General features: G+C 49.7%; 56 protein-coding genes (1 of these 56 only partly in view). 44 read left to right on the top strand and 12 right to left on the bottom strand.

Annotation, left to right across the window (positions count from 1 at the left end; genetic code table 11):
* Window positions 1–185: 185 nt before the first annotated feature.
* Complete coding sequence (locus tag ACI1P2_RS22895) at window positions 186–503, bottom strand: hypothetical protein (protein ID WP_355323012.1); 318 nt, start codon at window positions 501–503, stop codon at window positions 186–188.
* Between the two features lie 349 nt (window positions 504–852).
* Window positions 853–1,047: a YjzC family protein gene (locus ACI1P2_RS22890; protein WP_355323010.1), complete on the bottom strand. Its 195-nt coding sequence runs from the start codon at window positions 1,045–1,047 to the stop codon at window positions 853–855.
* A 195-nt stretch (window positions 1,048–1,242) separates the two neighbouring features.
* Here ACI1P2_RS22890 and rpsF point away from each other — a divergent pair, with 195 nt between their 5' ends.
* The 29 genes from rpsF (at window position 1,243) to ACI1P2_RS22745 (ending at window position 31,277) form a co-directional block, all read left to right on the top strand.
* Window positions 1,243–1,527, top strand: coding sequence for a 30S ribosomal protein S6 (rpsF, locus tag ACI1P2_RS22885; RefSeq protein ID WP_355323008.1), 285 nt, complete (start codon window positions 1,243–1,245; stop codon window positions 1,525–1,527).
* A 48-nt stretch (window positions 1,528–1,575) separates the two neighbouring features.
* The gene (ssb, locus tag ACI1P2_RS22880) at window positions 1,576–2,055 is read left to right on the top strand and encodes a single-stranded DNA-binding protein (protein WP_355323006.1); all 480 of its coding nucleotides are present in this window, start codon (window positions 1,576–1,578) and stop codon (window positions 2,053–2,055) included.
* Between the two features lie 20 nt (window positions 2,056–2,075).
* The gene (gene rpsR / locus ACI1P2_RS22875; protein WP_355323004.1) at window positions 2,076–2,345 is read left to right on the top strand and encodes a 30S ribosomal protein S18; all 270 of its coding nucleotides are present in this window, start codon (window positions 2,076–2,078) and stop codon (window positions 2,343–2,345) included.
* Between the two features lie 673 nt (window positions 2,346–3,018).
* Window positions 3,019–4,767 carry an ABC transporter substrate-binding protein gene (locus ACI1P2_RS22870; RefSeq protein ID WP_355323002.1) on the top strand — a complete coding sequence of 583 codons (1,749 nt, stop codon included), beginning with the start codon at window positions 3,019–3,021 and terminating at the stop codon, window positions 4,765–4,767.
* A gap of 255 nt (window positions 4,768–5,022) precedes the next feature.
* Window positions 5,023–5,988, top strand: a complete 966-nt coding sequence (locus ACI1P2_RS22865) for an ABC transporter permease (RefSeq protein ID WP_355322999.1) — start codon at window positions 5,023–5,025, stop codon at window positions 5,986–5,988.
* 56 nt (window positions 5,989–6,044) lie between these two features.
* Window positions 6,045–6,965, top strand: coding sequence for an oligopeptide ABC transporter permease (gene opp4C, locus ACI1P2_RS22860; RefSeq protein ID WP_355322997.1), 921 nt, complete (start codon window positions 6,045–6,047; stop codon window positions 6,963–6,965).
* 42 nt (window positions 6,966–7,007) lie between these two features.
* Window positions 7,008–7,991, top strand: coding sequence for an ABC transporter ATP-binding protein (locus ACI1P2_RS22855; RefSeq protein ID WP_355322995.1), 984 nt, complete (start codon window positions 7,008–7,010; stop codon window positions 7,989–7,991).
* On the top strand, window positions 7,988–8,953 hold the full coding sequence (locus ACI1P2_RS22850) for an ABC transporter ATP-binding protein (protein ID WP_355322993.1): 966 nt from the start codon (window positions 7,988–7,990) through the stop codon (window positions 8,951–8,953). The genes ACI1P2_RS22855 and ACI1P2_RS22850 overlap by 4 nt, the downstream gene beginning before the upstream one ends.
* A 60-nt stretch (window positions 8,954–9,013) precedes the next feature.
* On the top strand, window positions 9,014–10,030 hold the full coding sequence (locus tag ACI1P2_RS22845; RefSeq protein WP_355322991.1) for an ABC transporter ATP-binding protein: 1,017 nt from the start codon (window positions 9,014–9,016) through the stop codon (window positions 10,028–10,030).
* On the top strand, window positions 10,027–11,019 hold the full coding sequence (locus ACI1P2_RS22840) for an ABC transporter ATP-binding protein (protein ID WP_355322989.1): 993 nt from the start codon (window positions 10,027–10,029) through the stop codon (window positions 11,017–11,019). The genes ACI1P2_RS22845 and ACI1P2_RS22840 overlap by 4 nt, the downstream gene beginning before the upstream one ends.
* Window positions 11,020–11,097: 78 nt before the next feature.
* On the top strand, window positions 11,098–12,048 hold the full coding sequence (locus ACI1P2_RS22835) for a D-alanyl-D-alanine carboxypeptidase family protein (RefSeq protein WP_355322987.1): 951 nt from the start codon (window positions 11,098–11,100) through the stop codon (window positions 12,046–12,048).
* A 543-nt stretch (window positions 12,049–12,591) separates the two neighbouring features.
* A complete protein-coding gene (locus tag ACI1P2_RS22830; protein WP_355322985.1) occupies window positions 12,592–13,647 on the top strand; it encodes an LCP family protein in 1,056 nt (351 codons plus the stop codon).
* A gap of 119 nt (window positions 13,648–13,766) precedes the next feature.
* The gene (locus tag ACI1P2_RS22825) at window positions 13,767–14,195 is read left to right on the top strand and encodes a CBS domain-containing protein (protein WP_355322983.1); all 429 of its coding nucleotides are present in this window, start codon (window positions 13,767–13,769) and stop codon (window positions 14,193–14,195) included.
* A gap of 105 nt (window positions 14,196–14,300) precedes the next feature.
* Window positions 14,301–14,603, top strand: coding sequence for a MazG-like family protein (locus ACI1P2_RS22820; protein ID WP_355322981.1), 303 nt, complete (start codon window positions 14,301–14,303; stop codon window positions 14,601–14,603).
* 6 nt (window positions 14,604–14,609) lie between these two features.
* Window positions 14,610–15,524: a DUF2232 domain-containing protein gene (locus tag ACI1P2_RS22815; protein ID WP_355322979.1), complete on the top strand. Its 915-nt coding sequence runs from the start codon at window positions 14,610–14,612 to the stop codon at window positions 15,522–15,524.
* Window positions 15,525–15,535: 11 nt separating this feature from the next.
* Window positions 15,536–17,530 carry a DHH family phosphoesterase gene (locus ACI1P2_RS22810; protein WP_355322977.1) on the top strand — a complete coding sequence of 665 codons (1,995 nt, stop codon included), beginning with the start codon at window positions 15,536–15,538 and terminating at the stop codon, window positions 17,528–17,530.
* Entirely contained in the window at window positions 17,527–17,970 is a 444-nt protein-coding gene (rplI, locus tag ACI1P2_RS22805) for a 50S ribosomal protein L9 (RefSeq protein WP_355322975.1), read from the top strand. The genes ACI1P2_RS22810 and rplI overlap by 4 nt, the downstream gene beginning before the upstream one ends.
* Before the next feature lies 1 nt (window position 17,971).
* On the top strand, window positions 17,972–19,330 hold the full coding sequence (dnaB, locus tag ACI1P2_RS22800) for a replicative DNA helicase (RefSeq protein ID WP_355322973.1): 1,359 nt from the start codon (window positions 17,972–17,974) through the stop codon (window positions 19,328–19,330).
* A gap of 271 nt (window positions 19,331–19,601) precedes the next feature.
* Complete coding sequence (locus ACI1P2_RS22795; RefSeq protein ID WP_355323024.1) at window positions 19,602–20,663, top strand: YeeE/YedE family protein; 1,062 nt, start codon at window positions 19,602–19,604, stop codon at window positions 20,661–20,663.
* Between the two features lie 57 nt (window positions 20,664–20,720).
* Window positions 20,721–20,945 carry a sulfurtransferase TusA family protein gene (locus tag ACI1P2_RS22790; protein ID WP_355322971.1) on the top strand — a complete coding sequence of 75 codons (225 nt, stop codon included), beginning with the start codon at window positions 20,721–20,723 and terminating at the stop codon, window positions 20,943–20,945.
* Between the two features lie 116 nt (window positions 20,946–21,061).
* Complete coding sequence (locus ACI1P2_RS22785) at window positions 21,062–21,268, top strand: hypothetical protein (RefSeq protein ID WP_408976308.1); 207 nt, start codon at window positions 21,062–21,064, stop codon at window positions 21,266–21,268.
* A gap of 4 nt (window positions 21,269–21,272) precedes the next feature.
* Window positions 21,273–22,559: an adenylosuccinate synthase gene (locus ACI1P2_RS22780; RefSeq protein WP_355322967.1), complete on the top strand. Its 1,287-nt coding sequence runs from the start codon at window positions 21,273–21,275 to the stop codon at window positions 22,557–22,559.
* Window positions 22,560–22,744: 185 nt separating this feature from the next.
* Window positions 22,745–23,410, top strand: a complete 666-nt coding sequence (locus tag ACI1P2_RS22775) for an ICP22 family protein (RefSeq protein ID WP_355322965.1) — start codon at window positions 22,745–22,747, stop codon at window positions 23,408–23,410.
* Between the two features lie 580 nt (window positions 23,411–23,990).
* Window positions 23,991–25,511, top strand: coding sequence for a M23 family metallopeptidase (locus ACI1P2_RS22770; RefSeq protein WP_355322963.1), 1,521 nt, complete (start codon window positions 23,991–23,993; stop codon window positions 25,509–25,511).
* A gap of 296 nt (window positions 25,512–25,807) precedes the next feature.
* Window positions 25,808–26,536 carry a response regulator YycF gene (gene yycF / locus ACI1P2_RS22765; RefSeq protein WP_355322961.1) on the top strand — a complete coding sequence of 243 codons (729 nt, stop codon included), beginning with the start codon at window positions 25,808–25,810 and terminating at the stop codon, window positions 26,534–26,536.
* Entirely contained in the window at window positions 26,533–28,359 is a 1,827-nt protein-coding gene (gene walK, locus ACI1P2_RS22760; protein WP_355322959.1) for a cell wall metabolism sensor histidine kinase WalK, read from the top strand. Before yycF ends, walK begins: the two co-directional genes overlap by 4 nt.
* Complete coding sequence (locus tag ACI1P2_RS22755) at window positions 28,356–29,669, top strand: YycH family regulatory protein (protein ID WP_355322957.1); 1,314 nt, start codon at window positions 28,356–28,358, stop codon at window positions 29,667–29,669. Before walK ends, ACI1P2_RS22755 begins: the two co-directional genes overlap by 4 nt.
* Before the next feature lie 45 nt (window positions 29,670–29,714).
* Window positions 29,715–30,467: a two-component system regulatory protein YycI gene (gene yycI, locus ACI1P2_RS22750; RefSeq protein WP_355322955.1), complete on the top strand. Its 753-nt coding sequence runs from the start codon at window positions 29,715–29,717 to the stop codon at window positions 30,465–30,467.
* A 3-nt stretch (window positions 30,468–30,470) separates the two neighbouring features.
* On the top strand, window positions 30,471–31,277 hold the full coding sequence (locus tag ACI1P2_RS22745; RefSeq protein WP_355322953.1) for an MBL fold metallo-hydrolase: 807 nt from the start codon (window positions 30,471–30,473) through the stop codon (window positions 31,275–31,277).
* Here ACI1P2_RS22745 and ACI1P2_RS22740 read toward each other — a convergent pair.
* Complete coding sequence (locus tag ACI1P2_RS22740; protein WP_355322951.1) at window positions 31,246–31,452, bottom strand: hypothetical protein; 207 nt, start codon at window positions 31,450–31,452, stop codon at window positions 31,246–31,248. The two genes, ACI1P2_RS22745 and ACI1P2_RS22740, sit on opposite strands and share 32 nt — an antisense overlap.
* A 367-nt stretch (window positions 31,453–31,819) precedes the next feature.
* On the opposite strand from ACI1P2_RS22740, the gene ACI1P2_RS22735 reads away from it, so the two are divergent.
* Window positions 31,820–33,061, top strand: a complete 1,242-nt coding sequence (locus ACI1P2_RS22735) for a S1C family serine protease (protein WP_355322949.1) — start codon at window positions 31,820–31,822, stop codon at window positions 33,059–33,061.
* Window positions 33,062–33,197: 136 nt separating this feature from the next.
* On the opposite strand, the gene ACI1P2_RS22730 is transcribed toward ACI1P2_RS22735, so the two are convergent.
* Window positions 33,198–33,920, bottom strand: coding sequence for a glycosyltransferase family protein (locus ACI1P2_RS22730; RefSeq protein ID WP_355322947.1), 723 nt, complete (start codon window positions 33,918–33,920; stop codon window positions 33,198–33,200).
* 203 nt (window positions 33,921–34,123) lie between these two features.
* Between ACI1P2_RS22730 and ACI1P2_RS22725 the strand changes: the two genes are divergently transcribed.
* Window positions 34,124–35,005, top strand: a complete 882-nt coding sequence (locus ACI1P2_RS22725; RefSeq protein WP_355322945.1) for a DNA-binding protein — start codon at window positions 34,124–34,126, stop codon at window positions 35,003–35,005.
* Window positions 35,006–35,086: 81 nt separating this feature from the next.
* Here ACI1P2_RS22725 and ACI1P2_RS22720 read toward each other — a convergent pair whose 3' ends face one another.
* Entirely contained in the window at window positions 35,087–35,413 is a 327-nt protein-coding gene (locus tag ACI1P2_RS22720; protein ID WP_355323022.1) for a YxeA family protein, read from the bottom strand.
* Between the two features lie 270 nt (window positions 35,414–35,683).
* Here ACI1P2_RS22720 and ACI1P2_RS22715 point away from each other — a divergent pair, with 270 nt between their 5' ends.
* Both ACI1P2_RS22715 and rlmH read left to right on the top strand, forming a co-directional pair.
* A complete protein-coding gene (locus ACI1P2_RS22715) occupies window positions 35,684–35,851 on the top strand; it encodes a CxxH/CxxC protein (protein ID WP_355322943.1) in 168 nt (55 codons plus the stop codon).
* A gap of 156 nt (window positions 35,852–36,007) precedes the next feature.
* The gene (rlmH, locus tag ACI1P2_RS22710; RefSeq protein WP_355322941.1) at window positions 36,008–36,487 is read left to right on the top strand and encodes a 23S rRNA (pseudouridine(1915)-N(3))-methyltransferase RlmH; all 480 of its coding nucleotides are present in this window, start codon (window positions 36,008–36,010) and stop codon (window positions 36,485–36,487) included.
* A 296-nt stretch (window positions 36,488–36,783) separates the two neighbouring features.
* Here rlmH and ACI1P2_RS22705 read toward each other — a convergent pair whose 3' ends face one another.
* The 3 genes from ACI1P2_RS22705 to ACI1P2_RS22695 form a co-directional block, all read right to left on the bottom strand.
* Window positions 36,784–37,968 carry an MFS transporter gene (locus ACI1P2_RS22705; RefSeq protein ID WP_108532517.1) on the bottom strand — a complete coding sequence of 395 codons (1,185 nt, stop codon included), beginning with the start codon at window positions 37,966–37,968 and terminating at the stop codon, window positions 36,784–36,786.
* A gap of 88 nt (window positions 37,969–38,056) precedes the next feature.
* A complete protein-coding gene (locus tag ACI1P2_RS22700; protein ID WP_408976309.1) occupies window positions 38,057–39,106 on the bottom strand; it encodes an LLM class flavin-dependent oxidoreductase in 1,050 nt (349 codons plus the stop codon).
* Between the two features lie 58 nt (window positions 39,107–39,164).
* Window positions 39,165–39,446, bottom strand: a complete 282-nt coding sequence (locus ACI1P2_RS22695; RefSeq protein WP_108532518.1) for an ArsR/SmtB family transcription factor — start codon at window positions 39,444–39,446, stop codon at window positions 39,165–39,167.
* Window positions 39,447–40,215: 769 nt separating this feature from the next.
* Between ACI1P2_RS22695 and ACI1P2_RS22690 the strand changes: the two genes are divergently transcribed.
* From ACI1P2_RS22690 to ACI1P2_RS22670, 5 genes are all read left to right on the top strand, one after another.
* Window positions 40,216–40,332: a helix-turn-helix domain-containing protein gene (locus ACI1P2_RS22690; RefSeq protein WP_355323020.1), complete on the top strand. Its 117-nt coding sequence runs from the start codon at window positions 40,216–40,218 to the stop codon at window positions 40,330–40,332.
* A gap of 275 nt (window positions 40,333–40,607) precedes the next feature.
* Window positions 40,608–41,729: a phosphotransferase enzyme family protein gene (locus tag ACI1P2_RS22685; protein ID WP_355323018.1), complete on the top strand. Its 1,122-nt coding sequence runs from the start codon at window positions 40,608–40,610 to the stop codon at window positions 41,727–41,729.
* A gap of 239 nt (window positions 41,730–41,968) precedes the next feature.
* Window positions 41,969–42,457, top strand: a complete 489-nt coding sequence (locus tag ACI1P2_RS22680; protein ID WP_355322936.1) for an NUDIX hydrolase — start codon at window positions 41,969–41,971, stop codon at window positions 42,455–42,457.
* A 115-nt stretch (window positions 42,458–42,572) separates the two neighbouring features.
* On the top strand, window positions 42,573–43,205 hold the full coding sequence (locus ACI1P2_RS22675; protein ID WP_355322934.1) for a hypothetical protein: 633 nt from the start codon (window positions 42,573–42,575) through the stop codon (window positions 43,203–43,205).
* A 189-nt stretch (window positions 43,206–43,394) separates the two neighbouring features.
* Window positions 43,395–45,701, top strand: coding sequence for a preprotein translocase subunit SecA (locus tag ACI1P2_RS22670; protein ID WP_355322932.1), 2,307 nt, complete (start codon window positions 43,395–43,397; stop codon window positions 45,699–45,701).
* A gap of 223 nt (window positions 45,702–45,924) precedes the next feature.
* On the opposite strand, the gene ACI1P2_RS22665 is transcribed toward ACI1P2_RS22670, so the two are convergent.
* Window positions 45,925–46,581, bottom strand: a complete 657-nt coding sequence (locus ACI1P2_RS22665; protein ID WP_355322930.1) for a helix-turn-helix transcriptional regulator — start codon at window positions 46,579–46,581, stop codon at window positions 45,925–45,927.
* 258 nt (window positions 46,582–46,839) lie between these two features.
* Here ACI1P2_RS22665 and ACI1P2_RS22660 point away from each other — a divergent pair, with 258 nt between their 5' ends.
* From ACI1P2_RS22660 to ACI1P2_RS22635, 6 genes are all read left to right on the top strand, one after another.
* Window positions 46,840–47,592 carry an SDR family NAD(P)-dependent oxidoreductase gene (locus tag ACI1P2_RS22660; protein WP_355322928.1) on the top strand — a complete coding sequence of 251 codons (753 nt, stop codon included), beginning with the start codon at window positions 46,840–46,842 and terminating at the stop codon, window positions 47,590–47,592.
* Between the two features lie 280 nt (window positions 47,593–47,872).
* The gene (locus ACI1P2_RS22655) at window positions 47,873–48,556 is read left to right on the top strand and encodes a response regulator transcription factor (RefSeq protein ID WP_355322926.1); all 684 of its coding nucleotides are present in this window, start codon (window positions 47,873–47,875) and stop codon (window positions 48,554–48,556) included.
* Window positions 48,557–49,558, top strand: coding sequence for a sensor histidine kinase (locus tag ACI1P2_RS22650; protein ID WP_355322924.1), 1,002 nt, complete (start codon window positions 48,557–48,559; stop codon window positions 49,556–49,558). It abuts the gene before it with no gap.
* Window positions 49,559–49,659: 101 nt separating this feature from the next.
* Window positions 49,660–50,598 (top strand): VanZ family protein, encoded by a 939-nt coding sequence (locus ACI1P2_RS22645; protein ID WP_355322922.1) that lies wholly within the window; start codon window positions 49,660–49,662, stop codon window positions 50,596–50,598.
* Window positions 50,599–50,622: 24 nt separating this feature from the next.
* Window positions 50,623–51,306 carry an ABC transporter ATP-binding protein gene (locus tag ACI1P2_RS22640; RefSeq protein WP_355322920.1) on the top strand — a complete coding sequence of 228 codons (684 nt, stop codon included), beginning with the start codon at window positions 50,623–50,625 and terminating at the stop codon, window positions 51,304–51,306.
* Window positions 51,303–53,444: an ABC transporter permease gene (locus ACI1P2_RS22635; protein ID WP_355322918.1), complete on the top strand. Its 2,142-nt coding sequence runs from the start codon at window positions 51,303–51,305 to the stop codon at window positions 53,442–53,444. The genes ACI1P2_RS22640 and ACI1P2_RS22635 overlap by 4 nt, the downstream gene beginning before the upstream one ends.
* Before the next feature lie 68 nt (window positions 53,445–53,512).
* On the opposite strand, the gene ACI1P2_RS22630 is transcribed toward ACI1P2_RS22635, so the two are convergent.
* The 3 genes in view from ACI1P2_RS22630 to ACI1P2_RS22620 are tightly spaced (at most 18 nt apart) and all read right to left on the bottom strand, a layout consistent with a single transcriptional unit that may run on beyond the window.
* Window positions 53,513–53,911 (bottom strand): carboxymuconolactone decarboxylase family protein, encoded by a 399-nt coding sequence (locus ACI1P2_RS22630; RefSeq protein ID WP_355322916.1) that lies wholly within the window; start codon window positions 53,909–53,911, stop codon window positions 53,513–53,515.
* Between the two features lie 18 nt (window positions 53,912–53,929).
* Window positions 53,930–55,573, bottom strand: a complete 1,644-nt coding sequence (locus ACI1P2_RS22625; protein ID WP_355322914.1) for a thiamine pyrophosphate-binding protein — start codon at window positions 55,571–55,573, stop codon at window positions 53,930–53,932.
* A gap of 4 nt (window positions 55,574–55,577) precedes the next feature.
* Window positions 55,578–57,614: the 3' portion of an EAL domain-containing protein gene (locus ACI1P2_RS22620; RefSeq protein WP_355322912.1), read on the bottom strand. The gene runs 300 nt beyond the window's last position; 2,037 of the gene's 2,337 nt are visible here — the last part of the coding sequence; its start codon lies off the right edge, out of view; the stop codon is at window positions 55,578–55,580.

Raw genomic sequence — 57,614 nt, 5'->3', positions numbered from 1 at the left:
TCCCGATCAATCCCTGCTTTATTTCTTGAAGGATCGTTAATTTTTCAAATGCCGTAAATTTCTTTTTCTCCATAAAAATACTCCCCATACAGTAACAGGCTTTTGTTTTTTCACCTGTCTACTATATGGGGAGCATATCATTGTGCTTATGGGACACTCCTTTGAAATTAGCTGTAAAAATACGATTAGAACTGATTGGGTGGATAATTGTACCGCGGAGACTTCTTGATTGCTGTAATAATACATAAAATGCCTGCAATAAGATGCAGCAGCCAGCCAATCACCGGAATCCAGGCGAGCAGGGAAGTAACGATCCCAAATAAAGATCCATAAGCGGGCTCCTGATTACGGACAGATAATATAACGGTAACCAGATGCAGCACAAACATAAATCCAAGCGCACTGTAACCCGAAAAGATCACAATAGAGCCGCCAATGATGGGGATAGCCAATCCAAGCTCCAGAATGCCGGAAATCCACTTCAAAACACGGGAAATGCTCATTGGATAACCCCCGTCACAAATATGTATAGTTCATAGAATTTAGTCTATCCGAACTAAGTAAAGTTATCTAAATTCTACCATAGGAAGTAATAAACATCAAGAAGGAGGACCTTAAAGGCCCTCCTTCCATCCGGCGGTGCATAAATGGATTATGATCTTTCCCTAACATCCTGAAACCCCAGTGTATTGCCAGACAATACCGTGCTAAAAGCACTTTCTGCTGCTTCTAATGTCTGGAGCCGATCCTCCAACAGTCTTGTCCGGCTACGTCGTCCAACGGAACCACACCTCTCTGCTGCACCGCCTGATGATATTATGAGCAGGGAGGCAGCTCATTATACATTAAGAATTAATGCACCCGCGCTTTCGTTTTCTTTTTCCATTTGCGGTCTTTATTTGTCGTTTCGGGGAATGGGTCCCCCTTGTGCAGCTTTACCTGCTGCGGATTGGTAATTTCCGTATGGAAGCTGGCTTCTCCGACCTCCATATATACTCCATTGTTTGGTGCTTTGTCCCCAGGTTCAAATTCGGTTTTTTCACCCATGTGGCAAACCTCCTTTTATCGCTTGAAATTTGGATTTGAAAGCTCCACACGTATTTTGCCCGTACCGGAGGATAACATGTGCTATGGAGTTGCAATGGTAATGCTCATCTGGTATACTGTTTTGGTGCGAGTTTAGGCTCGTTCCTTGCTCTCAACCAAGATTGAGGGCCTTATGTCCATAAGGAGGTGTATGAAATGCGCAAATACGAAGTGATGTACATTGTTCGCCCTGACATCGATCAGGAAGCCCTGCAGGCTGCAGTCGAGAAGTTCCAAGGCATCATCTCCAACGGCGGTGGTGAGGTTACAAAACATGACGTTACTAAACGCCGTCTTGCGTATGAGATCCAGAAGTTTCGTGATGGTTCCTTCGTTCTCGTTAACTTTACAGCAGAACCTGCTGTAGTTGCCGAGCTGGAGCGTCAAATGAAAATTTCTGACGAAGTGATTCGTTATCTCATTACAAACGACGTTGCTTAATAAGCGTCTGGTGATGTAATTGCACAACGTTCAAAGGAGGGGATTAGATTGTTAAACCGTGTCATTCTGATTGGTCGGTTAACCAAAGATCCGGAACTGCGTTATACACCGTCCGGTGTGGCAGTAACCCAGTTTACTCTGGCTGTAGACCGGCCGTTTACAAGTCAAGGCGGGGAGCGGGAAGCGGATTTTATTCCGGTCGTGACCTGGCGCCAGCTTGCGGAAACCTGCGCCAACTATCTTCGCAAAGGCCGTCTGACGGCTGTTGAAGGACGCATTCAGGTACGGAATTATGAGAACAACGAAGGTAAGCGGGTTTACGTTACCGAAGTGGTTGCTGATAATGTACGTTTCCTGGAGTCGAACCGCGAAGGCGGCGGCAACAGCAGCGGTGGCGGAGCTATGCGTGAGGAGCCTTCCTATGGAGGCGGCGGACGTGGGAACGGGAATCATACGCGTAACAATCAAGATCCTTTTTCCGATGACGGTAAGCCGATTGATATTTCGGATGATGATTTGCCATTTTAAAACGAAAGGACTGACACAGAATGGGCTTCAGACAAAGAGAAGGCGGAGACGACAACAAAAGACCAGCTCGTCGCGGTCGCAACAAGCGTCGTAAAGTATGCTACTTCACTGTGAACAAAATCACTCACATTGACTATAAAGATACGGATCTGCTGAAAAAATTCATCAGCGAGCGTGGTAAAATCCTGCCTCGCCGTGTGACTGGAACAAGCGCGAAATACCAGCGTATGCTGACTATCGCAGTCAAACGTTCCCGTCAAATCGCTCTGCTTCCTTACACTACGGAGTAATAGCATATCGGTTAAGCACTAGGGCGTCCTCTTTGAGAGGGCGCTTTTTTGCTGTATAAACATGCTTGACAGAAGTTACATGGCATTGTAAGTTATTACTAATCCAATCCTAACCGAATTTTTCATTCATACAGCACGAACTTCGCAGAATTCCACTACAACTTCTAGTCAAATTCATCCCATATTTCGACATCTAAGTGTATAAAAGATCGATTCATTTAACAATACATGTAATATATATGTTATTTATATACTTTTACGGACCTGGATTGTGCCTTAACATTCCATTTTTTTTATAAATAAAATTGACTTTACCCTTCAAAAATATATTGACGTAAAGTAAATTGACACTGTAAGATGTATCATAATTAACGGATAAGGTGTGTTGCTCGTTCGAATTGACCAACGGTTTATAGGTCAACAGTTCCTTACAACAAGAGTAGAGGGGGTGGAGCGATACAGTATCCAGCTTGATCCTGCAACAATCAGCAATAATTCATATGAGATTAGCTTTTGTTTGTCATTCCCCGCTGCTGTCGAGGGGGCGTTTTTTCATCTGTTGTGGTCAAGTCCAAAGAATGTGCTTCACCTTCTTTGCCTGCAGCTTCACTTCGCTCGCGGGCCCAAATTACCGTGTAAGTCGTCCATGCTTACAGAAGGGGGAAATTACCGCATGCCAAACATGAGAAAATGGCTTTATATGGTCTTGATGATTGCTCTGATCGGCTCGATGCTGACAGCCTGCGCATTGGGGGGCGGGGGAGAGGCCCAGACTACTGATCCTGCTAAACCTGCGGCAGAGGACACAAAAACAAATGAAACTGCAGAGCCTGTAAGTGAAGGGGTCATTGAAGCAACAGATATATCGCTGAATCCGGATTTGGCGAAACAGCGTACAGATACGGTCGTTGTAGGTATGACGGCACCCAAAGGGGTATTTAACCCTCTTTTTCGTCAAACCGTATATGATGATTATGTAGGAAGGGTAGTTTTCGATTCATTCCTGCAAGTACAGAAAGACGGTACATATACAGAAAATCTTGCGGAAAGTGTGGATGTTTCCGATGATGGACTCAAATACACCTTCCACCTTAAGCCAGGGGTAACTTACAGCGACGGTACACCTGTGACAGTAAAAGATTACGCTTTTGTGTTGAAGGTATTGCACGATCCGGCGTACGACGGAGAGATGGATGCGCCGTCTTTTAACATCGCAGGCGGCCAGGAGTATTTTGAGGGAGACGCCAAGGATATATCGGGTGTAAAAGTGATTGATGACAATACCATTGAGATTACAGTGACGGAAGCAACGGCGTATACGAAGGACTTTCTCGGGGACCTGCCGTTAATGCCTGAAAGCTATTACGGCAAGAATTACACCAAAGGCAAATTGGACGGCATCAAGGCGTTGCACAGCAAACCGATCGGTTCCGGGCAATATGTGCTGAAAAGCTTCTCACCAGGCCAGGAGGTCGTCCTGGAAGCTAACCCGAACTACTTTAAAGGCGCACCAAAGGTGAAAACTGTAATTTTCAAGACTACTACGGAAGGCACCAGCTTAACCATGCTGCAAACGGGTGAAACGGATACGGATAACATTACTGTTACCGAGGATAACGTGGAAGAGCTCACTTCACTCGGATTTTTAAATGTGCATATTCTGCCGACCAACGGTTATGGATATATTGCCTTTAACCACAAAGAGAAGAAATTCCAGGACCCGCTGGTCCGCCAGGCACTGACGATTGGCTTGAACCGCGATGAAATTGTGCAGGGGGTGTATGGACCTTACGCCAACGTGCTGAACATTCCGCAATCCACAGCTTCCTGGTCGTACACGGATGAAGGGATTGAAACTTATCCGTTCGATATGGAGAAGGCCAAACAGCTGTTGGATGAAGCCGGATGGAAGGCTGGCGCGGATGGAATCCGCGAAAAAGACGGCGAGAAGTTCAAGATTAATTTCTCCGCCACTGCCGACAACCCGGTGATCGATGCGCTGCTGCCGATCATGACGAACAATTACAAGGAGCTGGGCATCGATCTGGCCTCTGAAACACTGGATTTTAACGCCATTATGGATAAAAAGGATACGGGCAACTTCGACATGTTCTTTGCGGCCTGGAGTTTGGAGCCAGATCCGGATTCGACTGTCTATATTACGGATGGTGCGCAGAATGATATCGGTTATTCCAACGCCAAGGTGGATGAGCTGACACTGGCAGCCAAGAAGGAACTGGATCAGGAAAAGCGTAAAGATCTGTATAAACAGCTTTATCAGGAGCTGAACAAGGATTTGCCGGTCATCTTCCTTTACCAGCGCCGGGATATGTGGCCGATCAACGGGCGTCTGTCGGGTTTTGATATTTCTCCTTTCAAAGACTTTGAATACAGCTTATATAGTGTGCAAATTGCCCAATAGCCGGAAATACCCATATAGAGGTAGTTCAAAAAGTCAGCTTTTGATCACGAAGGAAGTCAGGAAGCGGACTCGACATCGAATCTCGAATTCAGCCGGGCCTTCCGGTGCTCACGTACTCCAAGTACGCTCCGCTCCTCAGTCCCTTGCTTCATCCAATCTTCTCGGTGCTGAAAACCTGACTTTTTGAACACGTACTTATATGCTCAGCTCTCACCGGGCTGGGCATATCACTTATCAGCCGGGAGGTATCTTGCCATGAAGCAGTATATCATACGGAGATTGCTGCAGATGATCCCTACCCTGATCGGCATCTCCATCGTCGTGTTCGCGATCTCCGCGATGGTGCCGGGAGATTACATTACTGGCAGGGGCAATCCGAATATGACGGCCGAGAAGGAGGCCCAGCTCCGGCATATTTACGGCCTGGATCAACCGGAATACAAGCGGTATTTCATATGGGCGGGCAATATGCTGCAGGGCAATATGGGAGAATCACTGCAGCACAAGCAGCCAGTCACCCAAGTGATCAACAATTATGTATGGAACTCTGTGATCATCGCCTTTTTCAGCCTTATTTTCAGCTGGATTATTGCCGTATTTGCAGGTGTGTTTTCCGCCAAATTTCAATACTCGCTGTTTGATAAGCTTGTGACGCTTTTTATTTTCTTATGCATGTCTTTGCCGTCCTTTTTCATAGGTCTCTTGCTGATCAAAATTTTTGCGCTCGATCTTGGCCTTTTCCCGGTTGGAGGAATGACCACGGCAGGACAAAGCCACGCAGGCAGTTGGGCTTATATGCTGGATGTGGCGGAGCATATGTTTTTGCCCGTTCTCATATTAACGATGCTCAGCACGGGCAGTTTGACCCGCTATTTCCGCACCAGCATGCTTGAGGTGATCCGTCAGGATTATATCCGGACCGCACGGGCCAAAGGCTTGAAGGAACGGACCGTCATTTTCAAGCATGCTTTGCGCAACGCGCTCATTCCGGCCATTACGCTGCTGGGCTTCGAGCTGCCGGCTCTGTTCGGAGGGGCCATTATTCTGGAGAAGGTATTCGTCTGGCCGGGTGTCGGGCAGGTCTATCTGGAATCGATCACGATGCGGGATTATCCGTTTATGCTGGGCTTCACCATTTTTCTGGCCATTCTGACGCTTCTCGGCAACCTGCTGTCGGATGTTCTGTACGGGGTGGCGGATCCGCGCATCCGCTTAAAGTAAAGCTTCGGGCGGAATAGATGGCTTCAAGCTTATCTTTGACGATAGGAGGGATTCGGTTGTCCAGTGAAATGGTGTCCGTTGAAATGAATCGGAAGACTCCCGTGCGTCGTGAAGAGTCTCCATGGAGAATGGCGATGCGGCGCTTCATACGCAACCGGCTGGCTCTCATGGGGCTGGTGATCCTTATCATCATGGTGTTGGTCAGCTTTATCGGCCCCCGGCTTTCGCCATATAACGTGAATGATTACAGCCTGGCCAACAAGAACGAAGCGCCGAGCGCCGCCCATTGGCTTGGCACAGATAAGCTAGGCAGGGACATTCTGCTGCGGACGATGCTGGCAGGCCAGATTTCGTTGACCGTGGGACTGGTCGCAACTACGATAGCTGTAGTGATTGGAGCGACGCTGGGGGCACTCGCCGGCTTTTACCGGAGAAGCGTGGATACATTGATCATGCGTATCGCCGATATATTTATGTCGCTTCCACAGCTGCCGCTGCTTATTATTCTGGGGGCGGTATTGTCAGATCTAAAGGTTAACCCGGCTGACCGGATTTATTTTCTGATGCTGATTATCGGGGGATTGAGCTGGACTACGCTCTCAAGGCTCGTACGCGGGCAGATTCTGACCCTTCGTGAACAGGAATTCATGCAGGCCACTGAAGCGCTGGGTCTTCGGGATCGCCGCAAAATTTTCCGTCATCTCCTGCCCAATACGATTCCGACGATTATCGTCACGGCTACACTTGGCGTCGCGGGGGCAATTATTACCGAATCGGCGCTGAGCTTCCTCGGCATTGGCGTCGTTCCACCTACCCCTTCATGGGGCAATATGATTTCGGCTGCCGACAACCTGATCGATTTCCGTAAACGTCCATGGCTATGGGTTCCGCCAGGCATGTGTATATTGATTACTGTCGTAGCGATCAATCTGATCGGCGACGGGCTGCGTGACGCGCTGGATCCCAAAATGAAATGATAAACTGCGGCTGAGGTTATTCCCAAGAAGGAGACGACGTTTATGGAGAATGCACTGGTTGAGTTTCGTCATTTGAAAACCCATTTTCATACCACGAGCGGAATCGTCAAAGCCGTCAATGATGTCAGCTTTAAAATCAGGGAAGGCGAGACGCTGTGTGTCGTGGGTGAATCCGGTTGCGGCAAGAGTGTTACGGCCATGACGATGATGCGTCTGATCGACTCTCCGCATAGCTCCGCGGGGGAAATCTGGTTCGAGGGACAAAATCTACTGTCACTGAATATGAAGCAGATGCAGAGAATCCGCGGCAATGAGATCTCCATTATTTTTCAGGAGCCCATGTCTTCGCTGAATCCCGTATTGACGATCGGAGAGCAGATTATGGAGCCGCTGTTGATGCATACGCTGATGAGCAACAGGGAAGCGAAGGAACGCGCAATTGAACTGATCAACCTGGTGGGGATTTCCCGGCCGGAAATGATTTTCAAATCCTATCCGCATGAGCTGAGCGGCGGCATGCGGCAGCGCATCATGATTGCGATTGCCCTGAGCTGCAACCCAAAGCTGCTGATCGCGGATGAGCCGACCACGGCGCTGGATGTGACCATTCAAGCGCAGATTCTGGATTTGATGCGTGACCTGAAGGACAAGATGAAGACCTCGATTATGCTGATTACGCATGACCTGGGGGTTGTGGCTGAGATGGCCGATTATGTGGTGGTGATGTATGCCGGAAATGTCATTGAGGAAGCTTCGGTGTTCGATCTGTTCAAGAATCCGAAGCACCCGTATACACAGGGACTGCTGAAAGCCAAACCCGTGATCAATCAAAGACAGGAGAGGCTTTATTCGATACCGGGCCAGGTGCCCAACCCGCTTGATCTTGAAAATAACTGCCATTTTCACGAACGCTGTGAATTTTGCATGCAAATATGCAAGGAGAAAGCTCCGCCGCTTCGTGCCGACGGGCAGGGCCACAAGGTGGCCTGCTGGCTGTACGAGGAGGAAGGGGGGAGACCGTCATGAGCGAAGCGCTGGTCGAGGTAAACCGGCTCAAGAAATACTATCCGATCACCGGCGGCATCCTGCAGCGCAGGGTAGGGGATGTCAAGGCGGTTGACGATGTGTCGTTTCGCATCCATAAAGGAGAATCTTTCGGCTTAGTCGGCGAATCAGGCTGCGGCAAGAGCACCATTGGGCGCACCATTCTGAGGCTGACGGACAAAACCGATGGCGAGGTGCTCTACCAGGGCGAAGACATTCATGCTTTGCCCAAGGAGAAAATCCGCCGGCTGCGTCCGAAGATGCAGATCGTATTCCAGGACCCCTTCAGCTCGCTGAATCCCAGGATCAAGGTAGGCGAAGCCATCGGGGAGGCTCTGCTCGACCATGGGCTGATTAAACGCGGCGAGCTGCATGAGCGGGTGTATGAGACGCTGCGCATCTGCGGGCTGTCAGCCTATCATTATGACCGGTTCCCGCACGAATTTTCGGGCGGGCAGCGGCAGCGGATCGGCATCGCCCGCGCCCTGATCATGAATCCGGACTTCATTGTGGCGGATGAGCCGGTATCGGCGCTGGACGTGTCCATACAAGCGCAAATCATCAATTTGCTTAGCGATCTGCAGCAGGAACGGCAGCTGACTTATCTGTTTATTTCCCATGATCTCAGTGTGGTGGAGCATCTGTGCACACGCATTGGCGTCATGTATCTCGGCTCCATGGTGGAAATGGCCGCAAAGGAGGAGCTTTTCAGCAACCCGCTGCATCCGTATACCAAGGCGCTGCTGTCGGCCGTGCCTATTCCGGACCCGACGGTGCGGCGGCAGCGGATCGTACTGCAGGGAGACATCCCTAGTCCGGCTAATCCGCCTTCAGGCTGCAAATTTCATACCCGCTGCCCGCTCGCGGGGAATCAATGCAGACAAGAGGCGCCGACCTACAGGGATGTGGGAGGAGAACATTTTGTAGCATGCCATTTCGTATAAGAGGTACTCGTACTATAGCTCATTTTATCGGTAAGTCCAATGAAGGGGGATCATCGCAAGGTGACAGAAAAAATACTTGAGATTAATCAACTAACAACTGGATTTAAAGCAGAGAAAGGGTGGATCAAAGCGACGGACAGGGTTACCCTGACCTTGGAGAAGGGGAAGACTCTCTGCCTTGTCGGGGAATCCGGGAGCGGAAAAAGCGTCACCTCCCATTCCATCATGCGGCTGATTGATTATGCTGGCGGCAAGCTGCTGGAGGGGAGCATTCTGTTTCATGGCGAGAATTTGGCCGAGAAAAGCCAGGAGGAAATGAGGCATATTCGCGGCAACCGGATTGCTATGATTTTTCAGGACCCGATGTCTTCGCTGAATCCGGTGTTTACCGTAGGGGAGCAAATCGCGGAAAGCCTTAAGCTGCACCAAAAGAAGAGCGAGAAGCAGGCCTGGAAGGAGGCTGTCGATCTGCTGCGCATGGTTGGCATTCCTGCGCCTGAAGTCCGGGCCAAGCAGTATCCGCATGAGCTGTCCGGCGGCATGTGCCAGCGGGTCGTCATTGCGATTGCCCTGGCCTGCCGTCCGGAGCTGCTGATTGCCGATGAGCCAACAACTGCGCTGGATGTAACGGTACAAGCCCAGATTCTCGATCTGCTCCGCAAGTTGCAGGAGGAAATCGGCATGTCCATTTTGCTGATTACGCATGACATGGGTGTTGCGGCGGAAATGGCGGACCGGATTGCCGTCATGTATGCCGGAGCTATCGTGGAAGAAGGTTCGGTGGAGGAAATTTTTGAAAATCCCGGCCATCCGTATACATTGGGGCTGCTGAAGTCCATTCCCGGTCTGGAAGGGGAACGTGGAAATGAACTGTTCACCATTCAGGGAAGCATCCCTTCGCTTGGCCAGCTCCCGTCCGGCTGCCGGTTCCATCCCCGTTGTCCGCATGCGATGGACATTTGCAGGGAGAAGGAACCACCTTCCTTCCAGATCGGAAAGGATCAGAGGGCAGTATGCTGGTTGTTTGACGGCCAGGAGCAGGACAGTGAACTGGAGAAACGGAGTGAACTTGTATGAGTACCGAATTTTTAATTGAAGTGGATCATTTGAAAAAATACTACCCGATACAAAGCGGGCTGTTCAATCGGGTGACCGGCCATGTGAAAGCAGTGGACGATGTATCCCTGGCCATTCGCAAGGGTGAAACCTTCGGTCTGGTAGGGGAATCGGGCTGCGGCAAATCGACTCTTGGCCGTGTCATCCTGCGTTTGCTGGAAGCTACGGAGGGGGAAGTCCGCTTCCAGGGGACGGATATCCATAAGCTGCCGGAGAGCAAGCTGCGGGCGCTGCGGGAGGAAATGCAGATTGTGTTTCAGGACCCTTTTGCCTCGCTGAATCCCCGTTTTACGGTGCGGGAAATTATCGGCGAACCGCTGCTGGTGCACCGCCGCATGTCGGCCAGGGAGATCGATGAGCGGGTCGTTGAACTGATGGAGCTTGTTGGTCTGGACGCCTCACGGCGCAACAGGTACCCGCATGAGTTTTCCGGAGGCCAGCGCCAGCGGGTCGGCATTGCCCGCGCGATTGCCTTGAACCCGAAATTTATCGTGGCTGACGAAGCGGTATCGGCGCTGGACGTGTCCGTACAATCCCAGGTGCTTAATCTGATGATGAAGCTGCAGCGGGAGCTGGGCCTGACCTTCCTGTTCATTGCCCATGGACTGAATGTCGTCCGTCATATTTCAGACCGTGTTGGCGTCATGTATCTGGGCAAGCTGGTAGAAGTATCGACTACGGAAGAGCTGTTCGCCCAGCCTCTTCACCCTTATACGGCTGCCCTGATGTCGTCCATCCCACGGCCCGATCCGAAGATGAAGCGGGACCGTATCATGCTGACGGGCGATGTGCCGTCTCCGGCTGACCCGCCGTCCGGCTGTCGCTTCCATACCCGCTGCCCGCTGGCGCAGGAGACATGCCGCCTTCACGAACCAGCACTGACAGAAGCACTTCCCGGACGGCAGGTGGCTTGTCATTTTCCGCTCGGGATCGCCGCAGAAATGAATTAAAAAAATTTTTTGAATTTTTTTTAGAAATTGCAGACAAAATGACCCTTTCCATCGTCTAATATATATGGGGGTTGGACGATGATGAAAAAACGGTGGTTCCGCTGGGTGCTTATCCCGGCGTTAATTGTAATTATATTTTTGGCGGCCTATCCGATCGTGTTGATCGGCAAGCCGGATGTACGCGCGGAAGCGGCCGTTCTCCTGGATTTGCGGACAGGCAAAATGCTGATGGATGTGAACGGCGAAAAGCCTCTTCCTTCCGCAAGTATGGCCAAGCTTATGACAGAGCTGCTGGTGCTGGAGGATGTCGCTGCGGGAAAGGTGAATTGGAGCGATGAAATCACCATCAGCCGTTATGCGAGCACGGTAGGCGGCGTGAATCTGTCGCTGCGCCATGGGGAATTGATGACTGTCAGCGAGCTGTTCCAGAGCATGGTGATCTACTCCGCGAATGACGCGGCTGTGGCGCTTGCCGAGCATTTATCCGGCTCGGAAGCTGCTTTTGTGCAGCGCATGAATGAGAAGGCGAAGGAGATTGGGCTCTCCACTGGTACATACTTTGCCAATGCTTCCGGAGCGGGACGGCAGGAGCTTGGCTTGAATCACCCGGCAAATATCCAGGGTGATACCCGGATGACAGCTTCAGACACGGCAAAGCTGGCTTCCTATCTGATTTCCACTCATCCCGAAATACTGAGCACATCCAGGCTCACCCAAATGGAGTTGAAAGGTAAAGGTTTGTATCTCAGCAACACGAACTGGATGCTCTCTTCATTGGACGGGCCCTATTCTTATTCGGGTACAGACGGATTAAAGACAGGATATACGGCTGATGCGGGATACTGCTTTACCGGCACGGCGGAGAAAAAAGGAAAACGGCTGATCGCTGTCGTCATGGGTGCTTCAAGCCGGGAGGAGCGGTTTGATGAGACACGCAAATTATTTGATTACGGTTTTGACTCCGAACCGTCACTGAAGGATCGTCTCTTGAGCTGGACTTATTTGACTCCTGATTCATCCGAGTTATGAAAATTACAATGAGGTTTTGCCCCGGGGCAAAACCTTTTTTGTACGATTTTTTGTATGGGTCAACGTGAATATTGCGTTATTGTGCATATATATTGGAATATATCAAAGAAAAGGTCATTCCTTTTTTTCGTGAACGAGATTACAATAGGGAGGGTTCAATCCCGTCAAAAGACCTACATTTTTGACAGGAGGCTGCATAAAAACTTATGCTGGTAACAGGAGCTCCATGCGCTTCATTTTCCATGAATGGCGTTTAAGAGGTAGTTCAAAAAGTCATCTTTTGATCACGAAGGAAGTCATGAAGCGGAATCGACATCGAATCTTGAATTCAGCCGGGCCTTCCGGTGCTCACGTACACAAAACGTACGCTCCGCTCCTCAGTCCCTAGCTTCATCCAACCTTCTCGGTGCTGAAAACCTGACTTTTTGAACACGCACTTTAACTAGAGAAGAGAAGCAAGCAGCATAGAATAATCGGGTTTGCTAATTGATAGGGTGGATCGTAAGAGCAGTTCTATTTTATTAGTGAAGAAGGAATCATAATATGGAGAAAAGATCTGCGGATAAGAGAAGAAAGAGGAGGAAGAAGAGGGGAAACGGCTGGCTGATCGGTCTCCTTGTTCTTATCCTGCTGGCGGGCGGGGCGTATTTGTTCCGAAAACCGCTGACGGCGCTTGCCTTTGACTTGTTCGTTTCCCCGACACTGGAGAGCAAGCTTCAGCAGTCTTACCAGCCGCGTGGTGGCGGCAGCAATTTGCCCGCTCCGGAGCCGGTTTCGTATCAGGATAAGCCGTTTTCCGTTCTGCTGCTGGGCTCTGACAAGCGTCCGTACGAGAAGACCAGAGGGCGTTCGGACACGATCATGTTTGCGGCGGTCAGGCCGAAGGAATCACGGGTGCTCCTCATTTCGGTTCCCCGTGACACGTACGTACAGGTCGTTGGCAGGGATGCAAACCGTGACGGTGTGGATGACTATGACAAAATTACCCATGCCTATGCGTATGGCGGCGAGGAGATGTCCATCGATACGGTGGAGAAGTTTCTGGACCATAAAGTTGATTATTATGCAACAATCAATTTCCAGGGCATACAGGATGTTGTAAATGCTGTCGGAGGCGTGTCTCTGCCTATTGAAGAGGATATGGAGAACAAAAATCCGAATCATGTGCAGTTCAAGATTGAAGGCGGCAAGCCCGTATATAATGGAGAAGAAGCGATGTATTATGTCCGTTACCGGGAGGACAGCGATTTTAACCGGACGAAACGCCAGCAGATTTTCCTGAACTCATTGGTTAATAAGGTGCTGACGTTCAACGGAGTCACCAAGATACCAGAACTGCTGGATATAATGGGGCAAAATTTCCAGACAGACATGCAGCCGAGCTTTATCGTGGACCTGGGCAAGCAGGTGCTGACCCAGACCAAACCCCAAATCTCCAGTTTCACCATTATGGGAGAAGGGTTAAAGATTGATGGCACTTATTACGACAAAGCAGATGAGAAAGACCTGGAGTACGCCAAATCGCTCATTGAAAACTGGATGGACCCCAATACAACGTCTGCGACGTTAAAGCTGCCGGACCGCCAGGAAATTGAGTGAAACGAAAAAGAGCGTGATAGAAGTCCATTGATCAGCAGCCGGTTCGCCGTCTGCTGATTTTGTTCCTCGTGGAACAATGGGCGTGGGTCCGGAAATCCGAAGGAGGATATTAAGCTCTTATGAATATTGCATTTTTTCTGCTGCCCAAACAGGAGGTAGCCTACGTTACATCTGATTCTACGCTGAGGCAAACCTTGGAGCGGATGGAGTATCACCGCTTTACGGCTGTTCCGATTTTGGATAAAGATGGAAGATATATTGGAACGGTAACGGAAGGGGATCTGCTCTGGCATATGAAGAATTCCAAGGGCCAGATCACTTTTGAGAACGCTTCAAAATTTCTGCTCAAAGACGTGCCGCTGCGCGTGAATATCAAGCCTGTTTCCATTGAAGCGAATATGGAGGATCTGATCAATCTTGCGAAAGTGCAGAACTTCGTTCCTGTCGTGGATGATATGGAGCGGTTTATAGGCATCGTAAGGCGCAGTCAAATCATCGAGTATTGTGAAAAATTCGTCTCAAGGGAATCCTTGAATTCGGGCGGATAATAGTAATGCTGCTGAAGAGAAGACTCCGGGGGTGCCTTCGTAATGAACTTTGGTTATGCTATAATGAAGAATAAAGCTCTTTCAGAAGGATGTGCTCTTCACTATATGTCTAAAGAACTGGATGTAGCCAAACGCGCAAAGGTTATAGAATGGCTGAAGACGGAAGTACTCGATCAGGTGTCGCGCTTGTTCCGAGCCATGTGGGAAGGGAGCACCTCCCGTATTGGGGACAGTCTGGCAAGTCTGATCATGAGCGCTTACATTCTGGGCAGACGGCTGGGTGTTTCTTACAGCGATCTGGATCAGCAGCTGCTCGACAAACTGAGAAAGCACAGACAGGAGGGCCACCAGCTTGAAGACTGGTATCAGGATATTTCCGCACTCGAAGAACATATGCGTAAGAGGTGAACACATTTGAAATCAAGCGTGGCTGCGGTGGTATGGAGCATCATCTATCTGCTGCTGCTGTTATCTTTGCTCACTCCATTGAGGGTCCTTACACCATTTTTCCTGATCGTGCCCGGTGCCGTGCTGTTCGCGTCCCAGCCGTTCAGGAAGTTTGTAATGTGTGTCATACCGGTGGCGCTGATTCTGGCCATAATCAGTCCGCTGTTTCTGATTCCGATGGCATATTTTCTGATACCGGCCATAATCATGGGCAGAGCGTATAAGAAAGGCGTACCCGCTTTTCATACCCTCATGACCGGCACAGGTGTCATTATCGCCGAATTTTTGCTGCTGCTGCTGGTGGGCACTGTATTTTTCCAGTTCGACCTGTCCCAGTATATCCGGCAAATCGTAACGGAAATGGTGGCGCCGCTGCAGGATATGGCCAATAACAACCCGCTTACCCAAATGACGTGGGATGATGCGGCAACGAAGAATATCGCCGATGTTACGGTGCTTATGATCCCGTATGCCCTTATTGTCACCTCGTTCACGATGGCTGTCATCACGCATGCATTGACAAGACCGATCCTGAGCTCCATGGGCATGGCGGTACCAAAAATGAAGCCTGCCCGCGAATGGAGGCTGCCGCGTGCGTTAATATGGTATTATCTGCTGGCGGTCATCATAGAATGGATTGCCTACGGATCGGATGGCGGCTGGGCGACAACGATTGCCGCCAATCTCATTCCGCTGATCAATATTTGCTTTCTGATCCAGACGATCGGATTCTTCTTTTTTCTCGTGCATGCCCGCAAATGGAATCCGGTGCTTTCCTTCGTGTTCGCAGGGATCGTGCTGCTTATTCATCCGCTGCGCATCATCGGCATTATCGACTTAGCCTTTCCACTGCGTGAAGCCATTACAAGATCGAAGAGGTAGGGTGAAGAGTCATGCCTAAATTTCTTCAGCAACGCTGGCACGGCTATCATACCGTATGGGCGTTTCTGCTGCTGTTGCTGCTGGTCATTGCGCTAACGTGGTACAACTGGGAGCTTGGCGTGATCGGCCTGCTGCTGTCTTTTGTCATGGGGGGCGTGCTGCTGCGGTCCGAAATGCGGTTCAGAAACGATCTGTCGGAGTACATTACCGGCCTTTCTTTCCGTGTGAAAAGGGTCGAAGGGGAAGTGATCAGCACGCTGCCGTTCGGGATCATTCTCTACAGCGAGGACCGTTCGGTGGAGTGGACGAACAAGTTTGCCGCTGACCTGTTCGTGGAGCAGTCTCTGATCGGGGAACCGCTGCAGGAGCTTTTTCCACAGCTGGCCGGAGTTCTGCAGGCCAAGAAGGACAAGGACAACAAGGAAGCCGTGAAGGAGCATCAGGTTGAACTGCAGCATGACAGCAGGTTTTACCGCTTCCTCATCATCCCGGATGAGCGGCTTATCTACCTCTATGAAATCACAGAGCTGGTTGTGTTGAGAGATAGATACGAGAACGAGCGTCTCGCCATCGGGATCGTACTCCTTGATAATCTCGATGAGGCATCCCAAAGCATGGATGACCAGCAGCGGACGGCGCTGGTTGCCAAAGTCTCCAGCGAGATTACATCCTGGGCAAAGCAGTATGGCGTTTATTTGCGCCGGCTCTCCTCGGAGCGCTATCTCATGATGCTCAGCTACAAGTCGCTGGCCGAGCTGGAGCAGAGCCGCTTTGTAATTTTGGATACCGTGCGTGAAATGACGGCCGATCTGAAGGTGCCAATGACACTGAGCATCGGCCTTGCCTTCGGAGCGGATACGATCAGCGAGCTGGGCGAGCTGGCGCAATCCAGCCTGGATATGGCGCTTGGACGCGGAGGTGATCAGGCGGCCGTGAAAGCGGGACAGCGGCTGTCCTTCTACGGCGGCAAATCCAACGCCGTCGAGAAGCGGACGAGGGTAAGAGCGCGGGTGATCGCCCATGCTCTGCGTGATCTGATGCAGGAAAGCGACAGGGTGATCATTTTGGGGCATAAAAACCCCGACATGGACGCCATCGGCGCCGCTATTGGCGTGTGGAAGGCGGCATCGCTGTTCAATGTGGAGACCCATATCGTGCTGGATAAGCCGAATCCGTCAATCACCCGCCTGATGGATCAGGTGAACAAAGAGGAGGTGCTGGCCAACTCATTCGTCTCGCCGGAACAGGCGATGCAGATGATGACCGAGCACAGCCTGCTGGTGGTGGTGGATACGCACAAGGCGTCGATGACCATGGAGCCGCGGCTTGTCAAGCAGGCAAGCCGTGTGGTTGTAGTCGACCACCACCGCCGTGGGGAAGAATTTATAAACGACGCGGTATTGATCTATCTGGAGCCTTACGCCTCCTCAGCGTGCGAGCTGGTTACCGAGCTGCTGCAGTATATTCATGACAAGGTGCAGTTCACGCCGCTGGAAGCAACGGCGCTGCTGTCCGGTATTACTGTGGATACGAAGCATTTCTCCCTGCATACGGGATCGCGGACCTTTGAGGCGGCGGGCTTCCTCAGAAGAAGCGGTGCGGATACGGTGATGATTCAGCGTCTGCTTAAGGAAGATCTGGATGAATATATTGCTAAGGCAGAAATCATCAAGCATGCTAAAATGTTGTATGGGCGCATTGCGCTGGCGGTAACCGAGCCCGGTCAAAAAATCCCGCAGCTGCTTATTGCCCAGGTGGCGGATACGCTGCTTAATATGACGGACGTGCTCGCGTCCTTCGTTGTCAGCGAACGTCCGGATGGACTGGTGGGCATCAGTGCCCGTTCACTCGGACGCATGAATGTACAGGTAGTTATGGAAAGGCTGGGAGGCGGAGGCCACCTGACAAACGCGGCTGTTCAGCTGGATTGTACGCTGGAGGAAGCGGAACGCAGGCTGATCGAAGTCCTGGCTGAAATAGAAGGGGAAGAGGGGTTGTTCGAATGAAGGTTATTTTTCTGAAAGACGTAAAGGGTCAAGGCAAAAAAGGACAGGTTAAGGAAGTATCGGATGGTTATGCAACGAATTTCCTGCTGCCGCGCAATCTGGCGCGTCCGGCAACCGATGGCAACATGAAGGTGCTGGAGAACCAAAATGCGGCGGAAGAAAGACGCAAGCAGGAGGAGAAGGCGGAAGCTCAGGAGCTCGGCAAAAAGCTGGAGGCATTGACCGTGCAGCTGAAAGCCAAAGCCGGCGAAGGCGGCCGCTTGTTCGGCGCCATTACCTCCAAGCAAATTGCGGATGCGCTGGCATCTGACGGCGTAAAGCTGGATAAGCGCAAAATCGAACTGGAGGAGCCGATCCGGACGCTCGGCGTGACCCAAATGATGGTCAAGCTTCATCCGGAAGTGAAGGCGACCCTTAAGGTTCAGGTGACTGAAGAGTAATATGGGCGGCGAATTTTATGATCGGATTCCCCCGCAGAATCTGGAGGCCGAGCAAGCGGTAATAGGTTCGATCCTGCTGCAGGCCGAAGCGCTGATTACGGCGATGGAGCGGGTTCAGACCGATGATTTTTACGACAAATCCCACCAGCTGATTTTTGAAGCAATGATTGAACTGGGTGAAGCCGGCCAGCCGATCGACTTGGTCACCTTGACCTCCAAGCTGCAGGACAAGAGTCAACTGGAGGATATCGGGGGCGTAAGCTACCTTTCCAAGCTGGCCCACGGTGTGCCGACAGCCGCTAATGTCGACTATTACGCCCAGATTATCGAGGAGAAAGCCATGCTGCGCCGGCTGATCCGGGCAGCTACTCAGATTGTAAGTGAAGGGTATGCGGGCGGAGAAGACGTGCCGGGCATGCTCAGCGACGCCGAGCGGCGTATCCTGGAAATCTCCAACAGCCGTTCAGGCAGCGGTTTTATAGCCATACGCGATGTCGTTATGGAAGTATTCGATAAGGTGGAAAAGCTGCATCAGAACAAGGGCACCACGACAGGTATACCTTCGGGTTTCGTGGATCTCGACAAAATGACCGCAGGGTTTCAGCGCAGTGACTTGATCATCGTAGCCGCACGCCCTTCCGTCGGCAAGACGGCTTTCGCCTTGAATATCGCGCAGAACGTCGCCGTTCGCGCCAAGGAGACCGTGGCCATCTTCAGTCTGGAGATGTCGGCGGCCCAGCTCGTGCAGCGTATGATTTGCGCGGAGGCGAACCTGGACGCGAACGTCATGCGGACCGGGGAGTTCAAAGGGGATGAGGATTGGGCCAAGCTGACGATGGGCATTGCGGCCTTGGCGGAAGCCGAGATCTATATTGACGATACGCCGGGGGTAACGGTCGCGGATATCCGCGCCAAATGCCGCCGTCTGAAAACAGAGAAGGGCCTGGGCATGATCGTCATCGACTACCTGCAGCTCATTCATGGGCGCGGCAAAGCCGGTGAGAACCGCCAGCAGGAGGTTTCGGAAATTTCCCGTACGCTGAAGCAGATCGCGCGTGAGCTGGAAGTGCCGGTCATTGCCCTGTCCCAGCTCAGCCGGGGTGTGGAGCAGCGGCAGGACAAGCGTCCGATGATGAGTGACCTGCGGGAATCGGGCTCGATCGAGCAGGATGCCGATATCGTGGCCTTCCTGTACCGGGATGATTATTACAACCAGGAGACCGAGAAGAAGAATATTATCGAGATCATTATTGCCAAACAGCGTAATGGTCCGGTTGGTACGGTGGAACTCGTATTTCTTAAAAATTATAATAAATTCGCCAACTACGAGCGTGCGCATGCCGATGCGTTTGCAGGTTAACTTGCCTGCCGTGTCAGATGCACATGTATGCAGAAGGGCATCCTAGAGCCATTTTTATAATGGCTGCAGGGTGCCTTTTTTGTTTTGATAACGCTCACTGGAAAGCCTCATCTGCTGTTACAGGTAATTTTTTTTGTTTTCTGAATGGCTTGACGATCCAGGCCTGGGTTGTTACAATACACGTTGCAAACAATTAATTCCGATGTTTTTAGTTGCATATAGCTTATTCAACTGAATTTATATATTTTGGAGGTTAGCAATGACAATTAACATGCTTATAACCGGTCTTCTATGCGGCGCGCTGCTGGGGTTTGTGATGCAGCGGGGGCGTTTCTGCCTGACAGGCGGCTTCAGAGACATGTATATCGCGAAGGACAACCGGATGTTCTATGCCTTGCTGATTGCCATTGCGGTGCAAAGCATCGGGGTTTATGCGCTTCTGCAGGCAGGGATCCTGCAGTTTGAAGCCGGCTCCTTCCCGATTGTCGCCACGATAGTGGGTTCCTTTGTCTTCGGCATCGGAATTATTCTGGCCGGCGGCTGTGCGACCGGTACCTGGTACCGTGCAGGAGAAGGATTGCTTGGAAGCTGGATCGCGTTATTCGGCTACATGCTGATGGCGGCCATCATGAAGAGCGGTCCGCTGAAGCCGCTGAACGCTGGATTGCGTGATGCAGGAACGGCGTCCAACTCCATGGCGGGTACGCTTGGCATATCCGTCTGGATTCTAATCGCGCTCTTGGCTATTATCACCGTAGGGGTTGTGGTCCGTGAGCTGCGGAAGCCGAAGGTGAAAATTCCCGCTATGCGCCCCAAACGGAAAGGCCTTAGCCATATCCTGTTCGAGAAACGCTGGCATCCGTTTGTAACAGCGGTGCTGGTCGGCTTGATTGCCATTCTGGCGTGGCCGCTCAGTGAAGCAACCGGTCGAATGAGCGGTCTGGGCATTACGACACCATCAGCGAACATTATGCAGTACCTGGTGACAGGCGATGCGTCGATCATCAACTGGGGAGTATTTCTGGTACTCGGTATTTTCCTTGGATCTTTTATTGCTGCCAAAGCGAGCCGCGAATTCCGCTTTCGGGCGCCGGATGCCAGAACGGCTGTAACAAGCCTGTGCGGTGGGCTGCTGATGGGCTTCGGCGCCAGCCTGGCCGGCGGCTGCTCCATCGGCAACGGGCTGGTTATGACGGCCATGATGACATGGCAGGGCTGGATTTCACTGGTCTTTATGATCCTCGGTACGTGGACGGCTTCTTACTTCGTTTTTGTCCGTCCGAACGTCAAGAAAGCTGCACAGAAGGCAGCCACCCAGCCTACAACGGCATAATTCCGGAAATCAGATAGAATCGATAATATACATCAACAGGCGAGAGGAGAATCATATATGAAACAGAAACTGGAAGTTCTTGGCATGGTATGTCCGTTCCCGCTGATTGAAGCAAAAAATGCAATGGAACAGCTGAACAGCGGCGATGAGCTGGTCATCGACTTTGACTGCACGCAGGCGACGGAGAGCATCCCGCGCTGGGCGGCGGAGGCTGGACACGAAGTGACCAACTACGAGCAGCTTGATGAAGCGCAATGGACCATCACGGTTCAGAAGAAATAACCTGCAGCCTCATAAGCCGTTGTCCCGTGTAATGCGGGATGACGGTTTTTTTCTGGTGAAAATAGCCTGATTTACGAACAATTTAATTTTCAAGTTGTATATTGTTCGTTTTTTATTTGACTTTAAAAATGGAGACTGTTACACTTAAATTGCTGCTCGAAAGCAGCAGGATCATGCACGCCCGGGATGTTCCGCGGTTCTGGAACAGCTGCCGGACGTTTTTCCTGTTGTCCAAATCCAGTCCGCTGCACCGGCGCAAGGTGCCGTCCGGGTGGGGAAGCAGTCCAAAATCAGAGTGTCTGGGGCACTCCACGGAGGAATGAAACTATGTCAACTGTAGTCGTTGTGGGAACACAATGGGGAGACGAAGGAAAGGGCAAGATCACGGACTTTCTGGCAGAGAGCGCCGATGTAGTAGCCCGATACCAAGGGGGCAATAATGCCGGACATACCATTCTGATCGAAGGTAAAAAATATAAGCTCAGCCTGATCCCATCCGGTGTATTTTATGCGGATAAAACTTGTGTTATTGGCAACGGTATGGTTATTAACCCTGCAGCATTAATTGAAGAGATTAAATACATTCACGATAATGGATTTTCCACCAAAAATCTGGTCATCAGCGACCGCGCGCATGTCATCATGCCTTATCACATGACACTGGATGCGCTGGAGGAAGACCGCAAGGGACCTAACAAGATCGGAACGACCCGCAAGGGCATCGGTCCTGCCTACATGGATAAAGCGGCACGCAACGGCATCCGGATTTCCGATCTGCTGGATGCGGAGGAGTTCGAGCAGAAGCTGCGCCATTTGATGAAGGAAAAGAATCAGATCATCACGCAGGTATACGGCGCCGAGCCACTGGATGTGGAAGAAATTCTGAAGCAATATCTGGAATATGCCGAATTCATTCGTCCATACGTTACAGATACCTCGGTGGTGCTTAATGATGCGATTGATGCGAACCGGAAGGTGCTGTTTGAGGGTGCGCAAGGGGTTATGCTCGATATCGACCAGGGCACCTATCCGTTCGTAACATCCTCCAATCCGTCGGCAGGCGGTGTATGCATCGGATCGGGCGTCGGCCCGTCCAAGATCAAGGAGGTCATTGGTGTGGCGAAGTCCTACACGACACGTGTAGGCGACGGACCGTTCCCGACTGAGCTGAACAATGAGATCGGTGATTTTATCCGTGAAAAAGGCCATGAGTACGGAACAGTCACCGGGCGTCCGCGCCGTGTCGGCTGGTTCGACAGCGTCGTAGTCCGCCATGCCCGCCGGGTGAGCGGCATTACAGGGTTGTCCCTAAACTCGTTGGACGTACTGACAGGCCTGGAGACGGTCAAAATCTGCACAGGCTACAAATATCGTGGGGAGATCATTACACACTATCCGGCCAGCCTGAAGATGCTGGCAGAGTGCGAAGCTGTGTATGAAGAGCTGCCAGGCTGGAGCGAGGACATCAGCAACGTGAAGACGCTCGATAAACTGCCGGAGAATACGCGCAATTACGTGAAGCGTGTATCCGAGCTTACAGGCATTCCGATTGCTATCTTCTCCGTAGGCCGCAACCGTGAGCAGACGAATCAGGTGCTTCCGATTTACGTATAATAGATTCATATTATTCAGCGTGTCAGCTGCTTATTTACAGAATGCAGCCGGCACGCTTTATTATTTTTTGAGACGTTGTAACTCTCCTGCGCGCCACTCAGGGGTTAATGCTCTTCTTTTTCGTCCATACTGGTACAAAAAGGTAATCGAAGCTGCTGTGTGGTGCCAAGAGGAGGAGATTGCATATGAGATGGCTCGGATGGCTGATGAAGACAGGGTTGACCGTCGTTCTGATCAGCGGGCTGACGATGCTGACCACGGGAATGGTTGTGAGTGTATATGTGAAATCGCTGTTGGAGTCTTTTAATATTCAGCTTGAGAATGAACCGGCTATAGGTTTGAATGTTTTCGGCGGAGGTTTGTTCGGGAGCAAGCAGCCGGATACCGGCTCAACGGAATCTGCCGTCACAGGCAATCCGGATGAAACGGGGAGCACACCGGTGCAGCAGGGAGACACACCTGCGAAGCCCAGCTCTGAAGAAATGCCGGACGGTGCGCTGCCTGTCATGGGGAGCAGCCAGGATGAGGCAGCATCAAGTGAAGCATCAGGGGAAACATCAGAGGAAGGTGCCAGTGGTGCCAGTAATTCCGATGATGCGGGATCCGGCGGTGAGCAGCTGGTCATGACGCCTGGTGAAATTGCGGAGAAGAAGGACAGCTTGCCGGAAGCGGAGAAGCAGCAGATCTTTACCATGCTGATGAACAAGCTGCCGGCTGAGGATATGCAGAAAATTTCCGCTGCCATGGAAGACGGACTGACGGAAGCGGAGCTGCAGGAGATTGAACAGGTGATTGCCAAGCGGATGACCACAGAAGAATACACCAAGCTGATGGAGCTGCTTAAGAAATAAAGACATATAGAGGTAGTTCAAAAAGTCATCTTTTGATCACGAAGGAAGTCAGGGAGCGGACTCGACATCGAATCTTGAATTCAGCCGGGCCTAAGCGGATGCTTCCGAAGCATGTTTCCTCCGGAAACATTTCAGGTGCTCACGTACCCCAAGTACGCTCCGCTCCTCAGTCCCTTGCTTCATTCAACTCAAGCGTTTTGAAAAAACGCACTTCGGAAGCATAAGCTTCGGTGCTGAAAACCTGACTTTTTGAACACTCACATATAGGTCTTTGGACTGGCTCTTTCGCATGTTTTGTAAACGTAAGGTATAAAAACCAAAAGAAGTATAGTGGAGTAAATCGTTTGCAAGCCGCGCCCCGCGCGGTTTTTTGCATTGTTTGGTAAAGTTGAAATCCCGGTAAAAGCTGTGTTAAAGTAAATTGGTATTATGAAAAGGTTAAATTTTTGAAACCTTTTTGCGTATCCATGCAATTTTAACAATCAAACTTAACTACGAACTAATGGAATTGTCCTTATACAAATCAGAGATCGGGAACCTGAATTTTTGAGCTAGAGAAAGATCTGAAAGGGAGAGAACCATGAAGGGTTTCAAGGGAACACGATGGATTGGCAAGAAGCCCGGAAGCGGAGCATCTGATGAACAGAAAGGCAAGAGGAAGCCCGCCTTTGACATCAGACAGTGGCGGCAAGGCTTGAACGGTCCCCGCAAATGGGCGGTAGTAGCGGCCGGAAGTGTCATTGTTGTGGGCGGGATCATATTTGCAGGCAACCAATATGTTGCCGCCAACACCGTCCCCTACTACAAGGTGTACATCAAGGGCACAGAAGTAGGAGCTCTTCAGAGCGAGGAACAGCTGAAGAAGCTGTATGAAAATAAAGCGCAAGAGTATGCCGAGAAATATCCGGATGTGGAGATGGTGCTGAATACAAAAGGCATATCGACCAAGGTGGAGAAAGCCTACAAAGCGGACATCGACAGCAACGCGACGCTGGATAAGCTGGACGGCATGCTGACGGCATACGCCAAAGGCGTTGAGCTGGTCGTGGACGGAGAGGCCGTAGGTATTGTCAAGGATACTGAGACAGCCCAGGTTGTGCTGAAACAGGTTCAGAAGAAGTATATACCGGACAGTGATGGTGCAACGGGTGTACAATCCAGTACCATGAAAGCTTCGACCGGGACGGCAGCGGCAGCGCCGAAAACCTGGCTGACCTCCGTAGGCATTAACGAGGACATCGATCTTGAATCAGTGAAGGCCGATCCGAACAAGGTGCTGACGGAGGAGGAAGCGGTCAAGGCTTTGATGAAGGAACGGGAAGAGCCGGTAACTTATACGGTAAGGGAAGGGGATACGCTCTCCACCATCGCCAGCAATTTTGACATGACGCCCTGGGAGATCAAGCAAAATAACCCTGGCACGAAGGAAAAGTACCTGCAAATCGGCGATGAGCTCAAAATTACGGCACCGAAGCCGCCGGTCACGGTCAAGACGGTGGAGAAGGTGGTCGAACAGATCAAGATTGAGCCGGAGCGGGTCATTCGTCAAAGCGATGAGCTGAAAGCCGGAACCAGCAAGGTTGTCCGTGCCGGACAGGCAGGATTGAAGCAGATGGATTATCAGATCACCAAGGAGAACGGGGCAGTCGTGAAGGAAGAATGGCTCGGCCAGAAGGTGCTGAAAGCTTCCGTGCCGGAGGTTGTGCTGCGGGGGACCAAGGTGGTTGGCCAGGGGTCAGGCGATTTCGCATGGCCGGTATCGGGCGCTTCTCTGACAAGCAGCTTTGGTTCGCGCTGGGGCAGAATGCATGAGGGCATCGACATGGTAGGCAGCCGCGATGTCAGGGCAGCGGATGAAGGCAGGGTTGTTTTTGCGGGACAGCAGAATGGATACGGCAATGTGATCATTATCGACCATGGCAACGGTTATCAGACATTGTACGGCCATCTAAGCAGCATCGGGGTCTCTGTCGGCCAGACTGTAAGCAAGGGAGAGTCCATCGCCGTAATGGGCAACACGGGCCGTTCAACGGGAACGCATCTGCATTTTGAGATCCGTAAGAACAACACAGCGCAAAATCCGCTCACTTATCTGAGATAACAGGACAGGCGTTCTTCAGGCACAAGCGCCTGGTGAATCATGAGTTTATTGTATTTATTTATTTTTAATATGGAAGAACACAGGGCGTGTCCGGCTGTTGCCGGGCATGCTTTTTGCCGCTTCCACGAGCTTTGACGGGCTGAGGGTGTTTTTTCACAGACAATATGAAGGGCAAAGGATGTAACCGCATGCCCGCTATGCTAAAATGAACGTTAGAATGAAAATAAATATATAAAATAAATTTAAAAATGGTTCCATGAGCTTCATATATAGATGCGATCGAGGTGAGATACGGCATGCAGGGAACGATTCTGGTGGTGGATGACGAACAGCCTATCGCCGATATTTTGAAATTCAATCTGGAAAAGGAAGGCTACCAGGTCATTTGCGCCTTTGACGGAATCAGTGCGGTCGATATCGCCGTCAAGCAGCAGCCGGATCTGATTCTGCTGGATTTGATGCTGCCGGGCATGGACGGTATGGATGTGTGCCGCGAAGTGCGGGGACATCATTTGCAGACCCCCATCATTATGCTTACTGCCAAGGACGGGGAGATCGACAAGGTGCTTGGCCTGGAGCTGGGGGCGGACGATTATGTGACAAAGCCGTTCAGCACGCGCGAGCTGCTGGCGCGGGTGAAGGCGCAGATGCGCCGTCAGCGCGGTGTCACGACAGCTGAGCCCAAGCCGGCAGAGGAAAAGCCGCAGGGGCTGCGTGTCGGGGAGCTTTATTTTGATACGGATATGTACACTGCTTATAAAAATGGGGCGGCGCTGGATCTGACGCACCGTGAATACGAGCTGCTGCACTACATGGCGAAAAATGCGGGCAAGGTGATGACGCGTGAGCATTTGCTGCAGGCGGTGTGGGGCTTTGAGTATTACGGCGACGTGCGGACAGTGGATGTCACCATCCGGCGGCTGCGCGAGAAGATCGAAGAGAATCCGAGTAAGCCGGAGACGATCGTGACCCGGCGCGGGCTCGGCTATTTGATCCATAACGGCAAAGGCGGCAGCTTCGGATGAAATGGATGGAGTTCTTCCGTACGATTCAGGCGAAGCTGATCATTATTTATGTGCTGCTCATCCTGGTGGCCATGCAGCTGATCGGCGTGTATTTCGTCAGTTCCATGAAGAACTCGCTGACGAGCAATTTCACGCAGGATCTGCAGGCCCGGGCGGAAATGCTGGCCGTTCTTGCAGAGCAGGACCTGGGTGGAAGCGACGGAAAAAGTGCGGAAGACAGCGTGGAAAGCCTGCGCGTGCGCGTGAACAATCTGTTTGACTTCAGCGGCGCCGAGATTCAGGTGCTGGACGCGAGCGGAAAGGTGCTGATCACCTCGCAGGGCTCGCATGCCGATTATGTCGGCCGCAAAAACACGCAAACCGTGGTCAGCCGCGCGCTGCAGGGCATCCGCGATAATGAAGAATATATGATTGATGAGGATAATGTGCGTAAAAAGGTCGTGGCCAAACCGGTCATCAGCGACGGCAAAATCGTCGGTGCCGTCTACATTGCCGCCTCCATGGCGGAGCTGTATGACACGATGCAGCGGATCAACAACGTGTTCCTGTCCGGGATGCTGATCGCGCTCGGGCTGACGGCCGTGCTGGGGGTCGTGCTCGCCCATACGATCACACACCCGATCAGGCTGATGACGAAGCATGCGACGGCTGTAGCGGAGGGCAATTTCGAGCAGAAGATGCCTGTGTTCGGCAGTGACGAGATTGGCCAGCTGAGCAGCGCCTTCAATTATATGACCAGCAGGCTGCGTGATGCGCTCGCCCAGAACGAGGAGGAGAAGGAGAAGCTGTCCTCCATTCTGTCGAACATGAGCGACGGCGTCATTGCGACGGATGAGAACGGGCGGGTCATCCTCGTCAACCTGCGCGCCAGTTCCATGCTCGGGGTGAACAATAACGAGATTGCCGGCAGGCATATCGCACTGTTGCTTGGCCTCGACCCGGAGGAAGCGGATGCGCTCATTACGGGCATACCCGCATCCACATTGCTGCAGCTGGAACCGCCGGACCAGTCCGAGCCGGTCGTGATCCGGGTCACGTTCACACCGATTCATCGCCGCGAGATCGGCATTACCGGCACCATCGCCGTCCTGCAGGATGTGACCGAGCAGGAGGAGATGGAGCATACGCGGCGCGAGTTCGTGGCGAACGTGTCGCATGAGCTCCGGACGCCGCTGACGACGATTCGGAGCTACGCGGAAGCGCTCGACGAGGGCGCCATGCAGGAGCCGCAGCTCGGCGAGCGCTTTGTCGGCGTTATCCGGAACGAGACCGAGCGCATGATCCGGCTGGTTACGGATCTGCTGCACCTGTCCAGGCTGGATTCCAACGAGGCACCGCTTCGCATTCAGCCGGTGGATGTGGAAGAGCTGCTGGAGGACGTGGCAGACCGCTTTTCGTTCCAATTGCAGGAGAAGCAGATAACGGACCGGGTCGTCATTGAACAGGGCATCGGTGCGGTTATGGTGGACCGGGATCAGGTGGATCAGGTGCTGGATAATCTGGTATCGAATGCGCTCAAATACACGCCGGAAGACGGCAGCATTGTGATCGAGGCCCGCCGCCGCGGTGAGTGGCTGGCGATATCCGTACAGGATACCGGTATCGGCATCCCGAAGAAGGATCTCGACAGGATTTTCGAACGTTTCTACCGTGTCGACAAAGCCCGTTCGCGAAACATGGGGGGAACAGGGCTGGGCTTGTCGATTGCCCGGGAAATTGTCAAAGCGCATGGCGGCACAATCACCCTGGAATCCGAGCTCGGCAAAGGAACATGTGCGACGTTTACACTGCCGCTGCCGGGTGAAGGGAGGGAAGCGCAGTGAAGGAACGCTTGAAGTCGGCGGCGCTGGCCGTCCTGGTGTTGGGCAGTCTGGTGCAGAGCTATTTCCTGATTTACCGTCTGCCGGGAAGCGGCACAGTGCTTACATCGGAGACGAGCTATGTGCAGACCGAGAATATGGGTCAGGAGGAGAGCGTCGAGGATCTGATTTTCCCTGATCGGATGATCATCCATATGGGGGGGAACAAGCATACGGTCTTCTATCCGGGAACGACCTTTTATGATCTGATTCTATCGCGTCTGGAAGGACGGACCTTCGAAAACTATCAAAGACGCAGTATCCAGTCAGCAGACTGGAATGCGGTCCGCGAGCAGAACAAGGGGATTGAGCTCTCCTTCAGTGGAGGCGTTCCCGTTACGCTGCTGGAGAAGCTGATGCGGATCACGCCGGATCCCGTCTTTCGTGCGGAGACGATCAACCGAATCTGGATCTACATTGACAAGCAGGCGTCGAAGACGCACGCGCTGTTCTTCAGCACTCGCGGGGATGTCGTGTATGAAGCGACCCAGGCGGATTTGACGGTCGAGGATGTGGAGCAGCATGCAGCCTTTGGCATCAGCTCGCCGCCATATGAGATGGTGGACGGGAATTATTATATCCCTCAAGAGGATATGGAGGTAGAGCAGCCTGTCGTGCTGTCGGGCTTGTTCACCATTGAGCAAATGCAGCGCAACCTGTTTTTTGATCCAAGCATTACGCGCAATATTCAGGAGAAGGACGGATCGGAAATCTATACGGACAGCAAGCGCAGCCTTCAGGTGAAGCAGGAGCAGCGCTGGATGAGTTATACGGACCCGGCCGCCCCTTCCTCGGAGCAAAGCGACGCCGTCCGTGATCTGCTTGCAGGCGTGGAATTCGTCAACCAGCACGGCGGCTGGGACGGCCGCTATCGGCTGGCGCTGCAGAGCAGCCTGGATTACGGGACCAAGGTTGTATTCCAGCAGTATTACAAGTCTTTCCCGGTGATGGACAAGCCGTCCTTCCGCTTTGGGACCATACAATTGGAGATGCAGCAAGAGACGGCGTCGGTCTACGAGCGCTCATTGCTCTATCTGAAGGGCGGCGAGCATTCCTCCCACAAGGTGATGCTGCCGGGAGGCGAGAAGCTCAAGCAGCAGCTTGCCAAGCAGGCGGAAGGCCAGGCCATTACGGACATCAGCCCGGTTTATATGCCAAAGCTGATCGACCAGGGAATCGAGCTGGTTCCGGTATGGCGGGTGAAGCTGGAAAACGGCGGCGAATTCACAGTAGGGGCGTCGCCTGCCTCCGGAACAGCGGCAACTGGCCGCTAATGCCGGTTCGGAGCGTTGTGATTGAAGTGTGAAGGAGGAACGGGAATGGATTGGAGCCGCGCCAAAAATGTGCTGATTGTCACCTTTTTGCTGCTGAACCTGGTGCTGGGATTCCAGCTGTGGAGCGATATGCGCGAGACGGCTGGCCCGTCACTGGATTTCACATCCCTTGATAAGGATACGCAGCGGCTGATGGAAGAGAAGGGCATTCAGGTGCTGGCTCCCATTCCCGGTGGAACACCGGAGCTGCCAAAGCTGTCCTATACGTACGTGGAAGGCGAGAAAGGGAAGAAGGTCAAGCTGGACAAGCCGGTGGACAGCAAGCTGATTTTCAGCCTGCCGGAGCTGACCGAAGCGCTGCGTTCCGAGATTCCGGATATCGCGAACTACGATTACGATCCTTTGGCAGAATATGATTCGGACGATGCCTTTGGCGCCTTTGTGCTGCATCCGCTCGTCGAGGGCAGATGGCCCCTTTTCAAGGTAAATCTGGAGCTGTATTACAGCAATCAGAAGATTACGGAATACCGTAAAATCCCGGTGGAGCTGACGACGACGGAGGAAAAGGAAATGGCGCTGCCGGCGGCGAAGGCGCTGGGCAGATTGGTAGACAATTATTTGCCGATGGAAGCGGTCGTGAAGGATATCCGGCTGGGCTATTACGGGCGTGATTTTAACTCGGACAACCAGGTGGCCGTTGCGGTGTGGCGGTTCATTCTTGAGGACGGGCAGGAGTATTACGTGCAGATGAACGGTGATGTCATCAGCCCGAAGACAGAGCAAACGGAGGAATTATGAGCAATGGGCATATCATTTACCGTGCTGTCGAGCGGTTCGACAGGGAATGCGACGGTGGTCCGCAATGAGGACACCACCATAATGATCGACGCAGGGCTTAGCGCGAAGCGCATTGAAGAGCTGCTGCAGGAACGGGAGCTGAGCGGTGGCGATCTGGACGGCATCCTCGTGACTCACGAGCATTCCGACCATATTAAAGGCCTGGGGGCGGTCGCGCGCAAATACAGCCTCCCGGTCTATGCCAATGAAAAAACATGGGCGGCAATGGGCAAGTCCATCGGAGCTATAGAAGACGAGAATCGCAGGATACTGGAGACAGGGGCGACCATGGAATTTGGCTCACTGCGCGTGGAATCGTTCGGCATATCTCATGACGCCGCCGAGCCGGTGGGCTACAGCTTTTATGACGGACCGGAGAAGCTGAGCGTCGCCACCGATCTCGGTTATGTCAGTGACAAGGTGAAGCAGGCGATCTCCAAAGCGGATGTGCTGGTTCTGGAGGCGAACCATGACGTAGAGATGCTGCGCATGGGCCGTTATCCGTGGAATATCAAACGCCGGATTCTGAGCGACATTGGCCATTTATCCAACGAAATGGCGGGAGCGATCCTGAGCGAGCTGCTTGACGGATATACAAAGCGGACGTACCTTGCGCATTTGAGCCGGGACCATAACATGATGGAGCTGGCCAAAATAACGGTACGCGGAGCGATGGAAGACCGCGGCTGTTTCTACAAGGATTCTGAATTCAGGCTGTGTGACACGTATTACGACAGGCCTACGCCATGGGATAAGGTGAGTGAGCCATAAAGCTGTCCAGCTCGGCGGCTTTGTGCTCCACTTCCTCACGTGTTAAGAGCCCCTTTTCCACGAGCAGCTCGATCAGCGTGCTGAGCGCAAGCGTGTTGCGGTAATGCTCTTCCTTCAGGTCTGCCAGCTTGGCGACGATCCCCACTTCCTCCATGGTTGTCCGGTAGCGTTCCATTATGCATTTCTCCTTCCAAAAAAATGAACTTGTCCGCTTAAAACATCTCTGTTTTTTAAAGTGGCATATGATACAATACAATTACCAAATACAAAGATTTGGAAGCTGCACAAACAGCCTTATGAATGCCTGGAAAAGCGGCAATGCATGTCTTATAGACTCTTTACCATTGTAGTCAGGTTCGGTGGAGTTCATTCCTCTTTTTGCCTCTATCCGGTTCGTTCGCCAGCGTGTATGCTGGAAATGCCGACTCGTGCTGCGGCAAACGGGCAGAGACGGTGGAAATTTAGCAGTTTCGCTTTGCAAAGGAAATTTGTGGTGATAAATAAGTAAAACCGGTACGTGTCATGAAGGGGAGAGGATCAGCATGGGCTTGTTTGATGACGACTTTTACTCGGCTAAAGTGTCGGGACGCAGCTTGAAGACCCCCGCCTCCGGTTCCCGTCATAGCAAGGCCCGATGGTCTCGGGGAACAGGGCGCCCCAGACGGCCGTCGACGCTGCAGACTGCGGCTGTCAGCGGTGCGATCGGCGCGATGGTGGCCATCCTGCTGTTCGGCTTTATTACAGGTCTGCCGGGCACCACGGCATTCACCGGCACCAGTGGTTACAAGTCGCTGTCCTTCTCAGCAGATCCGTATGAACGTATTATTCAGGCGGCTGCCAAGGTAAGACCTGCGGTCGTAAGTATTGTAAATTACCGGGACGGGCAAGGAGCGGTGCTGGCCGACTCGGCGCTTGGCTCGGGTGTAATCTTCCGTATTGCCGGGGGTAAGGCTTACATCATGACCAATAATCATGTGGTGGAGGGCTCCGAGGACCTTGAAGTGGTGACGGTAGACGGGGAGAACAAGAAAGCGGAACTGATCGGCAGGGACCGCGTAACGGATATCGCGGTGCTGGCCGTTGATGATAAGAACATAGGTACGGTTGCCGAGATCGGCGATTCCAGCCGTCTGCGTCTCGGCGAGACGGTGATCGCCATCGGCAATCCGCTCGGATTGGGCGATACGCTTACTTCCGGAATCGTCAGCTATACGAACCGGATCATTCCGGTGTCCATCAATCAGGATGGCGTATATGACTGGGAGCAAAGCGTCATTCAGACGGATGCCGCCATTAACGAGGGCAACAGCGGAGGCGCACTGGTCGATCTGAACGGGCGGGTCATCGGCATGAATACGATGAAGATTGCGGACACCGGCGTGGAGGGACTGGGTTTTGCCATTCCGGCCAATGAGGTGATGACCACGGTCTATGATCTGATGGACGATGGCGAGGTGAACCGTCCATACCTGGGCGTGTACACGGTTGACCTGGAAAATCCGTACGCTCCCATCGATGATGAGCAGCGCAAGGAGCTGAAGCTTCCGGACGAGGTCAAGTCAGGGGTGATTGTGCTGGAATCGCACGGCCCTGCAGTGCAAGCCGGCCTAAAGCTGAACGATGTGATTACGGCTCTGGACGGGAAACCGATTAAGTCCACACTGGAGCTGCGGCGTTATCTGTATGATCACAAGGAAATCGGCGATAAGATGGATGTCACATACTACCGTCAGGGTAAGGCTGAGAAGGTGGCGGTGACCCTGACGGATAAGCCGAAAGAGTAAGGAGTAAGGGCGAATACATCAGACCTGTCGGAGCCGGCTGGCAGCCGGAGAAGACAGGAACAGGAAGCACAGGAGAACGGGCAAGAGCATAACTCGCGCCGGTCTTCTGTGCTTCCTGTATTTTTTGTCCGGAAAATCAAGGCGCCATGGTCGCCTCGAATATGTTTGGATCATTTTCGTATTCGAGCAGGAATTTGTCCCGATACCAACAATAGACGGCCAGGTATCGAAGCCGACCCAGGGTGTCATCGGGATACGTGTCTCCGCAGGCATGAAACGCCCACGGTTCATCTTGGGGCAGGATGCCTACCGAATATCCTCTCCTCTTGAATTCGCAGCATTGGGATACATCATAAAAATGCCAGCCGTCAAAGATATCTTCACGCCATGCAATGTCATATTGAGTTGCCATCAACAAGCCGTCCAATGCAGCTGCGCTTTGAAAAGGGCCCTCTGCCTCAGCAAATTTCAAATAATGATATGTGTCGCGGTACTCGAACACTTTACCGAAGCGTTCATCTGATTCCCACCAAACCCCATTAGCCGGAATGCTTCCTGAACCGATAAGCCCGACAAGACCGAGCTGCGGATACTTTTTGAACGAATCAAGCAGTTCGTGGAGAAAGTTGCGGTTCATGAGATACGTATCCTGATGCAGATACACCTTGTATTTCGCGTTTGAATCGCGAATAGCCTGATTATAACCGGATGTGATGCTGGCCGCTCCCCGGATGGCTATGGTTTCGATATGAACTTCCGGCGGGACAATCAGACTCTGAATATGCTTCAGGCATAATTTGTACATATCTTCATCATTCACGCAAGTTACAAAACAAACGGAGTTTTCTTCTTCTGCCATCGTCTTCCCTCTCATTCCTTATGGTCTCCAAAACTATATGAAACGGCGCTTTGCAGTATAACCTTGAGCTGCTCCGAAAGATTTTCAAGGTTGGGCAGTCACCAAATTATGGGGAATTTCGATAAAATGCGGCTATTGACGAGTAAATCAGACTGGTATACCTTTGGATGGGATGGAAAATAAGAAGGAGGGTGATTGCCAAGATGACGGAAATTGACTTAAGGGACTACCGCGATCTGGACGGACTTGTCAAGCTGCTGCGAATGGCTTATTCGCTCGGAAATTGGCCTGAGCTGATCGATATTGCAGATCATCTGCATGTGACGGTATGTGGAAAGTATGAGGAGCAGTGTTTAAATTTAAAGGAGCAGGGGCAAGGTATTTTGCCCATACATAAGGAACGCCCGCTGGTGTATTATTATGGATTCAGCCTGCTCATGAAAGGAATCGCGTTCAGGAAGGAGAGAAAATATGAGGAGGAAAGGTGCTGTATCAGGCAGTATTCGGATCTTGGATGGTTTCAGAATTTGGGTGAAGACGGGACTCAAGAGGTTCAACGTTTCAATTTTCTTGCCAGGGCCAACAGCTTCGGTCTGGATTTATTAGAGGGCAAGTTGGAAGCGTTACCAAAATATGTTCAATTCTTAATAGACAATCCGCAAGAAATCGCACCCGGTCTGGTCAATATTTTGGAGGCAGCGCTGCTTCATAATTTTGATCTGAATGATGAAATCGACGCACTTATCGAAGACTTTAACCCCAACACCACGGAACTTGACCCTCTCATTTTCTCTCGATATACCAGAATCATGTACCTTCTCATCATTTATCGCTTTAGAAATAAGGATTACCGACGAGGATTGGCCTATACGCTTCACGCATTGGACAAGTTTATCCATCTGAATGATATGAGCGGTTTTAAAAGATGTGTAGCGATGTTCGAGATGTTCCGCAGCTATGCTTCGACCGGCCAGATCAAGGAGTATCAAAACATGCTGTCATGCATTGTACAAGCTGAGCTGGTAGAAGAGGGCATGGTCTTCGACGGCAAGCAGATTGTGCCCTCTTGGGAAGGAGCAGTGTAAGAAATAAACAGATACGCGGAGAATGTTTTTTGCTCAGGCACAGATTGTTTTCAGATATAGGACAGGTTTCGGCATATCCCCTCAGGATTCTTCCAAATGAATGCGGATCTCCTCAGGAATATCCTCCGGCTGTACCTCTTCATAGGAGATCAGATACCCCTTTTTCTCAGTCAGCTTCAGGTAGGCTCCTTCACGCAGCTTGGTGCCAAGAAAGGTCGTTTCCTTCATGCTTCTGTCCTCCTTCCACACGGGCAGCGTATATTGTGCAGGAGTATGCAGGCCGACCGCCATGTCCGTGCTCAAGCTTTCAACCCGCACATAGGAGGTTTTCTCTTCAACGAACGGATTCAGCTTCGCCAGCTCCTGATCGCTGATCATCATCAATGCTCCAAACAGGGAGATGGACAACAAGACGATACAAATGGCTAGGAAGTTTCAGATAGCAAAATGACCGATACATAGATGAAATAGACAGTCGCTCCCTAATCTTAGAAACAATATTAAAGTGTGTTGGCAGTTAATTTGTGGTTATAGGCATGCAAATGGGCCGCAGGTCTTTTCTTTCCTTGTGAGGTGTGGTAGAACAGAGAAGTGGCTAGAATGATAGATATCAGGAACAAGAGCTCTACGAATCCAGCCGCTCGCTTCAGAGGTATAACGGAAAGGGATGCTATTTGAATGTACGTCGTATGCAAAGAACATGTGGAACTGGCGATCGAGCTGTTTGTCGATGAATTTGAGGACGCACCGGATGTGGTGGATCTGAAGGAGACGGAATTCTCCGATTGGGACCCTCCGGTCAAGTGCTCCCAGTGCGATCGGCATGCCGAGTTTCTGGTTGTATAACCGGGTACGGATTGAGTGTACATGAAACGAATGAAATGAACCGAGCAGGAGAGCGTGGCCGGCGGGAGAGCGTCTGGTGCGCTCTTTTTGGCATCCGTCATTGTCAACATGGCCTGTACGAGGCTAAGCTGAAGAAAAGAAATAAGGGAGGCTGCTATGTTCATACAAATTATCGGGGTCGGCAAATTGAAGGAAAAATATCTGGTGCAGGGCATTGCAGAGTATGCCAAGCGGCTCGGCCCTTATGTGAAATTCGAGGTCCTGGAGGTGCCGGACGAGAAAGCGCCGGAGAACATGAGCGAGGCGGAGGTCCGGCAGGTGAAGGAGCGCGAGGGCGAGCGGTTGCTCGCGCTGATCAAGAGCGAGGCGCATGTGATTGCGCTCGCCATCGACGGCAAGCTGTGGAGCTCGGAGGAGCTGGCCGCCGAGCTGGACAAGCTCGCCACCTACGGCACGAGCCACGTCGTGTTCGTGATCGGCGGCAGCAACGGCCTCTCCGACGCCGTCCAACGCCGCGCCCAGCAGAAGCTGAGCTTTGGGCGCATGACACTGCCGCATCAGTTGATGCGGCTCGTGCTGGTGGAGCAGATTTATCGGGCGGTGAAGATTAATCGGGGGGAACCGTATCATAAGTAGGGCGAAGTTCAGGTGCATTTTGAGATCGGAGCAGAACATAAGGCTAGAGTCGATGTTATTCGTACTCTTGTATAACCGGTCTGCCTGGTTGCGGTTATAAGTGACATTCGGCTCTCAATTCAATACGCTCAAGCGAACCGCTATAAAGCTATGCAATTTGGTTTTCGCAACAGACGGGAAGTCGTTTGCTCTACAAAGCGTCCATTGGATGGAGGAAGTGGGAATGGAAATAGAAATAGAAAACAAGAACAAGCAGCGACATACCGCTGCTTGTTCTTGTAATTTTACGCATGGTTTCATTCTTTGCTTGTGACGGATTGTATGCCATTCGCAGACTGACTTCGCATCGAGAACGATAATATAGCCGGAAGGAGTGCGATTGCAACACCAATTGCGCCAGCCACGCCGATTGACTGTAAGGAGAAGCTTTCCACCACAATACCGCCAATGGCAGCTCCGACAGCAATTCCCAACTGGATGAAGGATGTATTCAAGCTCAGAAGGATTCCCGCTGCGCTTGGTGCCAAGCTAATCATATAAACTTGTTGAATGGGACCCGTAGACCAAGCAAAAAACGACCATAACAGCAGCAACGGAAAGACAGCTATTGATGTATGGGCAAAGAGGGACATAAGGATCAAAATAGCAGCGTGGATCATTAAGCTTCCATTCAGCGTACGCGGAATACCTAATTTATCCGCACCATAACCTCCAGCCTGGGCGCCCAGCAAACTTGCTATACCGAATGAAAATAGCGCGATGCTCACCATCCCATTGCTCATACCCGTAATGTTCATCAGAAATGGTGTAATAAACGTGTAAATGATCGTATAACCGACCATCCAAAAGAAGCTAATCGACAAGGTTAATAATAGCTGCGGCCTTTTCAACAGGGCAAGTTGTTCTTTAAGAGGCACATTTGCCTCTCCCTGCGACTTTGGCAACGCCATTAAAATGACCAGCATCGCGATAAAACTAAGAAGGCCGATTCCATAAAAAATCATTTTCCAGTCGTAGGTGCTGGCAATGACTCTTCCCACAGGAACACCTAAAATAAGCGATAGATTAAATCCCATCATGATAGTTGCTATGGCGGTGCCTTGTTTTCCAGGTCCAGCAATTTGAGCAGAAACAGTTAAGGCAACCACGGTAAAGACACCTGTACTAAGAGCTAAGATCACTCTCGCACCAACAAGCATCGGATAGCCCGTCGAGACCACCGTAATTAAATTCCCTATAAAAAAGAGCGCCAAAGCAGCCAGCATAAGTGTTCTCCGGCTTAGTTTAGAGGTAGCCGCAATAAGAATCGGAGTACCCACCGCGTAAGATATGGAATAAACCGAAATGAGTTGGCCGGCAGCAGCAATGGTTACGCCTACATCTTTGGAAACCAGATCCAATATCCCGGCAATTACAAATTCCGAAGTTCCCACTAAAAAACTTATAATCGCTAAAATATAAACTTTCCACGATTTAATCATTTGATTATTCTCCTTTATAATTCTATATATCTAAAAATACAGAAATGATAACAATGAAGGATTGCAATTTCTTAACATCTTACTTTCTTTAATGCCTAGCTAGCTCCTTGCGGACAAGGGGGGCGACATCCGTTCCAAATCGTTCGATCGTTCTTAACAAATCACGATGCGGAAGCGTACTAAAGTCAACGTACAAAAGAAAACGAGTCAAGCCCAGTTGTTTGGTTACACGCACGATCTTTTCTGCTACATATTCTGAATCTCCAACATAAAGAGCGCCGCGAGGGCTCAGTGCTTCCTCATATACACTTCGTGTATAAGTCGCCCAACCGCGTTCCCTTCCAATTTGATTCATTTGTTCGGCCATAATGGGATAATACTTTTCTCTGGCTGCTGCAAACGAGTTGGCAATAAAACCATGCGAATGACAGGCGATTTGCAATTGATTAGGATCGTGCCCTGCTTGTTGGGCTGCTTTAAGATATAACTGCACTAAGGGAGCGAAACGCTCCGGCATGCCGCCTATAATGGAGAAAATGACAGGAAGACCAAGCTGACCGGCACGAATGGCCGACCCCGGACTGCCGCCAGTAGCAATCCATACAGGAAGCGGGAATTGTTGCGCTCGCGGGTATACGCCCATATTGTGCAGCGGTGCACGGTGCTTGCCATTCCATGTTACGTTCTCTGAAGATCGTATTTTGAGTAAAAGCTCCAATTTCTCATCGAATAATTCCTCATAATTTTGCAGGTTATATCCGAAGAGCGGAAAAGATTCGACAAAAGAACCGCGTCCGGCCATGATCTCGGCCCGCCCATTTGTTAAGTTATCCAGAGTGGCGAAATCCTGATAAACACGGACTGGATCCGACGAAGACAATACCGTAACGGCACTGGACAACCGAATATGGTTTGTAGTAGCTGCAGCCGAAGCTAAAATAATTGCTGGCGATGAGCTTGTGTAGTCCATGCGATGATGTTCACCGATCGCATAGACATCAAGACCGGCCTGATCAGCCAGCTGAATTTCTTCCATCGCTTGTCGCAGTCGTTCGCCTGGCAGAACGCCCCCTCCTTTGGGGTTGATGTGAAGAAATGTAGAGATTCCAAGTTCCAATGGCACGCGATTTTCCAAAATGGTTTCCCTCCTTATCTTTTCTATAATTCTAAAGATATAGAAATGATGCTTAAAAAATTTACGCCAGTAAATATGGCGCAAACTTCATTGCCACTTCTTGATCAACACTGTAGTGAATAAACGAACCGTTCTTTTGCGACTGGATTAAACCCGATTCCGTCAGCTGCTTGAGATGATGGGATAACGTTGAACCGGCTACGTGTCCAAGCTGTTCACCGATCGCGGTAACGCATTGATTCTTTTGCTTTATTAGCATTAAGGCAATTTTTAGTCGTGTAGGCTCACCTAGAGCCTTGTATACTTTGACAGCTTGCACTAGATCGTGATCGACATCAGCCATTAAATTCTCCTTTCCGCCATCATTTCTATATTTATGGAATTATAGAAATGATATTACCACCTAATGACTGCGGTGTAAAGTAAAAACTTGGCTGTTTGTCAATCGTCTGTGAAACCTTAACTCGTCCGAGAAAATGCCACTTTCAAGTTTGGCCGAAGCGCTCACCAAAGCGCTTCGGCATAGCTATACGATTGCCGAAGCGACGAGGTCAGAGGGATTTTACAGCTAAATATGGACCTGACCGTGGCCAACCAGATTATGGCTTAACCATCAAGCAATAAGCTTAAGAAGACTTAAAGTACACTTTAAGGCAAGCGTAATTTTAATACAATCGCTTGTTGCGTAACGTCGACACATTGCTGGCCAAGCACCGGTATTAATTGAATGAGTCTGCCAAAGTGAGTAGGCATAGCGAAGTCTGGCTTTCACAGGGCCGCCATTGTTTTCGCCGATAGACCCGTTAAGGTGAACCGTATCACAAGTGACGGCGAAAAATTAGGGTGTTGGGGGGAGAAGGAGTTCATGCAATGTCTCTACAGCAATCCCTTCGTTCCAGATGAACTGAGGGAGTAGACTTCTACGCTACGCCGTTCAGAAAACGGGACTCAACTACGAAAGGCACCTAATTAGGTGCCCCTCAGTTTCGCTTTATTAATAATAGGTTAATGCTCTCCCTTAATTGATAAAGAAAATGGAGAGCAGTTCCATCGTGATGCCATTCACAACAGCTTCGCTGCGCCGCTTCATGTAAGTTTACACGGGGGATTCTATCGCAATGATTGCCGACGCGCTGGGCTACTCTTCGCTCAGCAGTTTCATCGCGATGTTCCGACATGCTTTTGGGGACTCACCGGGCCGTTATTTGGCAACACGCGAGGAGAAATAATCAATGAATGCGTTCAAGATATCCATGTGGATTGGAAGGAGACGGAGCGCGTATATCGCAATAATGGAACTGCTGACTGTTGCGGTCTTCCCTGACGCAGAGCATCGAGGTTGAGCAAGAAGCCAGCTGATTCCAATTTTAGGGCATTCATGATCATATTGAATTCACGTTACAATAAAATGATCAAAAAAGTCCATTGAGCGTGCCGATACTGTGGTATGCTCTTTTTTGTACAGTAATTACCAATAGATGTTGTACGAAAAGGAGAGATAGTTATAAATTATAACGAAGTTGTTGCAATCGGAGATACCTATTTACTTACAGTTGTATCAGGGGTGTTCGGATTAGAAGGCTATGAGATCCAGCGGATTCCGGCACATGATGGAGGGCGAAATGTCGTTTATACCTGTGAAAAAGAGGGCGAGAGCGCTAAAATACTCAGAATCGCTTTCTTACCAGACAGGAGCCGAGAAAATTTCCTAGGCGAAGTGGAATTTGTTCGGTATCTATTTGATCACGGAGGCAGTGTCTCAAATATAATCAGCTCCCGAAAGGGGAATCTGCTGGAGGAGATCACCCACAATAACCACATCTTTTTTGTCTGCCTGTTTGAAAAGGCTAAGGGGAAGATACTTGTAGAAAATAATTATCGGTACCGAGAAGGAGTTCCAATTACCGAATATTATTATAATTGCGGCAAAACCCTGGGGAGACTGCACCAAATATCGAAAGGGTATACGCCTGTCCATCGCCGGTACAGCTTTTTTGACAAATACAATGCCGAATATATCGATAAACTGATACCGTGTTCCTTGTCTTTGCTTAAGGAGAAGATGGTAGAACTCCTTGATACCTTACAAGGATTGGAGAGGGACCAGGAGACTTTTGGTATGATCCATTTTGATTACAACGATGGGAATTATTCGATAGATTTTGATACCGGACAAATGACTGTATATGATTTCGATAATTCATGTTTCGGTTGGTATATGTTTGACTTGGCCAGTATCTGGGGAAACGGTGTGGGGTGGGTACAATTTGAACCAGACGTTAGTAAACGCAGAAAGTTCATGGATGATTATTTTGAGACAGTCCTCGCAGGATACAGATCCGAGACCAATCTCGAAGATTCGATGCTGGATAAGTTGCCCTTATTTATTCAAGTAAATCTTATGGAAAATATATTAGACAGATTCGAAGACATGGGCAACAATTGGGAAGAGCTTGAGTGTTACGAGGAACTGTCGTATCTCATAAAATGTCTGGAAGAAGATATCTCCTATATGGGGTTTTTCCATGAGATTTACTCTAGTGAAGAGCCGTTTGAGTATAACCCGGATCTGAATTCCGTCGAGGAGTTAGGGAATATTGTTTACGTTAATCAATTGGATCTCTAGGAGCGTCACGCCGCGACAAGCTCCTTCTTATTTTTCGCCGATAGACCCGTTAAGCTGAACCGTATCATAAGTAACGGCGAAAAAATGGGTTCTTTAACAGCCTTCCTCCTGTTCAACACTAAGTTGGTTGAAGTTGAATATGATATATGTACCAAAAATTGCTTGAACTATTTTTCAAACAGAAAATTACAGGGGAAATATTGAAAAAGAAGTTAATCTGACGAAATGGAGGTTTTGAAATGGCATTCCCCACACATATCGTATCTGCTGGCGGAATTGTAGAGGACGAAAACGGAAATATTCTTTTGGTAAAAGCTCATGATGATGGCTGGGTATATCCTGGTGGAATTACTGAAGTTGGTGAAAACTTGATTGACGGTGTGATTCGTGAAATCAAAGAGGAAAGTGGAATAGATGCGACCGTTAGCCATTTGATTAACATTGTTTCTAGTACAGGGTTACATAAGTGGTATGATGGAGTAACTGATGTCCCGACGAAGGTCATGTTTGATTTCGTGTGTAAAGCAGAGGGAGGAGAGTTAACTACCTCTGATGAAACAAGCGACTGTCGTTGGGTTCCAAAGGACAAGGTCTTGGATTTCATTACTCTACCAGCTATTCGAATTCGCTATGAAGCTTATTTGGATTTTAACGGCTCGGTAAATTATATTGAGTACATTACTCCGTCAACAAAAGAATGTAATCTTAAAGTTCAAAGGCATCTTTAGTTTCACTATTGGAAAACGATAGATGTACGAAGCGAGATAAACCAAAGTGCGATCCTGCAAAAAGGACGACCCTATCCCAAGTAAAGGAATTGAATAAAAGGCGAGGTGTAAGATTATGAATGCGTTAGAACACTTACCAGAACCGGATAACTTAAAAAAGCTAATGATCGTCCAAGCAATTCTGAATACGATTCTTTGTGAGACGGAATGGCTTCGTTATCATAGCTTTGTTCAAGAATGGGATGATGGAGTTTGTATGGCAAAAATAGATAATGGAGCAGGGGATCATCTTATCATGTTGTTTTCCGTTGAAGGCTCCATCATAAAGGGTTTCGATCATGAATCTCAATTAAGCCCGTATGCACAAGACGAACATAAGGTATGGCCAGGCATCTATGATAACGTTCCGAACGAATTATTATCTCTGCTGGAGCACGAAGGAATTGAAAAAGAAGATGTGACTTTTTGTATGTGGCGTAAAAATAGTGATTCGAGCTGGCAGAAGGGAAACGTTAAAATGCCGAAAGGGGCAGATGATGGGTCTGCTTTTTTAATAGATGCGATTTACCGGACACCGGAAGAGTTCGTGCAATTTGCGAAAGATTATTATGAATTGGCCCTGCCAGTAGAAGTTGTTGAAAAAGTTTACGAGGGTGTCCCTATTACTATGGAAATGACTCAAATGCTTAACCCCGACTGTGCTGCAGAGGAAGTTTATCGAGAGTTGAAATTAATGAGGTTAATTTAACGAAACAAATGATATTGTGTTAATGGGGAAATATAGCAATTGGCTGCGGGTTGACTTCAAAGCGGGGTTCGAAGCGGTCTGGAAGCTGATCGAAGCGGGGATTGTGGGATAGTCTCACGAATATCAGCGACGGTTAAAGGACGAGTAGGATAGAATCGCGTATTTCTACCGAGGAGGGGTCAGATTCCGATGAATATAGCCGTCAAGTTGATGCAAAAATTCAAAGACCGCGATACCCAGAATAAACTGAAAGGCTATCGCGACAAAGCAGAGCTCATCAGGAAGCGGAATTTAGAAGCATGGGACGATCAACAGCTTCAAGCGGAAACCCTCCGGTTGCAAAAAGAAGCAAAATCGGGCCCGCTTTTGGACGAGCTGCTTGTCGATGCCTATGCGCTAGTCTGTGAGGCCGCGAAGAGAACGCTCGGATTGCAGCCTTACGATGTCCAGATCATGGCTGCCATTGCTCTGCACGAGGGATTTTTGATCGAGCAGCATACCGGTGAAGGAAAAACGCTCTCTGCTGTTATGCCTGCTTATCTACATGCGCTGACAGGCAAAGGTGTTCATGTGCTGACTTTTAACGATTATTTGGCAAATCGGGATGCGGAGTGGATGGGCCCGATCTATCGTCTTCTCGGGTTAACGGTAAAATCGGTTCAAGCCGGCATGAACCTGTCCGAGAAACGGGAAGCGTACGCCGCGGATATAACCTATGTTACGGCCAAAGAGGCGGGATTCGATTATTTGCGCGACACGATCGCACTGGGCGAAGCCGATACCGTGCATCGTCCTTTTCACTACGTCATCGTCGACGAAGCGGATTCGCTGCTTCTCGACGAAGCGCGGGTACCGCTGGTCATCGCTGGTGAGCCGAGTTCCTCTGGCAACGACGGCATTCGTTTCACAGAAGTGGCTAGGCAGCTCAAGCAAGATGAGCATTACGACTTCGACGAGTTCCAGCGGAACGTTTATTTGAATGAAGCAGGCTCTGCTAAAGCGGAATCGCTGCTGGGATGCGGCAATTTGTACGATAGCCATAATAGTCATTTGTTAATGTCGTTAAATTGCGCGCTGCATGCGGAATTGTTATTGAAAAAAGACGTCGATTACATCGTCCGGGACGGTCAAATCGAGCTGATCGACGAATATACCGGCCGCGTGGCGGAAAACAGGCATTTGCCGGAGGGGCTGCAAGCCGCGCTTGCGGCTAAAGAAGGGCTACAATCGAACGTTGGCGGGAAAATTCTCGGTACGATCACCCTTCAACACTTTCTTAGCCTATATCCGAAGATTTGCGGAATGACGGCTACCGCGTACGCTTCCGCAATGGAATTTGAAGATATTTATGAGCTGCAGGTCGTGCAAATTCCGCCGAACCGGCCAAACATACGGATCGACCATCCGCACCGGATTTATACCCATAAAGAAGCTAAACTTAAGGCGCTTGTACAAGAAATCTCGTCCACCCATGCGACGGGACGTCCGATTCTTATTGGTACATCAAGCGTCGAGGAGTCTGACATGCTGGCGGAAATGCTAGCGATTGCCGATGTACCTTGTCATGTTCTGAATGCAAAAAACGACGCAAAAGAAGCCGAGATCATCGCCAAAGCAGGAGAAATCGGCGCCGTGACGGTGTCTACGAATATGGCGGGACGCGGCGTCGACATTCGGCTCGGCGGCGGCAACCCCACACAAGCAGAAGTTGTCGCCAAGCTGGGCGGATTATACGTAATTGGTACGCATGTGCACGAAAGCGTGCGGATCGACGACCAACTGCGCGGGCGTTCTGGCCGCCAAGGCGACCCGGGAGCTTCTGTATTTTTCGTAAGCTTGGAGGATGAGTTGATGCTTCGGTTCGGCATTGATAAAGTGATTCCGCCCATGTATCGCGATCTTAGGCAGGATGAAGCTATCGGAGAGTCGGTTCTCTACAGCAAAATTGTGCATATTCAGCGCGTTATTATGGGTCAAAACTTCGATATCCACCAGGAATTGAACCGTTATTCGGATATGGTGGAGGAACAGAGGCGCATGCTATACGAGGAGCGGCTCGGAATTTTGAAAGGCGAGACGCCGATGAGTCCTTCGGAGCAGCGGGTACGGCTTTATTATATCGACAAGTTCTGGGCTGACCATCTGGCATACGTTTCTTACATTCGCGAAGGCATCCATTTGACGAGCCTTGTTAACCGCAATCCGATCGACGAATTTCATGAGCAAATTATCCAAGCGTACGAGCAAATTCCGGATAAAATAAATAGAGAGTCGGCGAATATGCTCGAAAAGCTCGAGGGTTCGAATGATCCGGCGGTGTGGGAAAAGTTCGGGCTGAAGAACCCTACTTCCACTCGCACTTATATCATCAACGATCAATACAAGGAGTACTTGCAGAATCCCGGTTCATGGACCGCAGGGACGATCATCGCTTATTGGATGCGCAAGATGTTGAGGCTGGCATTGTGGCCGGTATTCAGGCTGCCAAAATTTTGATGCAGCGTAGCTTTTTCAAGGATGATCGGACGAATACGAGCGAACGCTCGATTCATCCTGAGTGCCACAGAGCCTATCGAAGTGGCTAGCAATGCCGTCGTGCTTCACACTTAGGTGAATCTTTCGTCGATGGGCTCGTTAAGCTGAAGCGTATCACAAATGAAGCTTCCTATTCCACATGGATCGTGGTGTAGGGAGCTTCTTCATGTGCACGGCTCTCCGTCTAACGCGACGAAGTGCCCGGCGTTACTTTATATATGCAACGGGTTCCGCCTGTCAGTAGATGCTCGACCCGCTCCATCCCAACGTCATTCCCCAATATCGTCTGGAACATATCCATCTCACTCTGGCATAATCCTGTGCAAGCAGCGGCGGCTTCGCAAATTGGACAATGCTTCTCGATAAATAGAAGACTTCCGTCGTCCAGTTCCTGAACTTCCGCCATATATCCCTCGCTTGTCCGAATGGATGACAGCTTCTCCATCTTCTCCCGAAGGTCATCTTCATCCGCCATCTGGTCAAGGTATAGTTCCAACTGTTTCTTATTGCGTACTGCTAATAGTTTATCAAGCCCATCCTCTCCGAACGCTTCTTTCATGGATTCTATCAAGCTTATCGTTAAATCCGAATATCTCCTGGGAAACAGCTTGTTCGCTTCCTGCGTCAGTCCCCACATTTTGGCCGGACGACCCATCGGGCGTGCCTCTTCTTTGAACTCAACAAGCCCTTCCTCTTGCAGGGAGTATAAGTGCTGACGAATCGCCATCCCGGATAATGAAAGTTTGGAAGCGAGAGACACAGCATCCTGTGGTCCATGCTGTTTTAAGTTATTTACGATAGCTCTTCTCGTCCGAACGGATGCTTCCTTCTTCTTATCCATCGGCGGTCCCCCTCCCCATAGGTTTTATCAAAAACATTGTAAAGAAGAATGTTGACAAAGTCAAAGGCGAGGCTTTATTCTCTTTATAAAGATTTATATTTATAAAGTTTTTTATTTAAAAACTCAAATCATATTGAGTTTTGCGATGCTTTACCTTTCTTCGTGCGGCTGCCGCTGCAAAGAAGGTTTAACCAGAATCGAAAGCCCGCTGTAGTAAATTGAGCAGGAGAATGGAACAATTTTAAGGGAGGTAATAGAATGAAGCCATTGGAGAACAAGGTAGCAATTGTTACAGGAGCAAGTAGAGGAATCGGGGCTGCCACGGCAATTTTGTTAGCTCAAGCCGGAGCTAATGTAGTTATCAATTACCACAGCTCTGAGAAAGCAGCTTCTACGGTTCTTAGGCAGGTTGAATCATATGGTCAAAAAGGGAAAACGATTCAAGCGGATATAAGAAATCCTGAGGACATTAAATTATTAGTTGAACAAACAGTCTCTGAGTTCGGCAAGGTTGACATTGTGGTAAACAATGCCAATATTGACTTCGCTTTTAAATCTTTCATGGATATGAACTGGGATGAGTTTTCATATAAGTTGAATCATGAGATGCAGTCCGCATTCCATCTATGTCAGTCAGTTGTACCTTACATGGAAAAGCAAGGTGGAGGAAAGATCGTATTGATAGCAAGTGGGTTGGCAAAAACACCATCCCATGGATTTATAGCTCACGGTACTGCAAAAGCAGCCATTTCAACTTTTGCGAAATACCTTGCACAAGAATTAGGTCCGAAAAATATTGCAACAAATGTGATTTCGCCTGGCTTGGTCTTAACTGACGCAACAAAAGATCAACCAGAAGAAAACCACGAATTCCTTAGAAGCATAACCCCATTGCAACGGCTCGCAAAACCCGAAGATATTGCTGGAGCCATTTTGAGCCTAGTGGCAAATTGGAATAATCATATCAACGGTGCTTATATTCCTGTAAATGGCGGCAGTAACATGAGCTAATATGAATTTGTTTGTGATTTGAATATGGAAATTTACATAGAGCGCGCTTTGCGCTCTTTTCTTTTGGTTCAATTCCAGAAAGATGCAAGTACACAGCTTGATAGCGTTCCTACATACGGAGTTCTTTCTCTTATTTCATCGCTTGTGTGACTTCTTGCAGTGCGGTTAGGTTGGCTTGGCAGAGTTGGCGTCTTAACGGTGAAACCTGCCCAGAAAATCTGTTATAATATCGAAACCAAGATGAGGAGTGAATTTACTCTAACGTAAGGATGATCTGCATATGAAAATTTTATTAGTCGAAGATGATAAGACGATCGCGTCGGGACTGGAATATTCGCTGCTGCAAGATGGTTATCGGGCCGTTCTCTGCCATGATGTCGCTTCAGCTAAAAAGGTCCTCGCCGAAGACATCGATCAGTTCACTTTATGCTTGTTCGATTTACAGCTTCCGGACGGAACCGGCTATGAATTATGCAAGATGGTGAAGGAGCGACGAGACATGCCGGTCATCTTCTTAACGGTGATCGACGATGAGGTCAATGTCGTGATGGGACTCGACATGGGAGCCGATGATTACATTTCCAAACCTTTTCGAGTTCGTGAGCTTCTCTCCCGGATCAAGTCCGTTTTGCGGAGATACCAGAAGCCGTCCCACGCCGGAGCGATTATCGACATCGACAATGTGCGAATCCATACGCTGGAAGGCAAAGTGCATAAAAACGGTGCCGAAATTCCGCTAACCGCCTTGGAATATCGCTTATTGCTGATCCTCGGCAACCACATTGGACAGGTCCTCACAAGGAATCAGCTCTTAGAGCAAATCTGGGACGTGGCTGGCGACTTCGTGAATGACAATACGTTAACGGTGTATATCAAAAGGCTGAGGGAAAAGCTGGAGGATGATCCAGAGCAGCCGGCTTTAATCAAAACGGTACGCGGTTTAGGCTATAAGGTCGGTGATTAGATGCTGCGCAATCGGGAAAATCAAATGTTATTACTCGTCATGGGCTCGATCAGCATAACGGCGCTCGTCGTCGCTGCTTTCATTTCGTCCGTCGCTGCGGCATTCGTTTTTATTGTATCCATGCTGCTTATGGGCACAAGCTTGTTATTCACGAGATGGAGATACCGCGAGTTAGCGAAGCTCTCCGTCTATTTGCGGGAAATCAGCAACGGCAATGATTCCCTTGACGTGCGTGATAACCAGGAAGGCGAGCTAAGTATTTTAAAGAATGATATTTACAAAGTAACGCTCATGCTATCGGAGCATCGGTCGCTATTGCAGCGGGACAAAATTCAACTGACGGATGCCATATCCGATATTTCACATCAGCTCAAAACGCCGCTCACCTCCATGACGGTGATGGCTGATTTGTTAAACGCCCCTGACCTGCCTCCGGCCAAAAGAACGGAGTTCACCCATCATATTCGTATCCAGCTTGAACGCATCGATTGGCTTGTTTCTTCCTTATTAAAGCTATCGAAAATGGATGCGAAGACCATCCAATTCAAAAAAGATCAAATCCCCGTAAAAAACCTGATCCAAAAGGCATTACAGCCGGTTATGATTCCGATGGATATTAAGGGACAGACGATTTCCATCGCGGGCGATGACCATGTCTCTTTTGTCGGAGATTTCAATTGGACTGCTGAAGCGGTCATCAATATTTTGAAAAATTGCGTGGAGCATACACCTGAAGGCGGAGCAATCGCCATCACATTTTCCGAAAATGCGCTATTCACGGAAATCGTTATTGCTGACAACGGAGATGGCATTCCGAAAGAGGATTTGCCTTATATTTTCAAACGTTTTTACAAAGGAAAGAATGCCAGCGAAGGGAGCATCGGTATAGGGCTTGCGATGGCTCACAGCATCATTGCCAGCCAGAACGGCGTGATCGATGTGACGAGCGACAGCGAGAAGGGTACGCAGTTTCGGATTAAATTTTATAAGCATGTGATTTAACGGCACTCCGTAAGTGACTGAATTGTCACCTCCATCGTCACTGGAAAGTCATTTTGGACAGATAAAATGATATTCATCAGATGAACGATGGAGGTAAGAGCATGCATTTGAAGCAACAGCGTAAGACTATTTATGCAATCACGATATTCTATACCCTTTTAATTATTTATTTTTGGTTTTTCGCTTTCGGCAGAACGGATAAGGTAGATCAAATCAGCGAGTACACCTTTATTTTTTTGCCGGACGCTTTTTTTAGGGTGCCGGGTCTATCCGATATTCTACATCCCACGCTGATGGATTTTGTGGATCTTGGGAACATCGCAGCCTTTATCCCTTTTGGCATATTGATTCCGTTGTTATATCGAACCAGCTTTGTTCGCTTTATGACTTTGTTCATCTTGTCCATTCTTGTGGTGGAGACCATTCAGGCACTAACTTTCCTCGGCAGCTTTGATATTAACGACGTCATCCAGAACTCATTGGGTGCTGCCATCGGATTCGGGGCGTATAAGCTTGGCTTTCGTACAAAAAACAACTGGACAAATATTGCTGCTACAGGCATTACCAGTGTTGTCTTGATGCTCGGGGTGTGGGGGCTCTTCGGGATGATTGACCAAGTGTTCACCAAAGAAATGGGCCCCTTTGTGGCGATAAACGATTTGAAGGATAGTACCGGGAGCACATTAACGGGAACCAAACCGAACAGTCTTAAGATTGGCGGTCAAGACGTGGAACCCCAATATAATGTGTATAGCATCGAAGGTAAAAAGAAGGAAATGTACACGTATACGTTAGGCAATAAGGGGGAGTTGTATCTTAGCCTGAATTATGGAATTCCTGATCATAAGGATTTCCAGGGCAGCATCAAGGTTACCGTCGACGGGCATGAGTTCCTGTCCGTATCTGCAGAAGATCAACTCCATGAGCCGGATATGAGGATCATTTATCTCCCCCAGGCAAATGAGCTTACGATAACCATTGAGGGGAATGAAACCCTATGGGATGTTGGATTTAGAGAGATGGTATATACCTGGAATTGAGTATTTGGGGAAGGAGGAATAGCCATGGAAATTTTAAAAATCGAGCATCTGTCTAAAATATACGGCACAGGCGAATCAGCGGTGATTGCGCTTGACGATGTTTCCTTTTCGGTCCAAAAAGGCGAATTTGTCGCGATTATCGGCCCGTCCGGATCGGGGAAATCGACGCTCCTTCATATGCTGGGCGGCGTGGATCGGCCGACTGGCGGGAAAGTTTATGTGCAGAATACGGACATGTATGCCTTGAACGAAACACAGCTGGCCATCTTCAGGCGCAGGCAAATCGGCCTGATCTACCAGTTTTTCAATCTGATTCCCGTCCTGACGGTGGAAGAGAATATTACGCTGCCGCTCTTGCTGGATCAACAAAAGGTAGATCAAAAGCAATTAACTGGCCTTGTGAATACGTTGAATTTGCAGCATCGATTAAACCACCTGCCGAATCAGCTATCCGGCGGGCAGCAGCAGCGTGTCTCGATCGGCAGAGCGCTCATCGGCAATCCTGCGATCATGCTGGCCGACGAACCGACCGGGAATCTGGACAGCAAGAATAGCAGTGAGATCATCGACTTATTAAAAATGCTGAATAAGACCTATCATCAGACGCTGATCGTGATCACGCATGACGAACGGATCGCCTTGCAAGCCGACAGGATCATTTCAATTGAAGACGGGAGGATTGCCAAAGACGAGGTGATAAGGCGATGAATATTGTCAATACATTAACCATCCGGCATCTGAAGCAGAACAAGAGACGAACGCTTGTGACCATCATCGGCGTCATCATTTCGGTTGCCATGGTGACCGCTGTCGCTACGCTTGTTTTTTCCTTTGCGGATTTAATGATCAGACAAACCATCGCGGATACAGGGGAGTGGCATGTCCAATATCAGGATGTAACCAAAGAACAGCTTGCGGCGATACAGGGCGATGACGCAACCAAAACCGTTGCGATCACAAGAGACCTTGGCTATGCCCCATTAGAAGGGGGACAAAATCCCAATAAGCCGTACTTGTTCATCAAGGAATATGATGCGTTAGGTTTCGCACAATTTCAGGTTGAACTAAGTAAGGGACGTCTTCCGCACACGGACAAGGAAGTTGTGATCTCCGAGCCCGTTGCCACGAACGCCAAAGTGAAATACGAAATCGGCGATCGTCTAACCCTTAGCGTCGGCGAACGATTCGAACAAGGGGGCGATCATCCCCTGGATCAGACCGAACCGCTGCGCAGGGAAGACGGCACATTGACCGAAACGTCGCAGCATAGCAAGATAAGGGACTATACGGTGGTAGGCTTCATCAAGCGTCCCGTATGGGAAACGGCTTGGGCCCCGGGTTATACGATCATTAGCTATGTCGATGATCATATCATTGGGGAAAACGATCGAGTCGATGCGTCGGTGGTCTTGCAGCGAGTCAATCCGTTCTTGTTCGCGCATGCGGAGGAGCTGGCTGAGAAAAATCAAATTGAAACCGTCCAATACAATAATGATTTGCTTCATTATTATGGCTTGTCCAGCAACGGAGCTTCATCCAGCATGATGTTCTCATTATCGGCGATCATTATGGGGGTTATTATGATTGGCTCGGTTGCGCTCATCTATAACGCTTTTGCGATATCCGTCTCGGAACGTTCCCGTCATTTAGGGATGCTCGCGAGCGTGGGTGCTACGAAAAGGCAGAAGCGAAATTCAGTGCTTTTTGAAGGGTTCGTCATTGGCTTGATCAGCATTCCCATTGGCATCCTATGCGGTCTTGCCGGAATCGGGATCACCTTTTGGTTTATGAACACGATGATTGAAGGGGCATTATGGACCAGTGAAAAGCTGAGGCTCATCTTCACGCCGTTATCACTCTTGATTACTTGTCTTGTTTCGATGCTGACGATTTTCGTTTCGACGTATCTCCCGGCGATCAAGGCATCCAAGGTATCTGCCATGGACGCGATTCGTCAAACCACCGACGTAAAGCTTACGGCCAAAGCTGTGAAAACGTCGAAGTTCATTCGCAAGCTCTTCGGGATCGAAGCGGAAATCGGGCTGAAAAACTTAAAAAGGAACAAACGGAGATACCATGCTATTCTTTTTTCGCTTGTCATCAGCATCGTATTGTTTTTGACTGTATCGTTTTTTACGGCAGGCATGACGCAATCCCTGGAACTGTCGCAGGAAGGCGTCAATTACGATATTGAAGTGTCGTACAGCAATGGAAAAAGAATAGATGACCAGTTGCTGCAATCGATAGTATCCCTGGATGGCGTCACGGAATACAACGTGATTCACGAAAATGACGAGGACCTGGCTAACGCTTCGACGTATCTCCATTTAAAAAGCACGGAACCGATGAGAACGCAGCAGGAAATTGAAGAGATGCATGAGACCAATCTGAATGTCTACAATGTATATCAATCCAGAAAAAGCGAAGAACAACAGATTCTATTGATGTCCGTCTTTTCTTACGGTTTTATCGTATTAATCTCTGCGATTTCCGTTGCGAACATATTTAATACGATCTCGACGGGGTTGGCTCTTCGCAAACGAGAATTTGCGATGCTGAAATCCGTAGGCATGACGCCAAAAGGCTTTGCGAAAATGATGAACTATGAAAGTATTTTTTATGGGGTCAAGTCGCTGTTATTCGGGCTTTCCGTTAGTTTCGTCGTGATGGTTCTGATCTATAGAGCATTTGCGAACAAATTCAGCTACGGGTTCACCCTCCCTTGGATGAGCATTCTGTCTGTCATTGTCGCTGTATTTGTCATTGTCGGTTCCGCGATTGTTTATTCCGGCGCGAAAGTAAAAAAGGAGAATATTAATGATGCTTTAAAGCAAGAGAATATATGATACGGAGACGGAAGAAAGGGGCTGGTTGTGCCAGCCCCTCTTTCATTTCTTTTTCTCCAACTCCGCCTTTAATCTTGCACTTCTTCGTAATTAATTCCCCGTTCTTTAAACACTTTCATGACCACAAACATGGCATCCAGCGTTTTGGGAAAGCCCGCATAAGAAACACAGTGCATGACGGCCTCTACAATCTCATTTGGTGTAAGACCGGCATTCAAGGCTGCTTCAATATGGAAATCGAGTTGAGCTGCTGCTCCTGAGGCAAGCATAGCCGCAATGGTAAGCAGGCTCCTTTGTTTTAAATCCAGACCTGGACGGGAATACAGCGAGCCATAAGGGAACTCGACAATCAGCTTGGCCATATCAGGACAGAATTTTTCCATTTGTTTAACCGTTGCGTTCAGCGTTTCTTCACTTACCATCTGTTGTAAAACTTCTATTCCTTTATCATAGCGATTAGTCTCCATATACGTCCTCCATAAGTTTTAATCTAAACTAAGCAATCTGGTAAGAATCGGCGGGATTTCTTGCGGATCCACCATTACCTCGATGACCGTTGCCGTATTGGACTGCATGGCTGACTGAACCGCCCTCTTGATGTCTGTTTCATTTTCACAGCGAAATGCCATTGCGCCCATGGATTGGGCAAATAAGCTGACATCCAGCGGTCGCTCATAGACAGCGCCAACGGAGCGCCCTGTGTTATAGGACATTCCCTTTTCTACCATATCTAAACGACCGTTATTCAGCACAAAGAAAATAACCGGAATCCCATGGTTAACTGCTGTCGATATCTCGGTGCCGTGCATCATCATGCAGCCGTCGCCGGTCACACAGATGACAGGGCGATCGTGCATGGCTATTTTCGCTCCGATCGAATAGCCGATCGCCGCCCCCATGGCTATGAACACTTCATCGAAAAAGAATGTCCCGGGCTCGATGATTTCGAAATTTTGTACGGCATGAAATGAGTGACTCCCTGCATCCCCGAAGAGAACCGCCTCTTTCGGAAGCACGGCCCGCAAGCTCCTGAACGCCGTTCCCGCTGACAACACGGATTCCATATGGGAGGTCGCTGCTGCTGCCTGTGCCCGAGTTGCGAGCACTTCGTGCTCTTTGGTCGATGCCCCGCTTTGCAAAATGAGTTGAGTCAGGTTGGAGTGAATATCACCAAGGATAAATTGCGTCGGCGCCTGAATGGTTTTACCTGCGAACTTAAGGTCATACTCAAATTGCAAAACCTTTTCCGGCTCCATATCGGCCGTAAATCCGGACAAAGACATGTCGCACAATTTGCTGCCAACGACGATCATCAGGTCAATGCCGGATCTCATATAATCTGTTGCATACTTGGAACCGCCGAGGCCAAATCCGCCCAAGCATAAGGGATGACTGGTAGGAAATGCCCCTTTCCCACCAGGTGTGGTCACTACAGGAATCCCCCAATGTTCGGCAATGATCCGCAATTGGGCATATGCATCCGACATGACGGCGCCTTTGCCCAGAAAGAGGACAGGTTTCTTAGCCTCGCCCAGCAACGTTACGGCCTTATCAATATCGGGGGATACAACAGGTGAAATGTGGTCCGGCAAAGGCAGGTAGAAAGTCTCCACTTCCTCCATCAGCACATCAAATGGGATACAAAGATGAACGGGGCCCTTTTCACCCGTGTAGGCTTTTTCCAGGGCATGTTTAAGGTATAGGTAAAGAAGATCCCCTCGTTCGATGCGAGCACTGAACAAGGTTACGGGTTCGAACATCTTAACCAAATCTGCCCCAAATTGGCTTGAATCTTGACTTAAAGCGCGTCCAGTCTCTTGCATCGATGGCTGTCCGGTGATGAACAATACAGGTAACTGGAACTCTTTGGCCTGCCCCGCGGCTGTAATCAGATTCGTTCCTCCCGGCCCGGAAGTACCAATCGCGATCCCTATCGTTTTTTTCGCCAGTGCATAACCTGACGCTTCAAACCCGCTGCCAGCTTCGTGACGCCCCAGCACATATTGAATACCATAATTTTCGAGTTCCAGCATCAGCGGAGAAATGGACTTTCCGGGGATGCCGAATACGTGAGAAATCCCCCAATTTTTAAAATGCTCGACTAATAGGGTATACACTCTCTTTTTCATCGTATCACCTTTGCGAATTGATTTTCATTGCCACTGTTTTCATCAACAACTGCTCGATTTGTTCCGCAGGTAAAGGTGGGTGATAATAAAAACCTTGTACTTCATGACAGTTCTGACTACGCAGGAAATCCAACTGATCCTTGGTTTCTACACCTTCTGCGATAACATCGATTCCAAGCTTATGGGCCATAGCTATTATCGTAGCTACAATGTCCGCGTCATTTGAATCCGTCATAATATCCCTGACAAAGGATCGATCAATCTTCAGCCGGTCAATCGAAAACAATTTTAAGTAGTAAAGATTGCTATAGCCTGTCCCAAAGTCGTCGATGCAAATTTGTATACCTAGTTCCTTCAGTTTTCCAAGTACCTCGATCGCAACATCAACATTCATCGTCATCGACTCTGTAATTTCGAGCTCCAGGTATTGGGGATCTATGTGGGTTTCGAGTAAAATCTCTTTGATGGTCTCTACCAAATCATGCTTTGAAAATTGGCGAGAAGAGAGATTGACTGATACGCTCATCGGAGGGAATCCCTTTTCCTTCCATATTTGATTTTGAAGGCAGGCGCTTTTCAACACCCATTCCCCAAGGGGAACAATGAGTCCTGTTTCTTCGGCGATCGGGATGAACTTAGCTGGAGGGACCAAGCCGAGAGTCGGGTGATTCCAGCGAACGAGCGCCTCGGTACCGATAATTTCCCCTGTCAGAATATCAATTTGGGGCTGGTAATATAACACGAATTCATCTAGGTGCAACGCTTTACGGATCGAATGCTCCAATGTAAGCCGTTCAATACCGCCGCTATTCGGGATAGGCTTGAAAATGTTATAATTGTTCTTTCCGTCGTCTTTCATCCGGTAAAGAGCAATGTCGGCGTTCTTCATCAGCATCTCGACATTGGTGCCATCTTGAGGATAGAAGACAATACCGATACTGGCTGTTATATAGAACTCATAGCCGTCCACCGCAAATGGTTTCTCAAATGCTTTAATAATCTCTTCCGCAACATGAATGGCTTCCGTATGATCCGTAATCTCTTGCAATAGGATCGTGAATTCGTCCCCACCCATTCGGGAAACCAGTTGATTCGGAGCATGGCAGCAAGTTTTCAGACGCTCGGCAACCAGCTTCAACAGCATGTCACCGTTGTTATGACCCAGCGTGTCATTAATCTTCTTGAAGCTGTCCAGATCGAGAAACATGACGGCAAAGATACTATTTTCTTCCACCCCATGTTTCAGCAATTCATCAATATGCCTGGTGAAAAATCTTCGATTCGGCAAACCGGTTAAATCGTCATGATAGGCTAAATAATTGATTTGCTTTTGCGTATGATAACGCTCCGTGATATCCCGAAACTGTGCAAATGCACCCATGACCTGCATATTCTCATCACGAATAGGGAAGGCGTCGAACAGGCAGACCAGTTCGTCTTGCCCCTTCTGAGAGTGCAGCATGAATTCCATATCTTCGTAATCTTTTCCCGTTTGAAGGACCTCTTTAATGAAGTCATTTGTTTTGGCATCCGGAATAGGTTTATTAATGACATCCTGCTTTTTGGCACCAGTTAAAGTTTCAGCAAACTTGTTAAACTCGGTAATGTTCCCATCCCGATCAGTAATAATAATGCCGTTTCTTGTTGTTTCGATGACCACCTGATTCAATATGTGCAATCGTCTATTTTGCTTTTTCAACAGGAGTTCTCTTTCGATCGAATCTACGACCGTGCATAACATCGCCAGTAAAAATGGGTTATGCTGATCTATCGTCGTCATGATCGTAATTGTTCCAAGTAAATTGGAGATATCTGTATATTGGAAGGGTACGGAATAACAGGCGGAGGACCACAGAAATTCATAATAATGCTCGTCCCCGACAAGTTGAATGGGCTGGCAATGATCCAAAACCAAATTAATGCTGTTGGTTCCCGCTTCTTGTTCGTTGAACACGAGGCCCACCTTAATGCCCGATTGCTGAACCACACTCTTGATCGCTTCATCCCCAGCCATTTCCAGAATACAGCCATTCTCATCGGA

The sequence above is a fragment of the Paenibacillus jiangxiensis genome (genome assembly GCF_046098255.1).
Taxonomy (GTDB): domain Bacteria; phylum Bacillota; class Bacilli; order Paenibacillales; family Paenibacillaceae; genus Paenibacillus; species Paenibacillus jiagnxiensis.
This window is presented reverse-complemented; position numbering and strand designations above follow the sequence as displayed.

What these genes read in the sequence shown, in the direction of transcription:
- ACI1P2_RS22895 (WP_355323012.1), bottom strand. Translation starts at nt 503, where the DNA reads ATGAGCATTTCCCGTGTTTTGAAGTGGATTTCCGGCATTCTGGAGCTT.
- ACI1P2_RS22890 (WP_355323010.1), bottom strand. Translation starts at nt 1,047, where the DNA reads ATGGGTGAAAAAACCGAATTTGAACCTGGGGACAAAGCACCAAACAAT.
- rpsF (WP_355323008.1), top strand. Translation starts at nt 1,243, where the DNA reads ATGCGCAAATACGAAGTGATGTACATTGTTCGCCCTGACATCGATCAG.
- rpsR (WP_355323004.1), top strand. Translation starts at nt 2,076, where the DNA reads ATGGGCTTCAGACAAAGAGAAGGCGGAGACGACAACAAAAGACCAGCT.
- ACI1P2_RS22870 (WP_355323002.1), top strand. Translation starts at nt 3,019, where the DNA reads ATGCCAAACATGAGAAAATGGCTTTATATGGTCTTGATGATTGCTCTG.
- ACI1P2_RS22865 (WP_355322999.1), top strand. Translation starts at nt 5,023, where the DNA reads ATGAAGCAGTATATCATACGGAGATTGCTGCAGATGATCCCTACCCTG.
- ACI1P2_RS22855 (WP_355322995.1), top strand. Translation starts at nt 7,008, where the DNA reads ATGGAGAATGCACTGGTTGAGTTTCGTCATTTGAAAACCCATTTTCAT.
- ACI1P2_RS22850 (WP_355322993.1), top strand. Translation starts at nt 7,988, where the DNA reads ATGAGCGAAGCGCTGGTCGAGGTAAACCGGCTCAAGAAATACTATCCG.
- ACI1P2_RS22840 (WP_355322989.1), top strand. Translation starts at nt 10,027, where the DNA reads ATGAGTACCGAATTTTTAATTGAAGTGGATCATTTGAAAAAATACTAC.
- ACI1P2_RS22835 (WP_355322987.1), top strand. Translation starts at nt 11,098, where the DNA reads ATGATGAAAAAACGGTGGTTCCGCTGGGTGCTTATCCCGGCGTTAATT.
- ACI1P2_RS22830 (WP_355322985.1), top strand. Translation starts at nt 12,592, where the DNA reads ATGGAGAAAAGATCTGCGGATAAGAGAAGAAAGAGGAGGAAGAAGAGG.
- ACI1P2_RS22825 (WP_355322983.1), top strand. Translation starts at nt 13,767, where the DNA reads ATGAATATTGCATTTTTTCTGCTGCCCAAACAGGAGGTAGCCTACGTT.
- ACI1P2_RS22820 (WP_355322981.1), top strand. Translation starts at nt 14,301, where the DNA reads ATGTCTAAAGAACTGGATGTAGCCAAACGCGCAAAGGTTATAGAATGG.
- ACI1P2_RS22810 (WP_355322977.1), top strand. Translation starts at nt 15,536, where the DNA reads ATGCCTAAATTTCTTCAGCAACGCTGGCACGGCTATCATACCGTATGG.
- rplI (WP_355322975.1), top strand. Translation starts at nt 17,527, where the DNA reads ATGAAGGTTATTTTTCTGAAAGACGTAAAGGGTCAAGGCAAAAAAGGA.
- dnaB (WP_355322973.1), top strand. Translation starts at nt 17,972, where the DNA reads ATGGGCGGCGAATTTTATGATCGGATTCCCCCGCAGAATCTGGAGGCC.
- ACI1P2_RS22795 (WP_355323024.1), top strand. Translation starts at nt 19,602, where the DNA reads ATGCTTATAACCGGTCTTCTATGCGGCGCGCTGCTGGGGTTTGTGATG.
- ACI1P2_RS22790 (WP_355322971.1), top strand. Translation starts at nt 20,721, where the DNA reads ATGAAACAGAAACTGGAAGTTCTTGGCATGGTATGTCCGTTCCCGCTG.
- ACI1P2_RS22780 (WP_355322967.1), top strand. Translation starts at nt 21,273, where the DNA reads ATGTCAACTGTAGTCGTTGTGGGAACACAATGGGGAGACGAAGGAAAG.
- ACI1P2_RS22775 (WP_355322965.1), top strand. Translation starts at nt 22,745, where the DNA reads ATGAGATGGCTCGGATGGCTGATGAAGACAGGGTTGACCGTCGTTCTG.
- ACI1P2_RS22770 (WP_355322963.1), top strand. Translation starts at nt 23,991, where the DNA reads ATGAAGGGTTTCAAGGGAACACGATGGATTGGCAAGAAGCCCGGAAGC.
- yycF (WP_355322961.1), top strand. Translation starts at nt 25,808, where the DNA reads ATGCAGGGAACGATTCTGGTGGTGGATGACGAACAGCCTATCGCCGAT.
- walK (WP_355322959.1), top strand. Translation starts at nt 26,533, where the DNA reads ATGAAATGGATGGAGTTCTTCCGTACGATTCAGGCGAAGCTGATCATT.
- yycI (WP_355322955.1), top strand. Translation starts at nt 29,715, where the DNA reads ATGGATTGGAGCCGCGCCAAAAATGTGCTGATTGTCACCTTTTTGCTG.
- ACI1P2_RS22745 (WP_355322953.1), top strand. Translation starts at nt 30,471, where the DNA reads ATGGGCATATCATTTACCGTGCTGTCGAGCGGTTCGACAGGGAATGCG.
- ACI1P2_RS22740 (WP_355322951.1), bottom strand. Translation starts at nt 31,452, where the DNA reads ATGGAACGCTACCGGACAACCATGGAGGAAGTGGGGATCGTCGCCAAG.
- ACI1P2_RS22735 (WP_355322949.1), top strand. Translation starts at nt 31,820, where the DNA reads ATGGGCTTGTTTGATGACGACTTTTACTCGGCTAAAGTGTCGGGACGC.
- ACI1P2_RS22730 (WP_355322947.1), bottom strand. Translation starts at nt 33,920, where the DNA reads ATGGCAGAAGAAGAAAACTCCGTTTGTTTTGTAACTTGCGTGAATGAT.
- ACI1P2_RS22725 (WP_355322945.1), top strand. Translation starts at nt 34,124, where the DNA reads ATGACGGAAATTGACTTAAGGGACTACCGCGATCTGGACGGACTTGTC.
- ACI1P2_RS22715 (WP_355322943.1), top strand. Translation starts at nt 35,684, where the DNA reads ATGTACGTCGTATGCAAAGAACATGTGGAACTGGCGATCGAGCTGTTT.
- rlmH (WP_355322941.1), top strand. Translation starts at nt 36,008, where the DNA reads ATGTTCATACAAATTATCGGGGTCGGCAAATTGAAGGAAAAATATCTG.
- ACI1P2_RS22705 (WP_108532517.1), bottom strand. Translation starts at nt 37,968, where the DNA reads ATGATTAAATCGTGGAAAGTTTATATTTTAGCGATTATAAGTTTTTTA.
- ACI1P2_RS22695 (WP_108532518.1), bottom strand. Translation starts at nt 39,446, where the DNA reads ATGGCTGATGTCGATCACGATCTAGTGCAAGCTGTCAAAGTATACAAG.
- ACI1P2_RS22680 (WP_355322936.1), top strand. Translation starts at nt 41,969, where the DNA reads ATGGCATTCCCCACACATATCGTATCTGCTGGCGGAATTGTAGAGGAC.
- ACI1P2_RS22675 (WP_355322934.1), top strand. Translation starts at nt 42,573, where the DNA reads ATGAATGCGTTAGAACACTTACCAGAACCGGATAACTTAAAAAAGCTA.
- ACI1P2_RS22670 (WP_355322932.1), top strand. Translation starts at nt 43,395, where the DNA reads ATGAATATAGCCGTCAAGTTGATGCAAAAATTCAAAGACCGCGATACC.
- ACI1P2_RS22665 (WP_355322930.1), bottom strand. Translation starts at nt 46,581, where the DNA reads ATGGATAAGAAGAAGGAAGCATCCGTTCGGACGAGAAGAGCTATCGTA.
- ACI1P2_RS22660 (WP_355322928.1), top strand. Translation starts at nt 46,840, where the DNA reads ATGAAGCCATTGGAGAACAAGGTAGCAATTGTTACAGGAGCAAGTAGA.
- ACI1P2_RS22655 (WP_355322926.1), top strand. Translation starts at nt 47,873, where the DNA reads ATGAAAATTTTATTAGTCGAAGATGATAAGACGATCGCGTCGGGACTG.
- ACI1P2_RS22650 (WP_355322924.1), top strand. Translation starts at nt 48,557, where the DNA reads ATGCTGCGCAATCGGGAAAATCAAATGTTATTACTCGTCATGGGCTCG.
- ACI1P2_RS22645 (WP_355322922.1), top strand. Translation starts at nt 49,660, where the DNA reads ATGCATTTGAAGCAACAGCGTAAGACTATTTATGCAATCACGATATTC.
- ACI1P2_RS22640 (WP_355322920.1), top strand. Translation starts at nt 50,623, where the DNA reads ATGGAAATTTTAAAAATCGAGCATCTGTCTAAAATATACGGCACAGGC.
- ACI1P2_RS22635 (WP_355322918.1), top strand. Translation starts at nt 51,303, where the DNA reads ATGAATATTGTCAATACATTAACCATCCGGCATCTGAAGCAGAACAAG.
- ACI1P2_RS22630 (WP_355322916.1), bottom strand. Translation starts at nt 53,911, where the DNA reads ATGGAGACTAATCGCTATGATAAAGGAATAGAAGTTTTACAACAGATG.
- ACI1P2_RS22625 (WP_355322914.1), bottom strand. Translation starts at nt 55,573, where the DNA reads ATGAAAAAGAGAGTGTATACCCTATTAGTCGAGCATTTTAAAAATTGG.